This window comes from Martelella sp. FOR1707, assembly GCF_053484265.1.
Window position 1 is genome coordinate 113932 of the sequence record NZ_JBAKFP010000002.1, and the last position, 57671, is coordinate 171602.

Genomic DNA, 57671 nt, shown 5'->3' on the forward strand with positions numbered 1-57671 from the left:
ACGCAGTCGAACAGGTGGATCGGGTCCGAGATGGGCCGGGCATTCATATACTGCTCGAGCGTCAGAGGCTTCTTCATCAGCGCATTGGGATTGCGCAGGGCGTTCTGGCGCTGCGATACCGCGATCTGTCCGAGATCCTCGCGTTTGACGCCGAAGGTCTTCATGTAGTGGCGCGCGATCATGGCGAAGCTGGCATTGGCGCCGCCCGCGCCGTAAGGGTAGGCCGCGTCCTGGGAAAACCGCGAAAAGTTCGACAGGGTCTGGCGAAAGCTGTCGGTGTGGTTGGTGTCGCCGGCAACGCAGACGACCACGTCGCAGTCGCGCGCTTCCACCGCTCTTGCCGCGCGGCGGATGGCGCTGATGCCGCTGGCGCCGCCAAGCGGAATGTGATCCAGCCAGCGAACGGACAGGCCCAGATGCTCGGTGAGCCCGATCGCGGCATCGGAGCCGAGGGTGAAACTCGACAGGCAGAAGCCGTCGATATCGGCCTTGTCGATGCCGGAATCGTCCAGCAGTGCCCGCACTGCCCGACCGATCCACCAATGGGCGGTTCTGTTGGAAAACCGTTCATAGGGGATCGTCACGGGCGTGGTGATCACCACGTTTTCATAGGGACGTCGATTGCTTGTGGAATGCTTCATAATGCGGTTCAGACGGGGTTCAGAGCAAGAACGACATTGCTCCTGGTTGCGTTGGAGAACGGGCAACGCGTTTGCGCGTCCTCGACGATCTGTCTTACGTGCGTCCGGCCAGGTTCGGGCTGCCAAAGATTGGGCTGGGCCTTGCCGCCGGAGACATCGGAAGCGCTGCCGCCATATCCGTCAGTGGATATGCCTTTCGCCCCATAGCCAGGTTTGTCCGTCATCTTCCCGATCTCCGTATCGACGACGCCCCGCCGGAATATGCGCGGCATGACAGTCTCAGCTTATAGAGCGCTTCCGGTGAAAGTGGACACCGGTTTTCCGTCCGGAAAGCGCGAGCAACAAAAAATAGCGCATTTCCGGCGATCCGGTTTTCACCGGAAATGCTCAGGATGCCGATCCTGGATCGAACCAACTCCACCCGTATTTATTTTATGTATAAAGAAATTTAGTCGTCCGCAACGGTAATTTGCGGACGGCGCGATTTTCGTTCGCCGAATCCAACGGTATCTCCGCCCGCTGGAACGTTCCCCGCGAAGCGGTCGGGCGGCAAAGGGGTGGCAACGCGGCATGTTCGGTTTGACGTCGGCATGAGAGTATTATACATCTAAAATAATTGCAGCTTCGCTTGAAATTTCCGGGATCCGACCATGCCAAAAACTCATGAAAATGCCGTCCAGTCGCAGGATAGCGCGTATGACCGGGCCTTGGCCGCGTTCCCGCCGTCAGATCGAATTCTCTCGACCATATTGCTGCGTCAGGCTGAAAAATACGGCGACAGGATATTGTTCACCTTTGGTGACACGCGCTGGACCTTTGCCGAGACCCCGGTCGTTGCCGCCGGCTGGGCGCAGCGCCTTGCCGAGGCGGGCATCGTCGCCGGAGAACGGGTTGCGATCCACTGCAACAATCGTCCCGAATTCATGCAGATCTATCTCGGCTGCGCGTGGCTCGGCGCCATTGCCACCCCGATCAATACGGCGTTCCGAGGCGCGCAGCTCGAAGGCGTCATGAACAATTCCACCGCCAGGATTCTTGTGATCGAGGAGGATAATCTCGACGTTCTGGACGGGCTGGAGAAGGGGACGGCGGTCCCGCCACAGATATGGACGATCCGCAAGGACGGCATTCACGGGCCCGATGACGCGTTGATCACCGCGCCCGAAACCGTGGCGGACATGACGCCGCCGCCGGTGAAGGTCAGCGACACCGCCGTAATCCTTTATACCTCCGGCACGACCGGCCCATCCAAGGGCGTGTGCTGCCCGCAGGCCCAGATGTTCTGGTGGGGCGTCTATTCCGCCGAGGCGCTCGGCGTGCGCGAAGGCGATGTGCTGATGACCATGCTGCCGGTCTTCCACACCAATGCGCTGAACTGTTTCTACCAGGCGCTGATCAATGGCTGCGAATATGTGCTCGAGCCGAAGTTCACCGCGTCCGGTTTCTGGCGGATCTGCAAGGAGCGCAAGGCCACCGTCACCTATCTGCTTGGCGCCATGGCGGCCATTCTGATGGCCCAGCCCGAGCGCCCCGAAGAGAAAAGCCACAGCATTCGCGTGGCGCTTGGCGGCGGCGTTCCCGGTCCGCTGCACGCGCCCTTCCGCGAACGCTTCAATGTGCCGCTGGTGGACGGCTATGCCTCCACCGAGACCAATTTCGTGTTCTGGAGCCGCATTCCTTCCGATCGCCCCGGCGGCATGGGCTATCTGAGCAGCGGCGCCGAGGCCATCATCGTGGATGAATTCGACAGCGAGGTGCCGGATGGCGAGGCCGGCGAACTGCTGCTGCGGCCGACCCAGCCCTATTCGTTCGCCACCGGCTATTTCGGCATGCCCGACAAGACCGTCGAGGCGTGGCGGAATTTCTGGTTCCACTCGGGCGACCGGGTGTTGCGAGAGCCGGATGGCAGCTTCAAGTTCATCGACCGGATGAAGGACGCCATCCGTCGTCGCGGAGAAAACATTTCTTCCTGGGAAGTCGAGCAGGAACTGCACAAGCATCCCGCGGTCGACACCTGCGCGGTGTTTCCGCTGCCGTCGGAACTCGGAGAGGACGAGGTCGCCGTCGCGGTCAAGATCAAGGCGGGCAAGGAACTGGCGCCGGAAGAACTGGTTGCTTATGCGCAGACGCGGCTCGCGAAATTCGCGGTGCCGCGCTTCATCCGCTTCGTCGACGAGATGCCGCATACCGAAAACGGCAAGATCAAGAAAACCGTCTTCCGCGACCAGGGGCTTGTGGAGGGCATCTGGGATCGCGAGAAGGCCGACAAGGTCTGATACTCTCAACCCGCCGGACCTGCGCCGGCGGGGCGCGCCATGGTTTCAGGCGTCACGGGCGAGGGTGCGCGTCAGATACATGCCGAAGGTTACCACGCTTACCAGCACATAGGACCAGACGATCGAGGCCGGCCCGAAGCTTGCGGCCGGCACGAGCACGAGAACGCCTAGACCCGACAGAGCGAATTGCAGGAAGCCCAGCATGCCGGCGGCGCTGCCGAACGAGGTGTCAAGCGCGCTGGTGGCGCTGGCAGTCGCGCTTGGCACCACCAGCCCGTGACCGAAGGTCAAAGTGCCGATAAGCAGGAACATCCAGAACACCGAGAGCGATCCGGACAGATAGATCACGGCGAGTGGCAGCGATAGTGCACAGGCGATCGCTGTGCCGAGCCCCATCATTTTGTTGACGCCCCACCGCTCGGCAAGCCGGCCGGAGGTAAGATTTCCCAGCATGAAGCCAACCGCCGGGATGGCAAAGAGCGCGCCATAGGAGTTGGGGCTCAGGCGGTAATGCTGTTCGAGCACGAAGGGCGCAGCTGCAAAGAAGGTTTGCGCCAGAAAGCTCGGCAGGATGACCTGCCAGGTGAAATAGCGGAACGCTTTCGATTGCAGCAAACGGCCATAGATCTCGACTGTCGAACGGGGCCGCGGCGGCCGCCTTGAGACAACGTTGGGCACCATGGCGCTTACCGTCACCACGAGCAGTATCGATATGGCCGACAGCAGCGCGAAGTTTCCGCGCCAGCCGATGCTCGACTGAATGTATCCGCCCGCCACCGGCGCAAGCATCGGGATCACCATGATGCCCACCGTCATGTAACCGAGCATGGCGGCGGCGCGCTCCGTCGGGTAGAGCTCGCGCATGAGCGCCCGCGAGGTCACCATGCCCGACGACGCTCCGACCGCCTGGAGTATCCGTCCCGCAACCAGCCATGCGAAGTTCGGCGTCACCATGCAGATCAGGCTTCCCAGAGCGAACAGGATCATGCCCACGATCAGAGGAGGCCGGTGGCCGAAACGGTCGGAAAATGCGCCGAACACCAGTTGCGGCACGGCGAGGCCGAACAGGAACATCGATTGCGCGACGGCAATAAGAAACGAGGACACGCCCAGCGCCGTCTCGATGGCCGGCAGCGAGGGGGTAACGAGCGTCATGCTTGCGGGGCCGAGGCCAGCCGACAGACCGAGGGTGGCGATGATGATCAGAGGATTTGGATTGTTCGTCTGCGCCAATGGCGTGCCTCCCCCGGAAAACAAGCGTCACACGGCGAGGACAGCAAGGGTTCAAACGCCGAGATAATATTATATATATAAAATAAATTATGGGAAGACGCCCGTTTCGCCCCGGGAGAGGGGCTCTTCTTCGCTGGCGAATGGACCGACGCGCTCAGCCGTCGAGTACGGGTGAGCGGACCAATCCCATATTCCTGAGTGCGGCCGCAAAGTCGCCCAGGCGTTTTTCCCTGTAGGCCTCGGGATCGATGTCCTTGAAATTGTAGAAGCCCTCGCCGGATTTGAGGCCGATACGGCCGGCCTCCATATTCTCGGCAATGATGGGAGGCGCGGCATAGCGCTCGTTACCGAGCGCGCCGACGAGATAGCGCGAGGCATAGTGCAGGATGTCGCCGCCGCCCCAATCGATGAACTCCAGCAATCCCAGGATCGCGAAGCGAAAGCCGAAACCGTGGATGATCGCCTTGTCGATATCCTCCGCGCTCGCCACACCCTCGCCGACCATGCGGGCAGCCTCGTTCATCGCCAATGTCTGGATTCGCGGCACGATATAGCCGGGGCGCGCCGCGCAAACCACCGGCACCTTGCCCACACTCTCAAGCAGGGCGATCAGCTTTTTGGTGGTCGCGTCATCGGTATTGGCACCCGGCGAGACCTCCACCAGAGGCACGAGGAAGGCCGGATTGAGCCAGTGCGCGTTCAAAAAGCGCTTCGGATGGACGACCGAACCCGACAGGTCGTCGACAAGAATGGTCGACGTGGTGGATGCGATGATGACCTCCCGCCCGGCCATGGCGGAGATCTCGGCGAACGCCTCGCGCTTGAGATCGAGGATTTCCGGAAGTCCTTCGAAAACGACGCTGGAATCGTCAAGGGCGACTTGCGCATCGCCCTTGGAAACCACCCGCACGCGGTCGACGATCATGTCGATATGCTGGTCCTGCATCAGGCCGATCCGGGCCAGCTTCGCCAGCGTCGAGGCGATCTCGTCGCGAACCTCCGCGACGAGACGGTCGAAGCCGTCCGCGTCGCGGTCCTTGAAGTCGATGATGTCGACAGGGTGGCCGGCATAGGCGAACACGACGGCGATGCCGCGCCCCATACGGCCCGCGCCGAGGCAGGCGATCTTCTCTCTCATCTGAAGCCCTCGACCAGCAGGTTGCGCAGTTCGTCCCGATCAAGATGGTCGAGGCCCAGCGCCGAACGGCTGCGTCCGGTCTTCATGAAATCCTCGCCGACGATCGCGCCGCCGATGGCCATGAACCCATTGACGAGCGGCGTCGCCACCCCGGCCAGCGCGCCGAACGAGGACAGCAGCGACAGGCCCATGCGCGTATCCTCGAGCATATAGCGATGCGCGGTCAGATCCAGGCTCTCGTTCCAGTCGCGGGTTTCGCTGATGGTGTCATGGTCTTCGCGGCCGTACATCCACAATTCGCCGGTCTTGTTGTAGTGGTTGGCGAGGGGGAAGTGCGGCGCGCCATAGCCGAAGGCCTCCCGCACGGCGATGCGCTCCCTGTCCAGCGCGTCGGTGACCCGGCGAACCGCCGGCTGGGTGCCTTCGGTATGGATGTCCCAGGTGTCGAAATGCTCGATCGCCGCCGCGTTCATGACAATCAGGGGCGGGTGGATGATCGGGCCGGCATTCATCAGGGCCGCGGAAAGCGCATCGCCGCAATCCTCGATCACGCCCGGGAAAGCGCGCCCGATCACCGCCAGCGCATGGGCAGACTTGGCTTGCGGGAATACGCCTGTGGGCAGCCGCACGCCGCGACCCGACAAACGAACCTCATAGGCGCTTTTCTTGCGCGCAAGCCATGGCAGCGTGCCGGTCTCGGCAAAGGCGACGTCCGCCGATCCGCCGGCGTCCTTGACCGCCTTGGCGAAAACATAGCTGCCGAAGGTGCCCGGCGGCAGAAAAACCACCTGACCGTCTTCCAGATGCGGCGCGGCCAATCGCGCGATCGAGTCTTGCGCAAACGCCGGCAAAGGGCAGAGGATGAGTTCGGCGCCCGCCAGCGCCTCGGCGATGGAGCTTGTGATGGTATGCAGCGTCGCAACGGCCTCCTTGCGGCCCTCGATCAGCTTGATCGTGCCGCCCACCGCGCGGTGAGCGGACGCCTGCTCCTCATTCCGCCGCCACAGGCGGACCTCGTGACCGGCGAGCGTGAGGTCTGCCGCGGCGGCAAACGACCCGTTTCCTCCACCCAGGACGGTGATGATCATCTTCGTTTCACTCCTTATTGGTATGCGGCAGGAAGCCGGCCGAGGCGGCACGGTTACATGTGGGACGGCAGGAACAGGACCAGCGCCGGGAAAAGCAAAAGAAGCGCGACCCGCAGGATGTCGATAACCAGAAACGGCACCAGACCTTTAAAGATCGTGGCGAGCGAAACGTCACGGACGACGGAGCGCAGCACGAAGGCGTTCAATCCGACCGGTGGCGTGATGTAGCTGATTTCCGAGACGACCACGACAAAGATCCCGAACCAGATCAGGTCGAAGCCCTGCGCTGCGACGATCGGCACAAAGATCGGGATCGTGAGGGTGATCACCGAAAGCGCCTCGAGCATACAGCCAAGCACGATATAGATGAGCACGATCAGGATCATGGTCACGTAAGGGTTATCGCCGAAGGCGCCGAGCAGCGACTGCATGTCCGACGTCATGCCGGAGAGGTTGACGTAATTGGCGAAAGTCAGCGCGCCGAACAGAATGAAGAACATCATCGCCGTGGTCTTGGCGGTGTCGAACAGCGTGTCGAGGGTTTCCCGCCACTTGAACCGGCGCTTGGCGATCAGCAGCAGCAGCGCGCCTCCCGCGCCCATGCCGGCGCTCTCGGTCGGGGTGAAGACGCCGAAATAGATGCCGCCCATGATGAAGGTGAAGATCAGCAGCGCGCCGGAAACGCCGCGCAAGGCATAGATGCGCTGCATCAGCGGCAGCTTGGGCTCCTCGGGCAGGTTTACGCCGCGCCGACGCACCGAATAGACGACCGCGATCGCGTATCCGAGGATGCCGATGATGCCGGGCGCGATGCCCGCGATGAACAGCTTGCCGATATCCTGCTGCGTCATGATGCCGTAGATGACCAGGATGACCGAGGGCGGGATCAGGATCCCTAGAGTGCCGCCTGCCGCGATCGAGGCGGTGGAGAGGGTATCGGGATAGCCGAACTGGCGCATTGATGGCATGGCGATCTTCGACATGGTCGCTGCGGTCGCAAGAGACGATCCGCAGACCGAGGAAAAGCCGCCGCAGGCCACGACCGTCGCCAGCGCCAGTCCGCCGCGGCGATGACGCAGCCACGCATAGGCGGCCTCGTACATCTCCTTCGCGACGCCGGACTGCACGACGAAATTGCCCATCATCAGGAACAGCGGCAGGATCGACAGCGAGTAGGCGTGGCTGTTGTCAAAGAATGTCTGTCCGAGCAGGGAAAAAGAGGCCTGCCAGCCGATGATCGAGGCTGTTCCCACGGTGCCGACAAGCGTAAGGGCGAACGAGATCGGGACGCCTGCCCCGAGCATGATAAAGAGCAGGGCGATGCCGACTTCCCAGCTACTCATATGGTCTTATCCTGGTCTTGAACGTGTTTTGGAGGGCGGAGCGGGGCAAAGCCAACCAGCAGGGTTATGAGCAGAGCGATCCCGGTGAGGACCGAGGTGAGGTAGGCAACCGGGGCGACGGGAATGTCCAGACTGTCGGTCACCGCGCCGTAACCGGCCAGATTGTCGCCCACGAGCCACAGCCGCCAGCACACCACGCCCAGAACCCCCGCGGAGATAATGGCGATCAGCGCCCGCCGAAACGGCTCGACGGACCGCGGCGTTCTGGCCGAGATGAAGTCCACGGTGATGTGTTCGTCGTCAAGGCTCGCTGCCGGCAGCCCCACAAAGATGATGGCTGCCAGCAGCAATTCGGTCATTTCGGTTGCGCCGATAAGGGGGCGGTTCATCAGGTAGCGTCCGACGACATCCACGATGGTGAGCATCATCATGGAGATCAGCATCACGCCGCATAAGATCTTGAGACCCAGAACGGCGGTCTTCATTGGTTTGGAACGCATGCCCGTGACCCTCCCCCGTCAAGCGTTTGTCTATTCGGCCGATACCTTGGCCACTTCGGCCTTCATCATCTCATAAGCGGCCTGGCCGTCGACCCCCGTGGAGGAGACTTCCTCGATGCCCTTTTCGATGACCGGCTGGAGCTTCTCCTTGAGCGCTGCCATATCCGCGTCGGAAATCTCCTGGATTTCAACGGTGCCGGCCATGGCCTCGCGGGCTTCGCCGTCGATCCGGTCCCACATCTGGCCGGCCCTGCGCGCCAGCGCCTCGCCGCTGATCTTGTCGATGGCGGCCTGATCTTCTTCGGAGAGGCTTTCCCAGGTGTTCTTGCCCATGATCATGAAGAAGGAGGTGTTATAGAGACCGCCGGGCACCATCAGTCCCTTCGACAGCAGGCCGTCGAGATTGAAGTATTTAACGGATTCGAGAGGGAAGAGAATGCCGTCCGCAACGCCCTGCGACAAAAGTTCGTAGGCCTTGGACGACGGACCCTCGACCGGGACGGCGCCGAGCGTGGTGGCGACTTCATGCGCAACGCCGCCGCCGACGCGCATCTTCTGGCCATCGATCTGCCCGATGCTGTCGATGTCGGGATTCTTGAAGAAGGCCGCGCCCGGGCCGTGTGTAAAGACGCTCAGCACGTGCACGTCATCGTATTCGCCGGCATCTTTCAGCATGGCGTCCCAGGTGCGCCAGTAGGCGACCGAGGTCGCTTCGGCGGTGTCGCCGAGGAACGGCAGTTCGCCGATAACCATCGTCTTGAACCGGCCCGGTGTATAGGCCTGGTTGCCCTGCGCCAGATCGACGACGCCATTCTTGACGAGGTCGTAATGCGCCGGAGGCGCGCCCAGCGGAGCGGGGAGTATTTCGACTTTCACCCGGTTCTCGGTGACCTTCTCGATGTCCTCGGCGTAGGGGACAAGGACATCCGCCACCAGCGGGTGGGCAGGCGGCAGCCAGATCGAGAACCGCATCGTGGTCTCGGCCCATACCGCGTTGGAGGCCTGCATCAAGAACAGAGCGGATGCAGCCGCGAGCTTTCCGATATACTTCATCTGTGACGTCTCCTTTTCAGTCGTTTACATATAAAATTTTGTAACGTTCTTCTGTTCAAGGGGAGGCGTTGAACTGTTCTCGCTGCAGATTTTTGGTGCTTAGTTGTCGGCGTGTATCGGCGCGAGCGTTCGCTGAACGTCACGCAAAAGGCGTAGCGAGCACGACATCGGATGACCCGGTCTCCCTCCGGGCATTGCTCCGTATACCATCAGTCCCCTCTCGTGATCGGGCACGTTGGCCTCGATCAATCTTCTTATTTAGGAGAAAATTCACATGAAAATGGTAATTTGTCAATGCGCATGATCCGCCATCGGTCGCGCTTTGTCAGCGCATCTGCTTGCTGGGCGTGCGATCGGGCCCCAAATCGCTTCGGCTGGCATTCAAGGCCCGTGTTCAAGGCCTCGGCTCAAGGCCTTGGTTCAAGGATTGAGATTGGAGAATATCTTCCGGGTAATCACATTGACAGCGTGGAGGTCGTCAGTCCCGATATCGTGACAGGCCTGAATGGCGATCGCGCGGGCCTTCTGGAAAACCACCGCCATCTTCTCCCGTCCAAGCTCGGTCAGGAACACGTCCGTGGAACGGGCGTCCTCGGTCGACGGCCTTGTCTCGACAAGGCCCTCCGCCGTCATGCGTTGAACCAGCTTGGCGATGGTGGAAATCCGGATCATCGTCTCTGTCGAGAGCTTGGTGACGGTGGCGGGCTCGCGTTTCTCGAGAATGGTCAGGATACGCCAGCGGGCCACATCCATGCCCACCGGCTTGAGAGCCGCATCGAGGCGCTGATGATAAAGGGAGAGGACCCGGGCAAGATTGTAGAAGGGAGACGTCTGATAATCGAAATCGTCTTTCGTCGGGTCGAGGCTGACCTTGGGCTCGGTCGTCTTGCTCATTTGAACTGACTTCTCCATCCTCAGCGTCCCGTGGTGTCGTCGACCGTGTCTTTCCGATCGGCGCGAGCGCTGCTTGAATACGTCTTAAACATCATATGGAGGGCCGCGAGCAAGGCGCTTTTTGCGGCGACCGCCGCTGCAAGCCCGCTATGTAAGGCCAAATTCGTTTGAATATTCCATCAAATATGCTACTTCCTTGATGCCTGTCAACAAATGAGCGGCTGAGGCGGCCCGCGTGAAAAGACCAGAATAACAGGTCTGGTCTCGGGCCGGGATGACCGCCGGCAAACGGTTTCGAGGGAGAATAGTATGGCGGATCCAGAACGAGCATCATTCACGGCTATGGCGGAAAAGGAGCCGGACGCGCTGCATCGGCAGTTGCAGGCCTGGTTCAGGGCGGAAGGGACCGAGGACGCCGAGGCAGTCCTCCAGTGCTTCGAACCCGGCTACCAGATGGTCGGCGCAGCAGGCAATGTCGTGAGCATTGAGGCGATGCATGTCGGCTTCCCCAAGCAGCGCGGCAGCCGACCGACGCTGATCATGGAAATCAGCGACGTAGAAATCCGTCATATCGAGGGCAAGACTGCACTTGTCCGCTACAAGGAGCGCCAGATTCAGGACACCGGGGCCAATGATCGCTGGGCGGCGGCGGTGCTGGTGGACCGGGGCGAGGGGAAGCGACCGGGCTGGTTGTTTCTTCAGGAGACCTTTTGCCCGTAGGCGATCAATCCTGACCGGCACGAGCCGTTTTTTAGGCTTGGCTTCGTGTCAAGAGTTACCCGATTTGTGCTTTTTGTAAATCCTGACATATCGAAACGACGATCGCCGTCTGATGGAGCTTCGTTGTCTCTCATGGCTCGGAAACTCCGTATTATGAAGCCCGAAGTTGCCAAGCGAGCCCACGAACGCGCATTCGTGGGCCCGCTCAAGAAAGTCAGCAGTCGATCTTCGCTTCAGCATCGAGGACATAAGGTTCCGCAGCACCCCACTCTCTGGTGAAGTCATCGGCCGGGATAAGCTCTTTTTTATCCGCGCTCAGCGTAAACACGAACTGACCATTAGCGTTCATTTTCACCAGATCGCCTTCTACGGTATAGGTCCTGTTGACCATGAAACCGTCGCTTCCGGCCGCCCCCTCTCCATTGCCGCAAAAGCCGAAGCTGGAAACAAGTTCCGCATCCGCATTGGTGTAGACGCCTCTCACGTCGCCGAGATCCAACGCAAAAGCGGACGAGGTCGCCATTCCCGAAACGGTCAAACAAATCGCCAGCGACTTGAAACCAGAGATTTTCATCGGGCAATCATCCTTTCTGAATCAGTTATTTACGGCCGCCATAGACCATAAATGTACCAGCGTCGCAATTAATCATTTGATTAATTCCACGGCAGCAAAACGGCTCCTCTTGCAGGACATCAGAGCCTGAACTCGCTCCGTGGTTTCAAACACGCAAAAGTTCAGGCCGAGCGATCGAAACGGTCAAAGCCTCTCCAACCTGTTCAACCTATGTGGCGTTTTACATTTCGAAGCGGTGGTTCTGCTTTTTGTCAAAAAATATTAGACATTTCGAGTGAATATTCTCATAGTAGACAAAATTGCGGAGGAGCGTAGAGATGACGGTTTCGCAGGACGACTTCCGAACGGGCATGCGGCAATTGGCTGCCGCGGTGAATGTGATCACGGCCGGCGCCCCAGGCGCGCGCGCAGGCATGACGGCAACCGCGGTGATGTCGCTGACCGCTGAGCCGCCGCAACTGGGCGTCGCGGTCAATCGCTCCAATGCCTCCCACGCGGCGATCACCGCCGGCAACGGCTTCGTGGTCAATGTCCTGCGGCGCGACCAGCACGAGATCGCCAGCGTCTTTGCCGGCGGCAAAGGGGCAAAGGGCGAAGAGCGGTTTGCATATGGCAATTGGCGCACCTCGGGGCGCGGCGCGCCGGTACTGTCCGACAGCGCCGCGAGCTTTGAATGCAGCCTGGCGCAGACGATCGAGTTTTCCACGCACACGCTGTTCGTGGGGCTTGTCGAAGCGGTGTCGGTGCTACCGGACGAACAGCCGCTGCTCTTCATGAACGGCACCTGGGCGAGCCTCGTCCGCGCCAAGAGCGAGCAGATCGCGGCTTATGAAGCGGTCGTCGGCGAGGTCGACCGGGCGCTCGACAGGACCATGAAGGCATCGGATTCCCCCACAGACCAACTCGGGGATTTCGCGCGGGTCTTTATCGACCTGAACGCCCCCAAGGTGGATCTGCTGCGTGAGTTCTATTCCCACGAGAATTTTGCAGCCGCCGACGAACTGCAAGGAGTGAACGAGCGCAAGCGGAATGTCGAAGACAAGCTGCGCGCACTGTTGAAGCGCGGAAAGGAAAGCGGCGAGTTCGATGTCGATGATCCGGACATGGCCGCCAACGCCATCATCGGCATGCTCAATTCCATCCATCGCTGGCCGCGGCGCGCGCATCAGCGCGACGCGGAACTGCTGAGCCGCGGAATTCTCAAATTCGTAAGCGCGAACGGGAAGCCAGATAGCCGAAATCCTGACGCCTGAAGCGCGAAAAGACAGACAGGTGGCGCAATTTCGGTTTTCGCCGGAAATGCCCCGGAAAAAGGGAGACGATCATGAGCGACCAAGTCCTTGAAGCGGTCGAGCAAAAAAGCGAACTGGAAAGCCTCAAGCAGGAGATTCGGTCGCGTCGGCAAGAATTCGAAACGCTGCGGCATGTTCCCGGCGATATCGTGAAGAAGCTGAAGAAGATTGGCGTCTATCGCGCCTTCGTGCCCAGGTCTCTCGGCGGCGATGAATTGACGCCCGCCCAGTTCCTGCACCTCATCGAGGAACTGTCGCGCGCCGATGCGTCGACGGGCTGGGTCGCCAGCTTCGGCGTCAGTTCCACCTACCTTGCCGCGCTGCCCAGGGACACGTTCGAGCACATTTACGGCCAGAACCCGGACCTGACCTTTGCCGGATCGATCTTTCCCCCGCAAAAGGTCAAGAAGACCGACAAGGGCTTTCTGGTCAGCGGCCGGTGGCCCTACGCCTCGGGCTGCATGGGGGCCGATCTGATCGGCGGCGGCATCATCGATGATACCAATGAAAGCCCCTTGCCGCGCATGGCGGTCATGCCGGCCGACAAGGTGCAGATCGAGGAGGTCTGGGATACGGTGGGGTTATGTGCGACCGGCAGTCACGACGTCGTCGCGAAGGATGTTCTGGTATCGGCAGACTGGACCTTCATCCGGGGTTCGAAGGCAGAGCGGAGCGAGCCGATCTTCCAATACCCGGCTATGGCGCTTGCGGCGCAGGTTCTTGCTGTGGTCGGGCTTGGCGCGGCGCGCGAGGCCCTCGACTTCCTGCGCGAAAGCGCGGGGCGAAAATCGATCACCGGCGGTCCCGCGGCCGGTGCCAAACCATATATGCAGCAGGAACTCGCCAAGGCGGAAGCCGCGCTAGCGGGTGCGCGCGCGTTCTTCTACGATGTCACCGACAAGGCCTGGGAGCAGATTCTTGCGGGGGATGCGGTTTCGCCTGATGTGCATCTCAATCTTCGCCTCGCTTCCACCGAGGCGGCACGGGCCGGGGCGGATGTTTCAAGGCGGGCTTTCGAGCTCGGGGGCACCCCCGCCATCATTCGCGGGCACACGCTGAACCGGTGCATGATGGACGCCGCCGCTGTCGGCCAGCATGCCTTCATGGGCATGGGAACCTGGACGGCGGCCGGCGCGGTCATGCTCGATCAGCCGGGCTTGCCCGGCTATCCGTGAGGCCGCAGGTTCGAAACGCGACGATGTCACCTGTCGAAGTAGCATGAGACAACCGGAAAGGAAGACTGATATGCACGCATTCTCCCGCGCTCGCGATTTGCGGGCTGCCGCTTACATTGAGGGCGCATCGTGATGGCGGCGCCTGAGGTTGACGGAATGCAGACCGCCGTGGTCACCGGCGGCGGCAACGGGCTCGGCGCGGACATCAGCCGCGCCTTGCACGAAGCGGGTTTTCGCGTCGTCGTGTCGGATGTCGACATGACGGCCGCCGAAGACCTGGCGGCCCGGCTCGACGGAACCGGCCGGACGGCGGTGGCGGCTAAAATTGATGTCTCGCAACCGGGCGATTTCCAGTCCGCGCTCGATATGATCGTCGATCGCTGGGGCAAGGCCCATGTTCTGGTCAACAACGCTGCCCGCACAGAGGTCAAGCCGCTGCTCGACATCGATCCCGCGGACTTCAACAGCATCCTTGCGACAAATGCCGGCGGCTGTTTTGCCGGCAGCCAGATATTCGGTTGCCACTTCAAGCAGAACGGCTACGGGCGGATTATCAATCTCGCTTCGATCGCCGGACAGAATGGCGGCACGGCGACCGGCGCACATTATGCCGCCTCCAAGGGCGCTATCCTGACGTTGACGAAGGTGTTCGCGCGCGATCTCGCCGCTTTCGGGGTGACGACCAACGCCATCGCGCCCGGCCCGCACGACACACCGATGGTGCGTTCGGTGCTGACAGACGACAAGCTTCCCGCCGCCCTGGCCGGTATCCCGGTCGGGCATCTGGGGGATCCGAAATTCGTCGCCAAACTGATCGCTCTGATGGCGGGCCCGGAATCCGGCTTCGTGAACGGAGCCTGCTTCGACGTCAACGGCGGCATTTATATGCGCTAGGCACAGCACCCGGGGTCGCGATCGACTCCGGGTGCCTCTTGCAGGCTACTGGTAGTGGTGAACCACGGCCTTCAGCCTGGTATGTCCCAGAACCGACTCCTTGCCGAGATCGAAGCCCTGGCCGGAATTCTTCCAGCCGCCGAAAGGCAGGGCCATATCCAGCGCGTTATGGACATTCACCCAGACCGACCCGGCCTGAAGGCCCCGGGTCATGGCCCGGACGCGGTCAAGGTCCTGCGACCAGATGCTGGCGCCTAACCCGTATTCGGTGTCGTTTGCGAGGCGCAGCGCCTCCTCGTCCGTCTCGAAGGACGCCGCCACCAGAACCGGACCGAAAATTTCCTCGCGCACCGGGGTCATGTCGGCGGTCACATCCGCCAGAACCGTCGGCTCGATATAGGCGCCGCCATGAACGGGCACGCCGCCGCCTGTGACGACACGCGCGCCCTGGCTGCGCCCGGCCTCGATATAGCCGAGCACCCGTTCGCGTTGCCTGTGGTTGGCGAGCGGCCCCATCTGCGTTTCCGGAAGCAGCGGCGAGCCGAGCTGAATGTCCCTTGCGATTTTCGCAACGCCTTCGAGAACCGCCTCATAATGGCGCTTATGGACATAGAGGCGGGACCCGGCGCAGCAATTCTGCCCGTGATTGCCGAATATGCCCCAGGCGGCGGCCGGAATGGCGCGATCGAGATTGGCGTCCTCCATGATAATGAACGGGGACTTGCCGCCCAGCTCCATGCTCAAGCTTTTGAAGGAACCGGCGGTCGCCTGCGCGATCAGCCGCCCGGTCTCGGTGGAGCCGGTAAAGGTGATCTTGTCGACATCGGGATGCCGGACGAGGGCCGAGCCCAGTTCAGGGGCGCTGCCGGTGATGATGTTCAACACGCCTTCGGGAACGCCGGCTTCAAGGGCGATCTCGGCGAACCGCAACGCGGTCAGCGGGGTCTGCGGCGCGGGCTTGAGCACCATTGTGCAGCCCGCTGCCAGCGCAGGCGCGATCTTCCAGACGGCGATGCCCAGAGCGACGTTCCACGGAACAATCGCGGCGACAACGCCGATGGGCTCGCGCAGCGTGAAGCCATCGAAATCGCCGTCGGGAATGTAGGGCATCGACAGCGGCATCGTGCTGCCTTGTATTTTCGTCGCCCAGCCGGCCATGTAGGTGAGGAAATGGTTCGAGTAGTCGACATCGATGCCGCGCGTATTGGCCAGCAGCCGTCCCGATTCCACGGCGCCGATCTCCGATATCTCCTCACCATTCTGCTGAAGCAGCGCCGCCATGCGCAACAGGCAGTTCTGGCGCTCATTGGGGCGCATGCGGCCCCACGGGCCCTTGAGGGCGCGCCGCGCCGCGGCGACGGCGGCATCGACATCCGCCACGCTCGCCTCGGTCGCGGTCGCAACCGGCTTGCCGCTCGTCGGGTCGATGATCTCGTATCGCGAACCGCCGGCGCTCGACTTGCCGTCGATGTGCAGTCCGTGATCGCGATCGAGGAAGGCGCGCGCGGCGGCGCCCAGTCTGCCGAGGTCGTTGTCGAGCTTGTTCATTGCTGTCTCCATGCTGTGTAGGGCTGGGAAATTCTGTTGCTAGGCGATGTCTATCTCGTGGGGCGGCTTGCCGATCGCTGCGGCCACCAGGGTGCGCGTATAATCGTGCCGGGGATTGCCGAAGACCTCATTGACCGGCCCCTGCTCGACGATCTCGCCCTTGTACATGACGAGCGCCCTGTCGCAGAGGTGGCGGACCACCGACAGATCGTGGGAGATGAGCAACAGCGAAAACGGCGTCTTCTTGCGCAGTTCGCGCAGCAACTCCAGAATCTGCGCCTGCACCGAAACATCGAGACCGGACACGATCTCGTCGGCCACCAGCAGGCGCGGGTTCGAACAGAGCGCGCGCGCAATGTTGACGCGCTGCTTTTGGCCGCCGGAAAGCTGCTTTGGGAAACGCGATATCATGTCCGGCGTCAGCTTCACATATTCCAGCAATTGGCGCGCCAGCGCGTCCCGGCTTTCCGCCGATGGCGGAAGCCCCTTGGCCTCCACGGGTTGGGTCGTCAGGCTCCCGACGGTCCGGCGCGGGTTGAGGGCCGATTCCGGATCCTGGAACACCAGTTGCACCTGATCGAGAATTCTGCGCCGGTTCGCGCTGGAATGGTCGGCGCCGTCAAGCTCGGCAACCCTCAATTCTCCTTCACTGACATCTTCGAGACCGACGATGAGCTTCGTGAGCGTGGATTTCCCAGAGCCGCTTTCCCCGACCACGCCGACGAACTCGCCCTCGCGTACCTCGAAATTGAGGCCCTTGAGCGCTTCGATGTGGCGCTCCCTGCCAAACATGTCCCGCAACACATAGTTCTTGCGAAGATTGGAGGCCTTGAGAACGATCTTTTGCGAGGAGAAATCCTGCGGTGCGTCCATCGCCGCTGGTGGCGTTTCGATCGTTGCTGTGAGATCCGATCGGAAACAGGCGCTCCGGTGGCCGGCAATCTTGGTTTCCAGCGGCGGACGTTGCTGGTTGCAGTGCTCGACGGCAAGCGGACATCGGGGCGCGAATTCGCAGCCGGGGAGCTCGTTGCGCTCGGCGATAGTGGCCATCGCCTTCGGCAGAATAAGCAGGGTCCGGTTCGCGGCCTCCATGCTGGGGCTCGCGAGGTTCAGGCACCGCGAGTAGGGATGTCTGGGGTCGTTGAGGATGCTTTCGGCCGGCCCGTCCTCCACGATGCGGCCGGCGTAGAGAACGCTCACGTCGTCGCACACATCGGCGGCGAGCCTCAGATCATGCGTGATCAGCAGCACCGACGTCCGGTGCGCGTCGCGCATCCTCTTGATCAGGTCCATGACGAGCGCCTGCATGGTCACGTCGAGCGCCGTGGTCGGCTCGTCGGCGATGACCAGCCTGGGATTGGAGGCGAACGCCATGGCGATCAGCACCCGCTGCAGCATGCCGCCGGAGAGCTGGTGGGGATAGGAATGCAGAAGTTGCGAGGGATTGTGCAGCCCGACCTCGTCCAGAAGCTCGATCGCGCGCGCCATCCGGCTGGATTTCTGCTCGATACCGATGCGCTTGAGGTGGCGCACGAATTGCTGCCCCACCGTCAGGCTGGGATTGAGCGCGGTCATCGGCTCTTGCGGGATGAAGCCGATCTCGCGGCCGAGAATCTGCCGCCGCTTGCCTCGCGACATGGTCGTCAGTTCGCGTCCGTCGAAGCTTATCCGGCCGTTGGTAACCTCGATCCCCGGGGCGAGCGTGTCGGCGATGGCGTTTCCGAGCATCGACTTGCCGGCGCCGGATTCACCGATCACGCCAAGGATTCTTCCCGGTTCGATCGTCAGCGAAATATCGCTCAGGACGCGCGCTTTCGCCGCGGGCAGGCCCGCCTCCAGGCCGGATATGCGCAGGATAGGTACCGAGGCCATGGCAGATTGATCCAATTCGTTATTGACGGGGGTCGAGAACGCGCCGCAATCCGTCGCCGAGCAGATTGAAACCGAGCACGGTGAGGAAGATGGCGGCGATGGGCAGAAGCAGTCCCCAAGGCGCCGAATAGACGTCCATGCGGGCATCGGCGATCATCTGGCCCCAGCCCGGTTCATTGGGCGGAACGCCCATCGAGACGAAGGACAGGATGGCTTCCACGACGACGGAAATGCCCATCTGCAGGCTGAACAGCGTGATCAGCATCGGCATGGTCGCGGGCAGGATTTCGCGCGTCATGATGCGCAGGTGCGAAAATCCGATGAGCCGGGCAAAGGAGACATAATCCTTGCGTCGCGTCACCTGAACATCGCTCCGCAAGACACGACAGAACCGCGTCCAGTCCACCAGAACGATGGCGAGGATCACCTTGTCGATACCGATGCCGAGCCCGATGATCAGCAGCATGGACAGTACCACGGGCGGAAACGACAGCCAGACTTCGACGAGACGGCTGATGAGCCAGTCGACCCAGCCGCCGAAATAGCCCGCCAGATTGGCAAGCACCGCGCCAAGCAGCATCGCCCCGGTCGAGGCGAAGAAGGCGACATACATGGCAATCCGCGCCCCGTAGAGCAGCCGGGAAAGCGTGTCCCGCCCGAGGCTGTCGGTGCCCAGAACGTGCTCCATCGAGCCGCCCTGGACCCACACCGGCGGCATCAGCATGTTCAGGAGATCCTGATCGTTGGGAGGGTAGGGCGCGAGCCAGGGGGCGAAGATCGCGGCGAAGAGAACGGTCGACGCCAATATCGAGCCGATGATGAACCGCGTGTCGAGCAATCTGGTCGGAAGTCGGCTCATGAGGAACGCAACCTTGGATTAATCATGTAGGCGAGGGCGTCGGCCAATGAGTTGAACAGCAGCGTGGTCGCGCAGTAGATCAGGGCGACCGTCTGGATGACCTCGAGGTCGCTGGACTGCATCGACCGCAGCATCAGATTGCCGATGCCGGGATAGGAAAAGATCATCTCGACCAGCAGCGTTCCGCCAAACAGCAGGCCGAACTGGGTGCCGACGAGGATGATGACGGGCAGCATGGCATTTTTCAGCGCCTGCCCGAACAGGATCTGGGTTTCGCTCAGGCCGCGCATCCTGGCCTGACGGATATAGCTTTCCTCATAGATCGAGATCAGGCTTGAATGCAGCACCCGGATGATCAGCGGGGCGAAGGCGAGGCCGAGCGCCATGATCGGCAGCGCCATATGGGAGAGAACGCTGCCGATCAGCGTCGGGTCGCCGGATAGGAAGGCGTCGATGACCAGGAAGCCGGTCTGGTCGGGCACGATCATTCCCGGACTGAGGCGGCCATTGACGGGGAAGATTTGAATGATCACGCCGAAAAGCAGGATGAAGAGCAGGGACAGCAGGAAATCCGGCAGCGCCATCAGCACCGACGTTCCGAAAACGGCCACGCCCTCAAGCGGCGTGCCGCGAACCGCAAACAGCGACAGACCTCCCGCCACGCCGACGACCACCGCAAACACCAGCGCGCCGAGCGCCAGTTCGACCGTGGCGGGCAGGCGGGACAGTATGACCTCGCTGGTCGGCATTCGGTACTGGGCGGAATCGCCGAAATCGCCCCGGACGGCCTGTCCCACCCAGTGGGCATATTGTTGCCAAATGGGCTTGTCGAGACCCATTTCCAGGCGCTTCGCCTCGACCTGCTCAAGGGTCGCCTGCGGCGGCAGCGCCATTTGCGCGGGATTGACCGGCAGAGCTCTCAAGGCCACGAACACCAGCATCGAAACGATGACGAACACCGGCAAGAGCGAGGCGAGGCGTCGTGCGAAGATCAACAGCAGTGATTTGATCAACTATCTCGGTCCCTGAAAGAGAATTGCCGACCGCCGCGCGGCGGCGGTCAAGAGAGGTCGAAGGACCCACTCAGGCCTTGGTGATGGCGCTGGGCAGAATCCAGCCATTGGTCCAGGGCTGGAAGTCGAACTGGCTGCTGAAGCCGATGGTCTGGATCGCCTGCAGCAACGGAATGATCGCCCCTTCCTCGATGAGCCAGCGGTTCAGCTCATCATATTTGCGGATGCGCTCGTCATAGTCGGCGATATCGAACAGCGGCTTGATCTCGGCTGTGATGTCGGGACGCCGGAAGGTGGCGAACGGCAGGTCGGCGTTGAACATGTTGCCGGTGAAGATTTCCGGGTCGCCGGTGCCGTTCTCCCAGACGAACAGCGAGGCATCGGGAAGCTTGCCGGTGGCGTTGAGATCGTACCACTGTCCTTCGGTGATGACCTGAAGGTCCGTCTTGATGCCGACCTTTTCCCACATCGTGACGATGGCGCGCGCAATATCGTAGTCGCCGGTGAAGTTGCCGTTGGTGGTTGCAAACCCAATGGTGACTGGATTGTCCGGGCCATAGCCGGATTGCGCCAGCAGCTCCTTGGCCTTCTCGGGATCGTAGGGAAACTCGAAATCCTCGGGATAGCCGGGCATGCCCGGGATGGACGGCGCATCGATCGCCACTGCGTCTCCGCCGAAGAAGGCCTTGGAAAGCAATTCCTTGTTGATGGCGTAGTGGGCGGCAAGACGGATATTCTTGTCCTCGAAGGTGCCGTCGGCGCGCACGGTGACATAGATGATCCGGGCGATCGGGTTGGCGATGGCCTTGAAACGGTCGGATTGCTGCAGGCGCTTCACGTCGCGGATCGACAGCTCGACGGCGAAGTCGACATTGCCGGATTCGAGCGCCGCAAGACGGGCCGTGGCGTCGGGAATGATTTCGAAGGTGAGCTGCTTGATGGCCGGCAGCTCGCCCCAGTAATCGTCGCGCCGCTTCAGCACGATCCGGCTGTCGCGCTCGTATTCCACGAGTTCATAGGGTCCGGAGCCCATTGGCTTGGTCTGCAGGCCCTCGACGCCCACCTTTTCGGCATAGGCCTTCGAAATCACGAAGCTCGCGCTGAAACTCAGCCACTGCGCCGGGGTGGCGAAGGGCTGCGAAAACCGCATGATGCCCTCGGTCGGCGAGATGATCTCAATATCGGATACCACGCCGAAACCGACGACGAGATCGATTTCATCGCCTTGTTGAATGCGTTCGAAGAAGGTGTAGCGGAAGTCCTCCATGGTCATCGGAGAACCGTCGGAGAACGTGATGTCGTCGCGCATCCAGACATGCATGCTCATCGCGTCGTCAGCCAGTTCCCAGTCTGTCAGCACGTTGGGCGCCAGCTCGAGATTCTGAAGCTGGTCGATCGGCTGGTCGAAAATCGTCTTGAGGATCGATTGCGGGTCGGGCGCAAGCCGCTGATTGGGATCCCAGGTGACCGGATCGGAGGTCCAGGCAATCGATACGTTCTCGATTTCGCCGTCCTCGGCGAGGGCGAGACCCGGGCGGGCCACCAGCGCCCCGCCGGCGGCCGCTGCGAGCTTTAGGAACAGTCGCCTGTCGATCTTGTTCATCGGTATTCTCCTTACTTGGCTGAGGACACGAATGCCGCATTGCAGACCGTTCCGGTCCGCTGAATGAAAGCCCGACCTTTCGACGCGCGCGGAAAGTCCGCGGCCGACACTGCAAACCAACAAGCGTTGAACATGATATATTCAGGTCCGGTCTGTTCATCGCAGTCTTGGTACAGCGGAGCCAGTTTGACGGGTGGACGGTCGAACGAACTCATGTGAGTGTAGAGGACACCAAAACCCGCGATCCATGCACTTTGTGACCGAATATTTTGCATTAGCGGCCATAATCGCGCTATTGTTTCGTAACTAAAATAAAATTTGGGGACGGCGGTCGCCGCCGCCTACCGTATTGGAGTAGGCCATGCAGACCAACGCTAGACATGCCGCTGGAACGGGAGGCTATGAGGTTGCCACTCGCAACGAAGCCCTACCGGTCGTGCGGCGCTTGTTCGTCGACGCCATTGTCAGGGAACTGACGGGAGACGGCAAAGATGTGACGGAGCTCTTGTACCGGCATGGCCTGACGGATGGTCCGGCATTAAGTCCATACGCGATGATCCCCTTGCGCTCCTATGTCGGTTTCTTCGAGGATGCGGCCAACCTGCTGGAGCGGCCCTATCTCGGTCTCGAAATGGGCCAGGCGTTTCGGGCCTGGGAGATCGGTCCGGTCTATTCCCTGCTTGCGACGGCCCAGACGCTGAGAGGCGCGCTGGATGTGTTCGCGCGGTTTCAGAGGCTATGGCAAAGCCATACCACCATGGCCTGCAAGAGGCAGGAAGAGCAAAGCGTCTATATCTACATGATCGACGATCTGAGCGTATGGCCGAGGCGTCAGGACGCGGAATACGCCATAGCGGGCCTGTGCGGCATGGTGCGGCAATTGCTGTCCGATCGCTGGAACCCCGTGGAAGTGAGGTTCGAGCACGACGTTTCCGACCGCGAAGAGGTCCTGCGTCGCTTCTTCAAATGCAGGATAAGGAGTAATGCGTCCGCCAATGGCATGGTGCTCCTCGAAGCCGATCTGGAGCGCCCCTTGAGCAATTGGTTGCGCTTCAACGAGGCGGCCCGCCAGATTGTCGAGAGCCATCTGTTCGATCTGCTCGGCGCCCCGGAAGAGCCTCATTGCTCGCTTCCCGAGCGCGTTGCGCTGATCGTTGCGCGGCGGCTGGGGCGTGAGGCGATCGATCTCAAATCCGTATGCGACGAACTTGCCGTCAGTCCCCGCACCATCCGTCGCCAACTCAGCGCGCACGACACGAGCTTCAGAAAAATCGTGAATGACGAACGCTTGAAAAAAGCCCGGAATCTGATGAGTGGCGGAACGATCACCATCGAGCAGATGGCCGAGCATCTCGGCTATGGAAACCAGGCGGCATTCTCGCGCGCCTTTCGCAGTCTGACCGGCGTATCGCCCAGTGCTGCGCGCAAGGCTGTTCGCAGACAGTCATCCCATCCTTGAGACGAAAACGCCGCCGGTTTCGGCTGCGCGCAACGGTCCGGAGAACCGCGACCGTCTCCACGGCGCGTGGCCGGAATTGTAACGTAAATGACCGCAAGCGCAATTCATCGGGGTCTGCTCATGCAGTACCACTCGAAAACCGTTCGCCGGGAGTTGGCTGACGGCCCGCGACTACCCGGACATGCCCTGGGCCGTCGGATAGGTAGGTATGCCGCGGGAGAGGAGACGCGCGCATCGGTTCGGCTGGAGCGCCATGCCGCTCGTTCAGTGGCTCGCAACAGACGGCCGCGGTTGGCGAACCGCAGGTGACAACGAGGATGACAGAATGACCACTTCCACCAAGATCGATTTCATCTATCTGTCCGAGCCGGACATGGTGCGCGCCGGCGTAACCGACATGCCCGCCTGTGTCGATGCCATGGAAGAGATGTTCGGGCTGCTTGCCAGCGGCGACTACCGCATGGCCGGCGCCAACAACAGCTCACACGGCTCGCTGATCCTGTTTCCGGAAAATTCGCCGTTTCCAAACATGCCGAAGCCCACGGCGGATCGTCGCTTCATGGCGATGCCGGCCTATCTTGGCGGCCAGTTCGGCACGACCGGCGTGAAATGGTACGGTTCCAACATCGCGAACCGGGAGAGGGGCCTGCCGCGTTCGATCCTGATGTTCATCCTGAATGACACCGATACAGGCGCGCCGCTCGCGCTGATGTCGGCCAATCTTCTCTCCGCCTATCGCACCGGCGCGGTGCCGGGCGTGGGCGCCAGACATCTTGCGAGAAAGGACTCCAGGGTTGCCGGTATCCTCGGTCCGGGCGTGATGGGCAAGACTTCGCTCAGCGCTTTCATCGCCGCCTGCCCCGGCATCGACACCGTCAAGGTGAAGGGACGTGGCAGAAAGAATCTCGACGCGTTCGCGGAATGGGTCAGAAGCACCTATCCGCAGGTCAAACATATCGAGGAAGTCGGAAGCGACGAGGAGCTGGTGCGCGGGTCCGATGTGGTGGCCTACTGCTCTTCCGGACCGACCGGCGATCCGTCCACCTATCCGCATGTGAAGCGTGAGTGGATCAGCCCCGGCACGTTCTTCGCCATGCCGGCTCTTGGAAATTTCGACCGGGGCGTCGAAGGTTCCGATGTGCGCAAGGTGCTGGAATTCACGCCGCTCTATGAGGCCTGGCACCACGAAACCCCGAAGCCGACGCATAATTATATTCCCGCGGTTGGGATGCGCTTCATGGACCTGGTCGACGAGGGCCGGTTACGCATGGATGACCTTGAGGATCTGAGCCGTATCGTCGCCGGCGAGGCGCCTGGCCGGCAAAACGACGACGAAATCATCATGATGTCGGTGGGCGGCATGCCGGTCGAGGACGTGGCATGGGGAACCATGCTCTATCGCAACGCGATCGAGAAGGGGATTGGCGTGAAGCTCAACCTCTGGGACGAACCGGTTCTTCGCTAGACTTCCCCATAAACTGGAGACCAAAAATGGTTGACGTGATCAAGGTAAAAACCGGCAACAAGTTCGAGGACTGGGCCAGCTATTCGCGCGTGGTCGCTGTGGACAATCTGATTTTCGTGTCCAACACCGCAGGCCGGAATCCAGAAACCAAGGAAATCCCGGAGGACATTACCGCGCAAGCCGAGCAGGTTCTGGCCAATATCGAACGCGCGCTTCGCGCAGTGGATTCCAGCCTCGAGGATGTGGTTTCATCGCGGGTCTATGTTCAGGATCCGGCCGACGGCGATGCCGTCGGCGAGGTTCTGGGCAAGGCGTTTCGCGGCATCGATCCGGCGACGACGATGGTGTGCCCGGCATTGGGTTCCAAGATCTACCGCGTGGAGATCGACGTGACGGCCTATCGCGGCGCGGGCAAGGCTGAGGCTAAGCTGATCAATCTGTCGGCGTCCTGACTCATTCACCCCTAAGGAACACGCACCGCGTTCAGGACCATTCTCATGGCGCCGCTTATCAGACCCGTACAGACCACATCCGACCTGCCGAAGCAGACCACTGTCGTCATTCTCGGCGGCGGGATCATCGGGCTGACGGCTGGTCTTACGCTTGCCGAGCGGGGCATTCCGGTCACCATTCTGGAAAAGGGGTGGATCGGCGCGGAGCAGTCATCCCGGAATCTCGGCTGGGTGCGGAAGCTGAACCGCCACCCCGAGGATGTGGCCCTCGCCGTGGCCTCCGACCTGCTCTGGACGCAGATGCCCCAGCGCACGGGCTTTGACGCGGGATACAGGCGCGCCGGCATCATGTATGCCGCGCGCATCGAAGCCGAAATGGAGCCTCACAGGAAATGGCTACAGGCCGTCTCTGACCTTGGGCTCGATTCCCGCCTCGTGACGCCGCGCGAAATCGACGATCTGCTGCCCGGCACGGCCGAGAAGTGGGTGGGCGGCATCTATACGCCTTCGGACGGTTATGCCGAGCCGACGCTGGCTTCGAGCGCCATTGCCGCTGCGGCGCAGCAGAAGGGCGCGGTCATCATCGAGAATTGCGCCGCGTTTTCGCTTTCCCTTGCGGGCGGCCGGGTGGCCGGCGTCCACACCGAGCGCGGCGAAATCAAATGCGATCAGGTGCTGCTCGCCGCCGGGCTGTGGTCGCGTCGCTTTCTGGGCAATATGGGCATCTCCTTGCCCACGCTTCCGATGGTTGCCTCCGTCATTCGCACGGCACCCATGGACGGGCCATCCGACATCGCGTTCGGGGCTTCGGATTTCTCGTTTCGAAAGCGGCTGGACGGCGGATACACCGTAACGCAGCGCGGTGCGCTCTGCCATCCGTTGACGATTGACAACCTGTTGATCGGCCTGAAATATCTGCCGACCCTCCGGGAGAACTGGAAGTATTTGCGTTTGTCGCTGGGACGCGAGTTCCTTGGCGATCTCGGCCTGCCGAGACGTTGGAATGATACCGGTCCTTCGCCATTCGAGCGGGTGCGCACCAAGGACCCCTTGGTCGACCCGGGCCTGATCGCCGAAGCCATCGCAAATACGGTCAAGGCATTCCCGGTTTTCGAGAAAGCCGAGATCAGGGAGGCCTGGGCTGGAATGATCGACGTCACGCCGGATTCGCTGCCGGTTATTTCAGGCCTTGATCGGGTTCCCGGTCTGACCTTGGCCACCGGATTTTCGGGACATGGGTTCGGCACGTCGCCCGCCGCAGGCCAACTGGCTGCCGATCTGGTGTCGAACGCAGCGCCGATCGTCGACCCGGCGCCCTACCGCTTCAGCAGGCTTTCGAAATAGAAACCTCTTCATGACAAGCAAAAAGGGCGCGACCAGCATGGTGTATGCTGGTTGCGCCCCATATTCTTCATCCTGGATGCCTTCGGCCTTTCCTAATTCAGCATGCTGGGAAGCCAGGATGTCAACTGCGGGAAGACGATCATGAGCGCCAGAATGACGAATTCGAGCAGGATGAATGGCGCGACCGCGGCATAGATGGTCGTGACCTTCAGCTGCTTTCCGACGACGCCCTGCATCACGAACAGCAGCAGGCCGAATGGCGGCGTGATCAGGCTGATCTCGAGCACGATCAGCACCAGCACGCCGAACCAGAGCTGGTCGATCCCGAGGCCGGCTACGATCGGCATGAAGATCGGCAGGGTCAGCATCATCATCGACAGCTGATCCATGAAACAGCCGAGGAACACCAGCACGGCGAGCATGCCGAGTACCAGAAGAATCGGTGTCAGGCCGGAGGATGTCACCATTTCGGCAAGGCTCTGGGTCGCACCGCTGAAGGCGAGGATCTGCGAAAAGGTGCCCGAAGTACAGATAATGATCAGCAGCATGCCGCTGAACTTCGTGGTTTCGACCAGCGATTTGCGCAGGTTTTCGATCGACAGCGCCCGGTAGCCCGCTGCCGCGACAATGGTCGCAAGCACGCCGATCGCCGATGCCTCGGTCGGCGTGGCAACGCCGGTGAACATGCTGCCCACGACCGCCACGAAGATCAGCATGAGCGGCAGCACATGGGTTGCCACCGGCATCAGTCGCTGCTTCCAGGTCAGCGCCTTGACATCGAATACCGGGGCAATATCGGGTCGGATGATGCAGCTTACGATAATGAATCCCAGAAACAGGATAGCCATCAGGATGCCGGGAACGATCGCGGTGAGCAGCAGGTCGTTGATGGAGATCTGTGCCAGACTGCCCAAGAGCACGCCGAGGCTCGATGGCGGAATGAGCATGGCGATGCCGCCAACGGCAAGGACCGGGCCTACCGCCATGACCGGGTGATAGCCGCGATCGTGCATTTGCGGATAAAGCGTGCGCCCTACCACGGCGACATTGGCGATGGTCGATCCCGAAAGCGAGGAAAATACCGTGCCGCTCAGAACGGCAACGATGGAAAGACGCCCAGGCACGCGGGCGATCAGCCGGTCAATCGCATCGATCGATCGCGATGCCATTCCGGTTTGCAACATGATTTCGCCCATAAGGACGAACAGCGGCACTGGCGCGAGCGAATAGTTGGCGACGGCGGGGCCCATGTTTCTTACCAATTGGGTCAGCCCGATTTCCCCGCCGAGAAAGATGACGGCGCCAACAATGTTGACCACCAGAAAGGCAAACACGATCGGCAGGCCGATCAGCAGCATGGCCACCACGCCGCCAAACATCAGCAATAGTGCGAAAGTCCATTCCTGCATGATCATTGCGCCTTCTGCTGAGCGGAGTCGGAGGAGGGGAAGGCCGCCGAGACGATCCGGCCGAGAAACTCGATGCTTATCAGGGCCATCACCAGGGGCACTTGCCACTGAAGCAGCCAGTCCTGAATGATGAGATCGCGAAAGATCAGCTGGCCCGATGTGTAGGATTGCATGAAGAGCCGAACGCCGATCCAGAAGGTCACGCTGGTGGCGCCGAGGCCCAGCACCCAGGTCAGCAACGCGGTGGCCGAGCGCAATTTTTGCGGCAGAAGGTCAACGACCACGTTGACTGCGAGGTGACCGTTGTGGTGCAGCAGCCAGGGCGCGGCAAGCATCGCCATCATGAACAGCGCGTATTCCGACAGTTCCACGACGCCCGGGAAGAACGGCAGATGCAGCGTGCGCGTGATCGCTTCTCCGCCGATCAGGAGCACGAGCACCGCAAGCATCGCAATCGCGATGGCGGCGAGGAAATTTATGATGAGTAGATAAATCCTAACGAGAAATGTCATGTCAGGGTGTCCTGGGCTGGTGTCTGGCGCTTGGAAGGGCGTTGGAAGTTCAGCCTTGACGTCAATCGATCGGCTCCGGACGCTCTGTCTTCACACATGTGTCCCCGCATCGATGACAGAGCTGTGGCGCATGACGCCGGCAGGTCTGCCGGCCGGGGAACATGTGCACTCAAATGCAACCGGATTGCCGTTGGGATTGGCGCCAGAAAGGACCGGGGCGGTGCCCCGGTCAACTGGCTGAGCAAGGCAACTATTTCATCAGTGCCTTGCGGATGGCCGGGATGGTCTCCGGGCTCTGCTTTTCGAGGTCGGCCCAATACTGCTCCAATGCGAGATCGACATATTCGTGGCCGATATCGATGGTCTTGATGCCTGCGTTTTTCTGGAACTCGATTTCGTCCTGAAGCGCTTTCTCGGTCCACTCGACCATGTAGTCATCGAACCACGCCACCGAGTCGAAGAGCACCTTGCGCTGTTCCTCGTCGAGCTTTTCAAGGCTCTTCTCGTTCATGATCACGGTCACGTCGACGTTATAGAAACCCGGATCGATCCGGACCTTGGTCTCGGGGGCCCAGCCCATCTCGCCGATGCCGTTGAGCGGCCAACCATAGCCCTCAACCACGCCGCGTTCGAGCGCCGTGAAGACGTCAGGGGTCGGAATGTTGGTCCCCTCGACACCCAGTTGATCGTAAATCTGCTTGTAGATCGTCTGGCTGCGCAGCCGGCTGCCGCGGACGTCGTCCAGGCTGTTTGCGTCCTTGTTGAGGTAGACGTGGAAGGTGATGCCGCCGCCATAGGTGGTCAGGTAAACGACGCCCATCTTCTCTTCGGCCATGTCGCTTATCATTTGATAAGCGCCCGATTCGCGCAGTTCGGCCAGCGTGTGGTTGGTCAGCGATACGGCATCGGCTTCCACGAACATGCCCTTGTAGTAGGGCGGCGGAACCGCGGCCATATCGAGCACGCCGGAGATCACGGCGTTGGGCTGCTCGGCGCCGGGAATGGCTTCCGGCCCCAAAAGCCGAATCTGCAGAACGCCCTTGCCGACTTCGTTTACGTGATCGACGAAAATGCTCATGGGCACGCCGAAGGAGGCGTTGGGCGGAATGAAGACGCCGGCCTTGAGCGTAACTTCCTCGGCCGTGGCTGCTGAAAAGGACAAGGCCAGACCGACTGCGGACAAGCCGGCAAGCAATAAGCGACGCATATAAGTTCCCCTTTTTCCATTTTTGGCTCTCGATATGAGAACCGGAGTTTTGTAACCGCGATGTTTCCACGTCCGGCGAGCCGGCTGCAGCTACTTCAGCGCGTGGTCATGTGTACTGCACACTCCGTCCGGTCGTTCCCCGATCTTGACGCCGAGGTAGCGACCCTTTTTGCGCACCCTGTCCGGACGCGGCGGATATTATTATAGGTATAAAATAAATTGGAACTCAAGCGCTATTTCTAGCGGCGAGATTCAGATGGCGGCATGCTGATGATCCGGCCCCGTCAGCCTTGGCCTGCGTTTTCTGCAATGCGATGCTTTGCCTTTGAAAGACATCGTCCTTTCGTCATCGTTGTGACTGGAGCACTTCAGGTTTAAATTGAATCTGTTCGGTAAATCCGAAAGGGGGCATGCGTTTGCGCTTTTGTGGTTCTGTTCGGAAAACGCAACCCGGCCGCTAACAAGCTGCGATATGCATAAAAAAGGCCAGCGCGTTGGTGCTGGCCTTAAATTTACTGACAAACCTACCCTCAACTGGCAAAGCCCGACAGCTTTGACCAGTCGGGGACCGCTCTAGTCAAACACCTCGGCGAGGTCGGCGTAGCCGATGCCTTCCTTGATGTCGCGCAGGCGTGCATAGGTCACCGAAACCGCGATCGAAATCAGGGCTGTGGCGACGCCGTTGATGAGGCCGAGCACGATCGCGACGATGAGCGTCGGGATCGGCAGCAGGCCTGCCGCGAGCGCGACCAGGAAGGTGATCACGAAGATGATGATGTAGGCGACCACGATGAAGCCGATGATCGGCCAGCGGTATTCCTTCGTCAGCTGGCGGCTGCGCGCAAGGGCGCCGAAACCCATGCCCTCGATCATCACGACGGGGACGCAGACGGCCCAGACGCCGGCGAGCCAAAGCCCCGGAACGAGGAACAGTACAAAGGCAATGGCGACGCCGAAGGACGCAACAAGCGTGACCAAGATGAGGGCGGGCAGCCGGCGGATCACGGCCTTCAGATAGGCATCAAGCCGAACCGGACGGCCCGATTTGGTGTCGTAGGCGGCCAGAACCATCATACCGGTCATGATCGAATAGAGCAGCATCGGCAGTATCGCCGAAACGAGTATGATCATGAAGACAGATGGCGTTGCCTGACCCGGCGCGAACGGGTCGGCCTCCAGCCCGGTGCCCAGACCCGTGGCATAGGAGGCGAGCTCGACGAGAATTCCGGGGACGGCGGACAGGATGACAAAGGTCATGAAACGCTGGCGCAGCACGGAGAATGTTTCTCCGATCCGCTCGTTCACGCCAAAGGCGGGCTTGGCGGCCGTGGGGTCGGTGGATGTCATGTTTGGCTTGCTCCTTCAGATTCGTCGAAACCTGTCGCTGACTAACCGATGTGTCGAAAAAGTCCATAGTTTCAATGGCAGGTGCCCTTACTCAGTACCTGATTGGGCGCCTCCATAGTGCTTGTCGGCGCGCGCGTCGCCGAACAGTTTCTTCTGTTCGAGATAGCCCCGCTGGGCGGTGTAGAAGGCCTGCAGGAATGCTTCATCCTCATGCGGCGCAACGGTCTCTTCATAGCCGATCTTGCGGCGAATGCGCATGGCGGCATCGGAAAGCCGCGGACGGCTGATTTCGTTTCGCTCGCCGCGCAGCAGTTTTTCCAGAACCTGCAACTCATAGGCCCCGTAAAGGTCCATCTGCGCCGGCGTGAAGACGAAGCGCTCCGCCGATGGCGTTGCGGGGGCGCTGGCCAGGTCGGGCAGAAGCGCCGCAGCGGGCGTTGCAATCACGGCCGTGCCGGCGATCAGGTCGCCGATGCGCTGGCTTTGCGCGTTGAACGCGGGAAAGGCGATCACAACAATCAGCCACGCCAGCGCGATCAGGGGGATCAGAAGGTTATCGGGCGTTGCGCCGAACAATAGAAGGATCGGCGTGAAGATCTCGATTTCCTTGAGCAGATTGCGCACCACGATCTGATGCACCGACAATCCGCCGCCCTTAACGGAGACCGCGCGGATGCCAAGCATCCGCTTGCCCGGCGTGCGACCGTTGGCGAGCAGCTCGGCGAGGATATAATAGGGCGTCCCGATGAACAGGAAGATCAGCGAGGCGATTGCCGTTGCGGTCGCAAAATCCACCGACCCGATCAGCCCCACCGCCACCAGCAACAGCAGGCTGGCGCCTACCGTGATGATGATGTCGATGATTTGCGCGCCGGCGCGGGCGAACAGGCTGGCGATCCTGAGATCGAACGGCACGCCTTCGGGCGGGATGATCGTCAGCAGCCGCCCGCCCGCTTTCGCCTTCCCGCCGCTGCGTCTGGCGTTGGCGGCTCCGGGCTTTATCGTGGCTGTTTCGGCGCTCATGACGTCGCCTCCGTGGTAACAGGACGGATGTTGCCGGCCTGCCGCCCGGTGCCGAGCAGCCAGCAGAACCAGAGCGCGCCGATGCTCCAGCCGATCGCGATCCGCCACATCGGCGCGGTCACGAGCTGGCGGGCGAAGCCTTCCAGCAGCCCGGCGGCCACCAGCATCAGGGCGGCCAGCACAGCCAGCTTGACCGCATCATGCGCGGCATCGGAAAGCGCCGCCTTGCGCGTTTTCTCGCCGGGAAACAGAACCGCGCGTCCCAGCCGGAAACCGCCCGCCGTGGCGATGGCGATGGCCGAAAGCTCGGTGACGCCATGGATCGAAAGCCAGGCGAACAGGTCCAGTCCCAGGCCCTTGTCGGCATAGATCGCGCCGAGCGCACCGATGACGCTGCCATTGTAGAGCATCAGCAGCCCACTCGGCACGCAGGCCAGGATTCCAAGGACGAAGGAGAAAATGGCGACCCTTGTATTGTGCGAAAACAGATAGGTCGCGAAGGCTCCGAGCTGGTCGAGCGCGCCCGGTTCGCTGTCGTAGATCACCCGACGCAGCGCATCGGCGCTGGCCTGCGGTCCACGCCCTGCCGCCAGCCCTTCCGGGACGAAGGCATAAAACCAGGTCGGGTCCGTTCGCGTCAGCGCGAATGCGGCCACCCCGCCCAGAACCATAAGGACAAAGGCGATGACAAGCTCGATGCCCGAACGGCGAAAGGCCAGCGGCGCGCCCTGGCGAAAGAAGCGGGACACGATGCCGCGAATGCTGGCGCGCGGCGCGTAGACCACCAGATAGGCCCGTGCGCACAGGCTCTCCAGATAGGCGACAATCGCGCTGTCGAGCGAGATTTCACGCGCCACCGAAAGCGCGTTGACCGCCTGCCTGTACAGCGTCACCAGATCGCGTGCGTCCTCAAAGGCGAGGCTTTTCACGCCGCGCCGTTCCGCCTGGTCGAGAATGGTCTGCAGCCTGAGCCAGTCGCTTTCGCGTTCCAGGCGAAAACGGCTTGAACGGATGATTTCGCCGGATGTTTTCATATCAGCTCCCGGGAGCGGATGGAGAGGTAGGTCGAGATCAGCTCCGGTCTCAGCCCGCCCGGCGCGGTTTCGATGACGAACACACCAAGCTGGGAAAGACTGTTCAGCACCCGCCGGCGCTCGCGCTCGAGATCGGCGGCGGCCGCCACCTCGGAGACCATGGCGAGGCTGTTCACCGACTTGTGGTGATAGGCCGCAAGCAGCGGATCGCGCAGGCTGACGAACACCACCACGTGATGGCGGTTCAGCATCTGCACGTTTTCAATCAGCAGCTCCGCCGTCGTGGTATCGACGAAGTCGGAGAACACGACGACGAGGCTGCGCCGGGACAGGCGCTGGTGCAGATGGCTGAGCGCCAGCGTGTGGTTGGTCTCCACCAGCCGGTAGTCCAGCGCCGCCGTGTGCGAGCGCAGCTGGGCGAAGGCGCGCCGGCCCTCCATCGGCGGGACGAACAGGCGCGGCCGTGCGTCAAAGGCGAACAGTCCGACCCTGTCGCCGCTCTGGATGCCGGCCCAGGCCAGCGCCAGCGAGGCGTTGATCATGTGGTCGATCTTGGCGAGCCCGTCGATCGGCTCGCGCATCAGATGCCCGTTGTCGAGCGCCAGCACGATCGCGTGGTTGCGCTCGGCCTGCATCTGGCGCGCCACCAGCCCGCCATGGCGCGCGCTCCTTTTGTAGTCGATCATCCGGGTGTCCATCCCGGCCACGAATTCCCGGAGCTGATGAAACTCCGAGCCCTCGCCGTGAATGCTGGCGGCCTTCGCGCCGAACTCCGTCGTGGCGAGCTGCGTGTCGATCGCGCCCGAGGTGATCGCGCGGATGCTCGGAACCACGGCGATCTCGCGGTCGAGCGGATGGTTGGCGATAAGATCGAGAAGGCCGAGACGGCTTCTGCGCAGCGTCGAGACGGAGGCGATCCGCCATTTGCCCCGTTTCAACGCGCGTGCGGGAAGATCGGCGGCGGCGATATGCGCACCCGTGGGCATCAGCCTGAAGTCACCTGGCCCGGCCAGCCCCTCCGGCCAGCGCAACCGGCCGGCGGCCGGCGCCACAGCGCGGTGGCCCGCCTTGTCCTTCAGTCGCAGCGCAACAATCCCGTCCTCGCCCGCAAAGATCTCGGCGGGCGCGTCGATTTCCAGGGTGAAATGACGCGCGCCGGGGCTGACTGCCCAGTCGGCGATCACCGCCGCGCCGAGCAGCAGCCACGCGCCGGCCACGATTTCGACCGGAACCGCTGGCACGGCCAGAACCGCGACCGTCAGGATCGCCAGAGCGCAGGCCAGAGCGAGGAGAAGGACGGAGGGACGCATCAGCGGGGCGCTTCGGTTCTGTCGAGAATGCCCTCCAGCACTGCCCGCGGCGTGCGGCCCTCGATCTCGGCCGCCGGTCCCAGAACGATGCGATGGCGCATCACCGGAACGAACAGACCCTTGACGTCATCGGGCAGCGCATAGTCGCGACCGTCGAGCGCCGCGCGGGCGCGCACGGCGCCGCACAGGGCATCGGCGGCGCGCGTGGAAACGCCATAGGCGATATCGCCATCCTCGCGCGTTGCCCGCGCCAGCGCCAGAACATAGCGCAATATCGTCTCGTCCAGACGGATATCGTCGATCAGTGCCTGCCCGGCGCGGATTTCCTCGAGACTGGCAACAGGCGCAATCGCCGCCTGTCGCGCATGGGCGTCGAGCCCCTGATTGGCGTGGCGCTTGAGGATTTCGAACTCCGCCGCTTCCTCCGGATGATCGATGACCAGCTTGAACAGGAACCGGTCGAGTTGCGCTTCCGGCAGGGGATAGGTGCCCTGCTGCTCGATCGGGTTCTGGGTTGCGATCACGAAGAATACATCGCCGACGGAATGATCCACCCCGTCGATGGTCGCCTGACGTTCACTCATCACCTGCAGGAGGGCGGCCTGGGTTTTCGGCGGCGCGCGGTTGATCTCGTCGGTCAGCAGGATATCGGTGAAGATCGGCCCCTTGATGAGTTCGAAGCGGCGGGCATCGAAGTCGAAGATGTTCGAGCCCGTCACATCGCCCGGCATCAGATCCGGCGTGAACTGGATGCGCTTGAAATCGAGGGTCAGCGATGCGGCGAGGCTGCGCGCCAGCAGGGTCTTGGCCGTTCCGGGCGGCCCCTCCAGCAGGCAGTGGCCGCGTGCGAACAGCGAGATCAGCAGGAGCTCGACAATCGCCTCCTGCCCCTGAACCGCCTTTTCAATCTCACCGGTCAGCCGGTCGCGAAGGTCGCGCAGCGTATCCAAATGCATCGAGGGTCTCCTGAAATGCTTCTTCAAAGGGAATGAGCGCCGCAAGGCGCTGATGGGTGTCGGGGCCGTCTCCGGCGAGCTGGTCATAGGCCTCCGCCAGACGCTTGCCGGTTTCGGGAACGCGATGGTTGACGCGGCGGATGATCTCGGAGGCGACCGCGTCCGCGGCCATCGGCCGGCGCGCCGCGCCAAGCACGATGCCGTCAAGCGTCTCCATCCGCGCCCGGATATAGGCCGAAACGAGATCGCGCTCGCTGCCCGCAAGCCGCAACAGCCGCGCCGACGCCGTGATGGTGCGCGCCTTGGAGGCCATGTCGAGGGCATTGACTTCACCGACCGGCGCGCCGAACCGGCGGCTACCGCGCCAAAGCGCGAGCCCGGAGGCGATGACAAGGCCGATCCAGAACTGCGAGAACGGGTATTCGAAGAACCGGCCGAGATCGGCGAGCGAGCGCGTCCGCGGGTCCTGGCCGCTTGTGTCGGTGATATTGGCGTAAGTGGTGGTGTCGATATAGACCGGACGGCCCGCGGCAAGCGGGGCGATCATCGCCGTTGCGATATCCGCATTGTCGCCATTGGCAAGCCCGTGATTGTCCACCAGATCGGGGTCGGATAGCAGGTAGAAGCTGCTGCCATCGCCCCAGAGATCATCGCAGCGGGCAAGCAGCGTACCCCTGCCGGAAAGCGAAAGGATCGGCATGCAGGCATCGTCGACGATATCGCTGAGCACCCGCGGCGCATACAGCGCCGCCTCGCCCGCAAGCGTTTCGTCGGTCAGATCCTTGGTAACGGGCGCTTGCACGAAACCATCGCCGGCGGCCGCGACCGTGGGGCCGCGCCAGAGGCCGAAGATCGTCATCTGTCCCGGCGGAATAAGCACATCGGGATCGGCGGTTGCGCTGGTGATCATGTCGCTGCGCCATTTGGGCAGGATCACAAGCGTATCCGCGCTTGCGATCTTGGACCGGAATGCTTCGAGCGAGAGGTTGCGCAGCGTCGCGCGCGGGCTTCCTTGCTCGAGCTCCTCGGTTTCGCGGGGGCCGACCGTCAGATCGGTGTCGTAGAGCGGCAGGATCCGCAGGATCGGCGTCTTTTGCCCGACGATCTCCTCGGGCGCCGTCTTTTCAACCGCAATGCCCTGGTCCTGCAGCCAGATCGCGAGCCCGTCCGTGCCGATGGCGCTGCGCTCGATGCGGCTCGAAGAGGAGGAAAAATACATCAGCGCAAGCCCGGCAATCACAACCACGGCCAGAATCATGAGAGGAAAGGAATTGCCGGACGCGTTGTCCTGCGATCGCGCGCTCATGTTTTGGCCCTCCTGAGGAACGGGGCCGCGAGGTCGAGACAATGCTGATACTGCGCGGGATCGATGGCGTGGCCGCCGAAAACGACGCGCTCGACCTCCGAGGCCAGCGTCTCCAGCGCGTCGCGCTGGGCGAACCCGCCGGGCAGGCGCTGCATGATTTCCCGCGTGGTGAGACTGCGCTTGACCGAAATACTGTTTTCCTCAGCCGCGAGAACCAGAAAACGCTGAAGCACGGCGCGCAGGCCTTCGCGATGATCCGGTTCGCCGCGCAACCGCTCGATGAGATCATGATCGATCGCGGACTGCGTAGTTTGCGCGCGGCGCGGCGCGGCGGAAAACGCGCGTCGTCCGTTGGCGCCGGCAAGTTCCGCAAACACATTGCGGGAGCGGAAGGCAAGAACCGCCAAAGCCAGCACCAGTAACGCGATCAGCGCCCAGCCGGCCGACTTGCCGATGTCGAAATCGCCATTCTCCGGCCTGTCGGGAAGCTCCGGAACTTCCTTTTCGCCGGAACTGTAGCTTATGCCGGTCTGCAGGCCCTTGCCCTCGACCGCCTCGAGATAAGCCTCGCCCGAGGGCCCCCGGGGCGGATCGAGCGAGCGGTCGGACGCCTCCGTGCAACCGATGGCGAGACTTGCGACGACCAGCAAAAAAGCCGCATAAATGGCTGACACTATACGGCTTTCCGGCTTCATCGAATCTGTCCCCGAGAACGTTCGTCTGGCTTTAGCACGTGTGCGGGGCGGCTTCAAACGCCAGGCGGTCGTCGCCCAAAGAGCAAACTGCGACATGGCGCCGGGGCTTACATCGGGAAGAAAATGCCGATCGCGATGACGGATGTAATGCCGACGATGATGTTCATCGGAATCCCCATTTTCAGGAAGTCGCTGAAGCGGTAATTGCCGGCGCCATAGACGAGCGTGTTCGTCTGGTAACCGATCGGCGTCGCAAAACTTGCGCTGGCAGAGAACATAACCGCGACGACGAACGGACGGGGATCAAGACCGAGTTGGTTCGCAAGGGCTATGACGACGGGCGTATAGACCACAGCCACGGCATTGTTGGTAACGGTTTCCGTCAGGATGGAGCCCACGAAATAGACCGCCAGCAGCATCAGCATCGGCGACAGGTTTTGCAGCCACGGTTTCAGCATGCCCACGACAAGCTCCACGGCACCGCTGTTTTCCAGCCCGGCGCCGACGATCAGCATCGCGAAGATCAAAATAAGAATGGATCCGTCTATGGTCTTCCAGGCCTCGTCGCTGTCGATACAGCGCAGCGCGAGAATGACGGCAACGCCCAGCAGGGCAAGGATGCCGATCGGCAGAACATTGAAGGCGGCAAGCGTGACGATGCCGATCAGGGTCAGGACGGCAATCGGGGCCTGGCGACGCCGAAAGGCGCGCCCGCCTGGTTCCGTAACGGAAACAACGTCGCCGACCCTGGACAAATCATTGAAACCTTCGGACGTGCCTTCGAGAAGCAGTTTGTCCGCCGGCCGCAATTGAACATTCACCAGGTCGGGGCCGGCCACGTGGTTGGCGCGGGAGGCGCCAAGCACACGCATGCCGGCGCGCCGCCCGAGCGCAAGGCCCGCTATGCTGGTGCCCGAGCTTCTGCGCGATGGCGACACGATAACTTCGGCCACGCGTGTCTCGGCATCCGGGTCCAGCAGAACCGACCGGCTCAGCCCCACCTGCAATCCGTCCTGCTCTTCAAGGGTCAGGAGTTCGGATGTCGGCGCAATGACGATCACCGTGTCTGCCTGTTGAAGGACGTGTTCGGACAAGTCGCCGCGTTCGATCTCGCTCCCGCGCTTTATGCCTGTCACGCGAATGCCTGAACGCTGAAAATCGCTGGCTTCGGAGAGGGTTTTTCCGATGCCGGCATACTTGGACAGAATCGTGATCTCGGACAGAAACGGCGTCTCCTCATCAAGGACATTCTCATCGCTATCGCGTTGCGGGAGAAGGAACTTGCCGAGCACGAAGACAGAAACGCCGCCCACGATCGCGGAGATGATGCCGACGGGCGCGATCTCGAAGATCGAGAACGCTTCCAGACCGTTCTGTTGCGCAACGCCTGCCACCAGAAGATTGGTGGAGGTACCGATCAATGTACAGGTTCCTCCGAGAATGGCCGTGTAGGAAAGCGGGATCAGCAACCGGGTCGGCGCCATGCTCAGGCTCGCTGCAAGACGAACCACAACCGGAATGAGAACGAGAACAACCGGCGTGCTGTTCATGAAGGCGGAGGCAGCGGCGGCAATGAAGATAAAGATCACAATCGCAAGAACGGGGTGGGATTTGGCGCGCTCCACGATGAAATCGGCAAGCGCGTCCAGTACGCCGGTGCGCAACAGGGCCCCGGAGACCACGAACATCGCGCCGATCGTGATCGGGGCCGAGCTGGAAAACACGCCCATCACATCATCCGCCGGCACCAGTCCAAGGACAATGAACACTGCGGCGCCAATGACGGCCGTGACGTCCGGCGGGTACTTTTCGAGCGTGAAAGCGACAAACAAAAGCGCCAGAAGCACCAGTGCCACAATGGCTGGGGAAACGCCGATGAACTCGATCATAACTATCCGTTCTGCTGTCCAGCACATAAGAGAGTGCTGCTATCAATTCGGTCACGCCTGAGCCGGTTCAAGCCTCAATAGCAAGAAAACTGCTCGCGTGGGAACGGTGGCCGGAAAGGTTCCAATATGAACCGGCGGGGAGACGTGCAGATCGCTGCCTGGCATGTGTCTGCAATTTTTCTCGTGAACGTCTTTTCTGCGAATGCCGTCAGTCTTTTCGAAGTCCGCGATCGCGACCATTCTTTCTATGGACGGACGAAAAGGCGGAGCGCCGTGTAGGCCCTCCGCCACATCAATGTTTCCAGTTCAGGTTCGGCGGCTGCCTGAGCGGTTGCTGTTTCTCATCACGGAGGAAAGCCTTCGGGCGCGCTGGTGTAAGGCGTCATAGCCCCGGTATCGGGGTCCGCCGATACAACATTGAGCTGATCGTTAACCTGCAAGGTCTGGTTCTTGTAGTAGGCTGTGTTAAAGCTTGTCTGATTGGTCGAAAGCGAAAGGTCGACCAACTTGGCCCCGTCGCTGCTCCGCCAACCAAGGATTTTCCGTCCCGCATCTGCGCTGCCGGAGACGGAGTACATGCCGACGCTGCTGAGCACGACTGGCGTAGAATATGTCTGCCCGAAGACACGTACGAACGGGTCCGAAGGTGTACCGTTCCTCCCGTAGCTCGCGGTTAACGACAGAGTTGCTTTCTGCTTCGGCTGCGGATTGAGATCGAGTGTCCAATCGCCTTTCCCGTTAGTCGATACGGGCCCAAGCTGCGACGTCGTCCCGTCCGGCTGCGTAAGGGTGCCGCTGATAAAGGTGTTCAATTGGGCGGTGCCCCAGCACTGGTCGGACAGAAAGCCGTCGACGGAGGGCGGATATGGCCGGGTCGTGCTCGGCGGCGGGTTCGGGTTCCCTCCGGCGGGCAAGGCAGATGTCCATACGCCATTGTCGGAGGAGTTGCGCCATACCAGCTGGAGGCCGGTGTCGTCACCATACATTCCGGGGGAATCATACGTCTGCGTGCCGGGTACGGCCGTAGGCGCACTCCAGTCGTCGGCGTTATCGGGACATGTCGCGTAGTAGACGCTGTTGTTGCTGCGATTCCTCCATGCCAAAGCCAATCCACCGTTGTAGCTCGCCAAAGCAGGTCCGTTCTGGGTATCTGGGCCATTCACAGCCTTGGCCGGCGACCACTGGCTATTAGAGTATGAGCAATGAAAAATACTGTTTTGATAACCATCATACCACGCCAGTTGAAGAGCGTTGCCGCTTACCGCCAGAGCAGGGCTGCCGCTAATGTTGTATGTGTCCGAGACTTTTGTTGCTTGGCCCCAGATCCATGTGGAAGGGTCGTAAGTCATATAGTAGATTCGATTGTCTAAACCCGACCACGCGAGGTAGATCAGACCGTTGTACATGGCGAGAGCGGGGCCGTAGTTTGTGGTTGCCCAATTTGTACGTCCCACGGGTGACCAATCGGTGCCGCTATAATAGCAGTTGTAAAGAACATTGTCGGTGTTTCGCCAAACCAAGAAAACGCCGTTGTTTAGTGGGGCGATGGCCGGCGACGATGCTGCTGTTGATCGGTTTATTATTGTCGGGCTGCTCCAGCTGTCGGTAGAGGTTGCAGACTCGGTGCTGGACCTGACTGTATTGTCCGATGCTTCACGCCACGTGGCCCAGTTGGCTCCGTTTTTTTGTCGGGTGCACCGCGGCCCGGATGAGGTTGTATCCGAGCCGACTCGCGACGGATTGCTCCAGTTCGTCACCGCGTCATGTCTGATCTGCATTGCCATGTAGGTTCTCCTTCCCGCTTCGGCGTTGTCACAATGATTTCCAAGAAAGCTGACTGATGAATGTTGTCGGCACCTTTAATGCTCGTTAAAATTGCATATTTCGAGTAACAGATCAACTCAAATTTAGATCGGAGCGGGCGTCCGAAAGTGGGGAATTTCGAGAGGAAATCAGAATTGGCATCCATTCTGACTGCGGCGATGACTCTTTAATATGCTGATAATTTTACAAAATTTAAGTATTTGGGATTTTTCCGACATAAGGGCGCTCATGCTGTGCGAAAATGCGACAAGAAAAATTGATGGCTTGGGCTTGTGTTTCGGAAAACGCTGCGCTGCTGTGAAATGCATCTTTCGCGTGTAACTGCGCGATCCAGGTTTCGCTGGAGCGGCGTCCTTGCTATACGGCATCGGAGGTTAGGCGAGAAAAAGCGCTGGAGTTTTCTTTAATTCACTATGATATGTGAGAATACCTGGGCAAGCTGCCGATAGCTGAGCAATACAATCCACGCTTTTCGTTTGAGCTACCCATGCGGGACGGCAATCGACTCAGTCCTCTCGTCCAACCAGCTTGCCTTCTTCGGCCTTGTGATGAAACTGGCTTGCGACCAGCCATCCTTTCAGTGGTCTCAGCAACGGTACGCAGGACAGGAACACAAGTGGCACCGATACCAGGACGTGAAACCACATCGAGGGCTGAAAGGTGACCTCGGCCCATACGGCGAAGAACACCGAGGGCACGCAGCCGAAGCAGATCACGAAAAAGGCGGGGCCGTCGGCCGGTTCGGCAAAATCGTAGCTGAGCCCGCAAGCCTCGCAGCCGGGCGCAAGCTTGAGGAAGCCTGAAAAAAGCCTGCCCTTGCCGCACCGCGGACACCTGCCGCGGATTCCCACCCGCCAGGGCTCAAGTCTGGGCCACTCGTCATTGTCGTTGGTCATGCTGTTCTTCTTTGATTCTGTCACGGTCATCCATCCTGGCGCATCACCTGAGCTGCGCCGCCGTGATGCTGTCGTGGACTCAATCGAGCCATACATTCACTCATGGACGTAATATTTGTATGCGCTTAGTGCAACAGTTTTGGCGCCATACGCAATCAGGGAGACTTGTCATATAGGCCCCAAACCGTTTCGATAGGCCCGTATATCAAGCAATCTCTCGCAATGGATCGGCTCCGGCAGGGCGGTTGGTTTACAGACTTGCCCGTACATTGTATGGATATTTGTATGGCTTACGGAGTTTCTTGACGCGCGATGTGGACACCCCGACTGATAGACGGCGCCCGGACGAAATATCTCGGCATTGTCGACGCGCTAGAGGCTGATATTCGCTCAGGGCGGGTTGCGCTTGGTGATCGCCTGCCCGCGCAGCGCGCCATAGCGGAAACGCTCGGCGTCGATCTGACCACGGTGACGCGCGCCTTCAACGAGGCGCGCCGGCGGGGCCTTGTGTCGGCGCAGGCCGGTCGCGGCACTTTCATTTCAGAAATGCAGCGCGGCGCGCCGGCGGCGGACGTTAGTCCCCTGATCGATCTCAGCATGAACATTCCGCCGCAGCCGTCCGATGTCGACTTCTGTCGTCTGATCCCGGACATGCTGAGGCAGATAATGAGTAGCCCGACCGGCTTCCTGCATCTGCATTATCAGGAAAGCACCGGCGTGGAGCCGGACAGGGCTGCCGCGGCTCGCTGGCTCGGCGCACGGGCCGGCGGACTGACGCCCGATCGGATCATCGTCAGTGCCGGCGCCCAGGGCGCACTCTATGCCATCTGCGACCTGCTGCTCAAGCAGGGCGACGTCGTCGCAGCAGGCGCCATGACCTATCCCGGCCTTAAGGCGGTTGCGATTCAAAAGGGGGTTTCGATAGCGCCGCTGGCCATGGACGACAACGGCATCCTGCCCGACGCCTTCGAAAAGGCCTGCAGGGATCGCAAGGTCAGGCTGCTTTATGTCATTCCCAGCATCGACAATCCGACGACGGCAACGCTGCCGGAGGAACGCAGGCGATCGCTGGCAGAGATTGCGCGCCGCCACGACGTCGTTATTGTGGAGGACGACCCCTATGCTGCCCTGCTGCCTGCTCCGCCGCCGCCGATTTCTGCGTTCGCTCCGGATATCACATGGCACATCGCCACGCTTTCCAAATGCGCCACGCCGGCGCTGCGCGTCGCCTATGTCGCAGCGCCCTCCGATCATGCAGCGCGTCGTCTCGCGAGTGTCCTGCGCGCGACAATGCTGATGGCGCCGCCGCTGATGTCGGCGCTGGCAAGCCGCTGGATCGCAAGCGGCGTGCTGGACGAAATCACCCGATCGATCCGTGCGGAAAATATAGCGCGCCAGAAAATTGCCGCGGCAGTCCTCGCAAATCTGCCCATTGCCGCCGATCCGCACGGGCATCATCTCTGGCTTCGCCTGCCGAAGCGCTGGCGGGCATCGGATTTTGCCGAAAATGCCGACCGGGCAGGGGTTTCCATCGTGCCCGCCACAGCCTTCGCAACCGTTGCGCATCCCGTAGAGGCGGTGCGGATTTCGCTCGGCGTGGCGCCGGACCGGGACGTGCTGGAGGAGGGGCTCACCTTGCTTGCCGGTTTGGTTGACCAACCATCGCTCGGCACCAAAGCCATCGTCTGATTTTTTGCAGCGACGTTTCCCTGTTCCGGCTTGGCGCGGCCCCCGCTCCTCGCGGGAGCCCTTCTGAACCAAGTCGCGTCAGCCCCAGACCGTGCCGAAGAGCCGCATCCAGTTGCCGCCGAGGATTTTCTCGATGCGGGTTTGCGACCAGCCGCGGCGCTGCATTTCCGCGGTGAGGTTCGGGAATTCGTCGTTGCGGCGGATGCCTTCGGGCTTGGTGATCTTGGCCGAGCCGAACTCGGTCAGTGTGCGGCCGGTGCCCTTGTCCTTGTTGGCCCAGAGCAGCCACGGCCCCGGACGCGGCCGGTTATGGTTGAAATCGGTTCCGATCGCGACATGGTCTTCGCCGACAAGGTCCATCGTATACTCCATGGCGTCGATCACATCGGCCACCGTCGCGTCATTGCCTTTCGCAAGGCCGGGTGAAAACAGCGAGGTGCCGATGACGCCGCCCTTTTCGGCGCAGGCCTTGAAGACCTCGTCCGGCTTGTTGCGCGGCACGTCCTTGAGCCCGCGCGGCAGGCAGTGGGTAATGGCGACCGGTTTTTCGGAATAGGCGATGGTGTCGAGCGAGGTCTGGATGCCGACATGGGACAGGTCGATCAGAATGCCGCATCGTGCCATTTCGTCGACGGCCTCGCGGCCGAAGCCGGTCAGGCCACTGTCCTTTTCCTCCAGATAGCCGGCGCCGAAGAGGGTCTGGGTATTGTAGGTCAACTGCATGATGTTGACGCCGAGGTCCTTGAAAATGCCGAAATAATCCAGCCGGTCCTCGACCGGCGAGGTGTTCTGCCAGCCGAAGATGATGCCGACCTTGCCCGCCGCCTTGGCGCGGCGGATATCGTCCAGCGTCCTGACAGGCATGGCGATATCGGCGTTTTCGGCAAGCTTCTGCTTCCACATGATCACATATTCGATCCCGCCGCGGAAATTCTCCCACAGCACGGAGGACGCGCTAATGGCGGTCACGCCGCCGGCCTGGGCTTCCAGCAGGATTTCGCGATTGAAATCCGAACATTGCAGCGCGTCGATGACGATCGAGGAGGCGTGGATATAGGGTTCGTTCATGGCAGGTTTTCCTAAAATTCAGGCGCTGACGGCGAGGTCGCTTGGAAGCCATTCCTCGCCGGTCATGTCGGGGCGGTCATAGTCACGGAACCGGGCGAGATGGAGGTCGGCATCCTCGGCCATGAAGGAGCGCACCAGACCGGAGGCCAGCCGGCGCGCGCCCTCGCTCGAGGCCGGTATGCCGGAGGTCACCTTGCCGTGGCTCGGAACCGAGGGGTAGGCAAAGCAGGTAAGCTTCGAAAGCGCCGGGCATGCGCCTTCGCGATTTTCGCGAAAGGAGAAATCGGGCGCGAGATAGGGATGGGCGGCGAGGCCCGGGTTTTCCGCCGCCTTCTCCGCGCCCATCACATCGCCCCAGGTCCGGATATGGGGGGCGAAGGCGGCAAGCTCCGGCCGTTCGCCAAGATCGATGCCGAAGCCGGTGGCGAAGATCGCGACATCGGCCTCAAGTGCGCCCTTCGGCGTGACGACACGGATGCCGTTCGCGGTTTCCTCTACCCCGGTCACCGGCGCGCCGACATGGAGGAAGGCGTTTTCGTGGCGCGCGACGCGCTCGACCGAATGCTTCGGCGGCGGCACGGGAAAGCGGTCGCCCTCGTTCATGATCTCCCATTTGATGGCATCGGGCAGGCCGAGATAGCCCGATGTCATGCCGCGCGAGCCGGTGCCCGTGAACTTGTCGATGACGGGAATGGCGGGACGCCGGACCAGCAGATCAAGCCGGGCGCAGCCCTCTTCCAGCGCGGTCGCAGCATTGTCCATCGCCGAAGCGCCGGCGCCGACGACGATCACGCGCTTGTCCTTCAACGTCTTCGTGTCGAAGACGTCGGCGGAATGATAGACCTTGCCTTTGGGGATGTGCCGCGCGACAGCGGGAAGGCGCGGCGCGCCCATGGCGTCGAGCCCGGTCGCGATCACTACCCGGCGGGCGAGAACCGCGCCTTGCGTGGTTGTCAGCCGGAGCAGTTGGCCCTCGGGCTCGATCCCGGAAACGTCGCAGTCGTTGACGATATCGGCCTCGGTCACCCGCGAAAACCAGTTCATGTAATCCATCCATAGGGTGCGCGGCGCAAGCTCCATGCGCTCCCAGGCCTCTTCGCCCCACTGCGCCTCGAACCAGGCGCGGAACGTGAGCGCGGGAATGCCCATGGCGGGCCCGGCCGCTTCCTTGACGGTGCGCAGCGTTTCCATGCGCGCATAGGTGACCCATGGCCCCTCCCGCCCCTTCGGCGCGCGGTCGAACAGGCGAACCTTGAAAATACCCTCCATCCGCAAGGCGAGATTGGCGGCAAGACCGCAGAGACCTGCGCCGATGATCGCCACATCCAGAACCTCGGCGCTGTCCGGACCGCCGGTCGCCGGCATCCACGCCTTGGGCGGCAGGTTCAAGAGGGTGCGTTGGCGTTCAAGTTCGGCTTCGAGAGCCGCAAGGCCAGAAGGGTGGGTCATGGGGTTTCAGTTCCTTGCATTACAGACTGGACCGTTCCAGCGTCCGCACGTCCGCGGGATCGTGGAACACGCAGTCCGGGATGGTCGTCTTGCAGGCAGCCTCGAATCCTGCCGCGAAAGAGAGAAGCTCGCCGGGAAGCACCCGGCCGGCGGCGCTGAACAGCCCCCAGATATAGGGCAGGCTGACCGAAAGCGGCCGGATCGTCACACCCTTTACGGGGATGCCGAACGCCGTGACCGGGTCGATAATGGCGATGCCGAGCCCGGCCCGCGCGGCCATCATCGCGTTGAGCGAGGAATTGGTGACGATCTCGCCGGCAGGCGTGATGTTTTGGCGCGCCAGCGCGCCGTTGATTTTCCCGCGAATGCGATAGGCATTGCCGACGGTCAACAGCCGCGCGGCGGAAAGCGCTTCGAGCGCAAGCGGCCCGTCCACATCAAAGGGGCCGCCTTCGGCAATGGCGGCGACCAGCCGGGATTCGCAGACCACCTTGGCCTCAAGCGTGGCATGTTCCAGCGGCAGGGCGGAAATGCCGAAATCCGCGGTGCGGCTGGTGACCGCGCGCGCCACATGCTCGGCATTCATGGTCTCGATATTGACCACGCCCGGCAGGTCCTCGCCCATGCGCGCCAGCGTGGGGCTCAAGAGCCCGCCGGCCATGGTCGGCGTGGCGGCGACATCGATGGCCGCGATCCGGCCTTCGCGAATGGCGGCGGCGCGTTCGCGGATCTGATGGAGGCCCGACATCAGCCGCTGTACCTCGCCATAGAACTGAAGCCCGCGCTCCGTCGGCGATATGCGCGGCCCGTTGCGATGAAACAGGGGAAAACCGACAGACTCTTCGAGTTCCTTGATCTGGCGTGTTACGGCAGGCTGGCCAATGCCCAGCTCACGGGCAGCCGCCGTCATCGAGCCGCAGGCCATGGCGGCCTGGAAGGCTTCGAGCGCTTTCACATCGGAAATTTTATCATTCGATATTGACATATTGAGCTCATCATTATCCATATAGAAGATATTGGCAAGTGCAGATTCAGCCATTCATGCGCCACGGGCCGCACGCCGCGATGGCGAGACCGGAAAACGGAACGATAAAAACAGAGGAATAGCAGCATGTCTTTGATAACACGCATCGCGGGCGCCGCGACGATTGCGATCGGAACCGTAATCCTGACACAGCCGGCAATGGCGGCCGATGTCTGGCGCCTGAGCTCGATGATGACGCCCGACAGTTTCGAAGGTAAGGCCTACCAGAAGTTCGCCGACCTGGTGTCGGAATACACCGATGGCGAGATCGAGGTGAAGATCTATCCCAACGAGCAGATCGGCTCGATGGATTCCGTCATCGAGCAGCTCAGCCAGGGCATCATCCAGCTTGCGCCGTCGAGCCTGTCCTTCATGTCGCGCTGGGAGGACAGCATCCGCTATGCCTCCGCGCCCTTCCTGTTCGACAATTACGATCAGTGGTCGGCCTTCATCGACGGCGACCTGTTCCAGTCCTGGCTCGGCGAAGTCGAGGAAAAGGCCAATATCACCGTGCTCGGCAGCATTCCGGAAATGCCGCGTGGCACGTTCCGCACGCTTCTTTCGACCAAGCCGGTCGAGTCCGTTGACGATATCAAGGGCCTGAAGATGCGCCAGTTCCAGGATCAGCTCGTGATCGACGCCTGGACCTATCTCGGCGCGGAAGTGCGTGTCCTGCCCTGGGGCGAAGTCTATGACGGCATCAATCGCGGCATCGTCGACGCCGTGACCTCCCCGGCGGAGCTGATCGAGTCCACCCGTTTTTATGAGGTCGCGCCTAACATCATCCGCACCGACGAATACCCGCAGGCGGTTGCCTGGATGATGAACGCCAAGGCCTGGGACAAGCTGACGCCTGAGCAGCAGGACGCCCTTGAGCGCGCCCACAGCGAAGCATCCGCCTATGCCCGCGAGCTTCTGGAAGAACAGGCGGCGACGCTGAAGAGCGATCTGGAAGCCAAGGATGGCGTGAGCGTCAACTTTGACTTCGACACCACGCAGTTCAGCGACAAAATGGCGGCCTTCTATCAGCAGCGCGCCGAAAACGGTGAACTGCCCGAAGGCCTGCTGGACGCCGTTCAGGCCGCAAAGCAAGAGTAAGCCCGATGCGCGCGCTTGACGGCATTCTTGACGCCATTGCCAGCCTCTTCAAGGGGCTGGTGACACTCTGTCTCGCCGTCATGGTGGCGCTGAACCTCTTCAATGTCGCTTTTCGCGCGGTGTTCGATCATGCCTTCGGCTGGATATTCTCGTGGACGCTGCTGTTGTTCATCTGGATGCTGCTGCTTGGCTTCTTCGTCTATATGCGCAACCGCCGCGACGTGGTTGTCGATATCTTCATGTCACGCCTGCCGCCGGTCGGCCGGCGGGTCGGCGGCATGTTCGCCTGCTTCGTCGGCATGGCCGTGATGGCTGCGATCCTGCGCGGCGCACCGGCGCTGATCTCGCTGCAGCGCGCGCCGATGGATGGCACCGGCCTGCCGATCTGGACCCAGTCGCTGCCGCTGTTCGTCTCCGCCTTGCTGGTATTCCTGCATTTCCTGCTGTCCTTCATTGAAATCGCCACCGGCCGGAGCGAAGCCTTTCCGCGCGACATCGAGCCGGTCGAAAAAGGAGCCGTCGAATGATCCTCGGCATCATCGTCATCGGCGGTTTCGTGCTGTTGATGCTTATCGGCGTTCCGGTGACCGTCGCCATCGGCGCTGGCGCCATCGTCGGGCTTTACTGGGCCGGGTTCGGCGATATGGGCATCGTTGTCCCCCAGCAGATTCTCGACGGCGCGGCAAAGCCGGCGCTGCTCGCGATCCCGTTCTTCGTGCTGGCCGGCAATCTGATGAACACCATTGGCCTGACCGACCGCATTTTCAATTTCTGCCTCGCGCTGATCGGCCATTTCCGCGCGGGTCTCGCCTATGTCAACGTCGTCGCCTCGCTTCTGTTCGCAGGCGTCTCGGGCGCTGCGACGGCGGATATTGCCGGCCTCGGTCAGCTTGAGGTCAAGGCGATGCGCGAGCGCGGCTACTCGCCCCAATTCTCCGCGGCGCTGACCGTCGCCACCTCGCTTGTCGGGCCAATCGTGCCGCCCTCGATCAGCCTGATCGTCTATGCCTGGCTTGCCAACCAGTCGGTGGCGCGGCTGTTTCTCGCCGGCATCATTCCCGGCATCCTCGTCGCGATTTCATTCATCCTCTATATCCGCGTGGTTTCGATCTGGACGCCGATGCCGCGTGAGAAACGCGCCAGCATGCGCGATATCCGCCGCGCCACGCTCGAGGGACTTCCGGCGTTGATCGCGCCCGCCATCATCTTGAGCGCCATCATCTTCGGCTTTGCCACGGCCACCGAAGCCGGCGTGATCGCCTGCGGTTATTCGCTGCTGATCGGCCTGTTCTATCGCACGGTCACCTGGAAGGGCGTGCGCGACGCGCTCACCGAAAGCGCGGTGCTTTCCTCGCTGATCATGATGATCATCGGCGTCTCCCAGATCATGGGCTGGCTGTTTGCCTTCGAACAGGTGCCGCAGGCCTTTGCCTCCGGCATTCTGGAGTCTATCAGCCAACCCTGGGTGTTCATGGCCTTCACCATCGTGCTGTTGGTCATCATCGGCTGTTTCATGGAGGCGACGCCGGCCAAGATCATTCTCCTGCCCCTGCTTCTGCCGGCCGCCGATGCCTTCGGCATCGACCGGGTGCAGTTCGGCATGGTGATCACCCTTGCCCTGCTGTTGGGCATCGCCACGCCGCCTCTCGGCGTCGGGCTCTATCTGATGTCGGCTGTTTCGGGCGTACGCTTCGAGAAGCTGGCGATTTCTATCCTGCCACTGCTGATCCCGCCGATCGTCGTGCTGATCCTGCTCGCATCCGTGCCGGAAATCACGCTCTGGCTCCCCAATCTCATCATGGGACCGCAATGACCATACACCATGCCCGGCCCGACGCGCTCGACCGCGCTGGCGGCCTTGCCGAGGGCGGCGAGATCTTCGATCTTCGCGCGCTTCGCCCCGAATTCCTGAACGGCGCGGAAGACTGCCGAGCGGCCGTTCTCGCGCCCGAAAACGATCTCGGCCTGTCGCCGGCGCTGCGTGCGGCGATCGCCCGGCGGGTGGCGTTGACCGCGGACAATGAAAAGCTGCTCGCCGAATATCCGGTGCCGGAAGATGAGACCCTGGCCACGCTTTCCCGCGGCGAGATGCCGGAAGACGGCCGCCTTGCCGCCATCGCCGTTCATGCCGACATGATCGCCGCCAATCCGGGCGCAAGCACGCGCGAAAGCCTCGATGCGCTGCTTGAGGCCGGGCTGACCGTGCCGCAGGTGATCGCGCTGTCCGAGCTTCTGGCCTTTGTCTGCTTCCAGATCAGGGTCGCCCACGGTCTGCATCTTCTGGAGACGACCGCATGAGCGCTCTGGGTTCCATCCGCATCAAGCCGCTCACCTGGCATCCGCATCTGCCGCCGGTCGAGATCGAGGACGCCACGCCCGAGCAACTGGAGGCGATGAAGGTGACGCCATCGGCGAAGAAGGTTTCGCCCTATGTGCGCACGCTCGCCCATGATCCGGAAAGCTATGTCGCGCGCACCACGCTGTTCAACGCGATCATGTATGCCGAAGGCGGGTTGCCCCGCGCCGACCGCGAACTCGGGGCGCTGGCCGCATCCCAGGTCAATGGCTGCCGCTACTGCGCCAATGTCCACGCGCGTCAGCATATTCGCCTCTCCGGCAGCTCTGCCGTGATCGCCGCGCTGTGGAGGGAAGACCGCGAGGCGCTCTCCGCCCGCGACGCCGCAATTGTCGATTTTGCCGAAGCGCTGACGGCGACACCGCCCAGCGCTGACAAAAGCCATATCGCGGCGCTGAAGGCCGCAGGGCTCGAACCGTTCGAGATCATCGACCTCATTCATGCAATTGCTATATTCGGTTGGGCCAACCGGCTGATGCACCCGCTCGGCCATTCGGATAATGAAGAAAAGAGGACGTCGCCATGAAAGCCATCGCCACCGACAAGGCGCCTGCCGCCATCGGCCCCTACAGCCAGGCCGTGCGCCATGGCGATCTTTTGTTCGTATCCGGCCAGCTTCCGATTGATCCGGCAACCGGCGCCTTCGTGGAAGGCGGCGCGGTGGAGCAGATGCGGCAATGCCTGAAGAATATCGCGGCGATCGCCGCGGAAGCCGGCGCCGACCTTTCGAAAACGATCAAGACCACCGTGCTTCTGACCGACCTTTCCGGTTTCGCCGACGTCAATGAAGAATACGGCAAGGCCTTTGCCGAGCCGTTCCCGGCGCGCGCCTGCTACGAAGTCTCGGCCCTTCCCAAGGGGGCGATGGTCGAAGTTGAGGCGGTGATCGCGCTATGAGCGGCGAGAGCCTTCTGACCGACGGTCTGGACGTCGCGCTGCCGGCCTGTGCCGAGCGCGCCTGGGCGCGCCGCGCCATCGGGCTTTTGCAGGGCGACGCCCGCCGCTCCGCCGACACCCATCTGATCAAGCCGGTCTTTCCCGGCCTCACAGGGCTTTCGGTCTATCTGAAGGATGAAAGCACGCACCCGACCGGCAGCCTGAAACACCGCCTCGCCCGCTCGCTGGTGCTTTACGGCATCTGCAACGGCCATATCCGCGAGGGCACCACGCTGGTCGAGGCATCCTCAGGCTCGACGGCGGTGTCGGAAGCCTATTTCGCCCGCATCTTGCATCTGCCCTTCATCGCGGTGATGCCGCGCACGACGTCGCGCCAGAAGATCGAGGCGATCGAGCGCTTCGGCGGCCAGTGCCATCTGGTCGAGCGCTCCGGCGAGGTCTATGAGGCGGCGCAGAAGATCGCGAACGAAACCGGCGGCCACTATCTCGACCAGTTCACCTTCGCCGAGCGCGCCACCGACTGGCGCGGCAACAACAATATCGCCGAGAGCATTTTCGCGCAGATGGAAAACGAGGAGCATCCAACGCCCGAGTGGGTGGTGATGAGCGCGGGCACCGGCGGCACCTCTGCCACGATCGGCCGCTATATCCGCTACCGCAATTTGCCGACGCGGCTCTGCGTGGTCGATGTCGAGAACTCGGTGTTCTACGACAGCTATGTCAGCGGCGACCGCACCGTCAGCCGCGATGACGGCTCCAGGATCGAGGGCATCGGCAGGCCGCGCGTCGAACCCTCCTTCCTGCCGACGGTGATCGACCATATGATCCGGGTTCCCGACGCCGCATCGCTGGCAGCCATGCATGTTCTCTCGAAACGCATCTTCCGCCAGGTCGGCGGCTCGACGGGCACCAATTTCTTCGGCCTCTGCCGCATCGCGGCGCAGATGATGCACGAACAGCGCGAAGGCTCGCTCGTCACCCTGATCTGCGACAGTGGGGCGCGCTATGCCGATACCTATTACAACCCCGACTGGCTAAAGGAAAACGGCCTCGATATCGCGCCCTATGTCGACCAGCTCGAACGCTTCCTCGATAGCGGAGAATTGCGCGAAGCATGAGTCGCGCCTTTCTCGATGGGTGCGGAGGAGGAGGTGATAGGTCTGCGCGCCGTGACATAGCGGCGTTCATGGACATGTTTCCTTCGGCCGGGGCTCGTGGCTTGCCTGATCTTGACTGTCACTATCGACAGAAACCGGCCGACGGCTATCGCTCTTGACGCGCTGGAGATTCTCGCCCTAATCCAGGGACACATCTTTCACGCCGGACCAGCCGGCGCCTCATGTTTCAGGGACAGCTTATTGTGGAGACTACCGCCGGTCGGGTTTCGCGCCCCTTTCAGGTCACGCACCGGCAGGTCCTCACGATCGCGCTGCCGATGATGATCGCGCATTTCTCGACGCCGCTGGTGAGCCTTGCCGCGACCGGCGTGGTCGGCCAGTTGCGTGACGAGGTGCTGATCGGCGGCGTGGCGCTGGCGGCCGTCATCTTCGATGTCCTGTTTACGACCTTCAACTTTCTCCGCGGCGCGACGACGGGCTTCACCGCGCAGGCCGTTGGCGCGGACGACCGTCGCCAGGAACAACGCATGCTGCTCGGCGGCATCCTGATCGCGCTTTCGGCAGGCCTGCTCATTCTCCTACTGCACGTGCCGATCGGCCATCTGGGCCTGGCTGCGCTCGATGCCGACGGCGCGGTGGGCGACGCGGCCTGGACCTATTATGCCTGGCGGGTGTGGTCGGCGCCGTTCGCGCTGTTCAATTTCGTGGTGTTCGGCTGGGTGATCGGCCGCGGCGAGGCGATGACGGCGCTGCTTCTGCAGGTGGTGTTGAACGCGCTGAACCTGTTTCTGGCCTTCGCCTTCGTGTTGTGGCTTGGCTACGGGCTGGCGGGCGCGGGAGCCGCAAGCCTGATCGCCGAGGGTATGACGGCCGTGATCGGCGCGATCCTGATCCTGAGGCGCACCGACCGAAAGCTTTGGGAATGGCCTGACCTTTTCGCTCTTAAGCGGATGTTCTCGGTCAACCGCGACATGATGATCCGCTCCTTTGCGCTGCTGATCGGGCTTTCCTTCTTCACCCGCCAGTCGGGCGTGCTGGGCACCGATATCCTGGCCGCCAATACAGTGCTGCTGCGTTACTATTTCCTCGGCGTCGCCTTCCTGGACGGATTCGCCACCGCTGCGGAACAGCTCGCCGGCCGCGCGGTTGGCGCGTTCTATCGCCCGGCCTTCGATCGCGTCATCAGGCTCACCACGCTCTGGGGCGTGGCGATGGCGCTGGCGGTATCGACCGTCTTCTTCCTCACCGGCCCAATGGTTGTGGCGCTGATCGCGCCGATCCCCGAGACGCAGGCGCTCGCCCACACCTACCTGCCCTATGCCGCGATCATGCCGCTCGTCGGCGTCATCGCGTTCCAGATGGACGGCGTGTTCATCGGCGCCACATGGTCGCGCGAGATGCGCACGCTGATGTTGGCGTCGCTGGCCTTCTACTTCGCGGCCTGGGTCGTGCTGCAGCCGCTGTTCGGCAATCACGGTCTATGGGTCGCGATGCTGCTGTTTCAGGGCGCGCGCTCGGTCTTCTTCCGGCTGACGCTGCCGAAACTGGCGGACCGGACCTTTTCTCCTGCGGGCGCGCTGCGCCACTAAGCCGGCTCAGGCAAACGGGAATTGGATTGACGGAAGCCTGTTCGTTTTCTGTTTCTCAAGCCTCATCGCCGGTCCCTTGTGCAAGCCGCCTGATTATCGGCCCGGAGGCAAGCCAGCTGGAGTGGCCGGGATTTCTGCCTGAGGCCAGGGAAGGTCCCGTAGCCGCGTTTCCGGAGGGCCGATGTGTAGGATATTTTTCCAAAAACCCCGGGATCAAGGGTCAAATTGACATTTACTTATGCCACTGAATCTTTATCCATAGGCCAAATTTAGCAAATTCAGCTTCATTCATATTATAGGGAAAATTCAATGGCCCTTACCCATTTGCAGAGACTGGAGGCGGAATCGATTCATATCTTCCGCGAGGTCGCGGCAAGTTTCTCCAGACCGGTGATGCTCTATTCGATCGGCAAGGATTCGTCGGTGATGATGCATCTGGCGATGAAGGCGTTCTATCCGGCAAAGCCGCCCTTTCCGTTTCTCCATGTCGACACCACCTGGAAGTTCCAGGCGATGTACGATTTCCGGCAGAAGATGGCCGACGATCTCGGCATAGACCTGCTCGTTCACGTCAACCCGGAAGGCGTTGAGGAAGGCATCAACCCTTTCGATCATGGTTCCAATACCCATACCCATATCTGGAAGACGGTGGGGCTGAGGCAGGCGCTCGACAAATACGGCTTCGACGCCGCCTTTGGCGGCGCGCGGCGCGACGAGGAGAAGTCGCGGGCCAAGGAACGGATCTTCTCGTTCCGCAATGCGCAGCATGCCTGGGACCCCAAGAACCAGCGCCCGGAAATGTGGAAGACCTACAATACCCGCGTCGGCAAGGGCGAATCGATCCGCGTCTTTCCGCTGTCGAACTGGACCGAGCTCGACATCTGGCAGTATATCATGAAGGAGAATATCCCGATCGTGCCGCTGTATTTTGCCGCCAAACGACCGGTGGTGGAGCGTGACGGCGCGCTGATCATGGTCGATGATGATCGCATGCCGATCGGCCCGGATGAGGCCGTGACGGAGAAGATGGTGCGTTTCCGCACGCTCGGTTGCTACCCGCTGACGGGCGCGGTCGAATCCGACGCCAGCGACCTGCAGGCGATCGTGCGCGAGATGCTGACCGCCAGAACCTCGGAGCGTCAGGGACGGATGATCGACAAGGACGAAGCCGGGTCGATGGAAAAGAAGAAGCGCGAGGGGTATTTCTGATGGTCGAGGATGTTTCCGGCGACATGATTGCCTATCTGGCTGATCAGGAACAGAAATCCCTGTTGCGCTTTCTGACCTGCGGCTCCGTCGATGACGGCAAGTCGACCCTGATCGGTCGCCTGCTCTACGACACCAAGCTGATCTTCGAGGACCAGCTTGCCTCGCTTGAACGCGACAGCGCCCGCCACGGCACGACCGGCGAGGACATCGACTTCGCGCTTCTGGTCGACGGGCTGGAATCCGAGCGCGAGCAGGGCATCACCATCGATGTGGCCTATCGTTTCTTCGCGACCGCCAAGCGCAAGTTCATCGTCGCCGATACCCCCGGCCACGAGGAATATACCCGCAATATGGCCACCGGCGCCTCGACCGCCGATCTCGCCATCGTGCTGGTCGACAGCCGTCAGGGCATTCTGCCGCAGACCCGCCGGCATTCCTTCATTGCCTCGCTGCTAGGCATTCGCCATATCGTGGTCGCGATCAACAAGATCGACCTCATGGACTATTCCCAGGAGGTCTATGACCGGATCGTCGCCGACTATCTGGAATTCGCAAAAGATCTCGGCTTCGAGACGATCGTGCCGATCCCGATCTCCGCGCGCTACGGCGACAACGTCACTCTGCCGTCAGTGAACATGCCATGGTACATGGGGCCGGCCCTTCTGGACCATCTCGAAACGGTCCCGGTCGAATCCGATCTCGCGGACAAGCCGTTCCGGATGCCGGTGCAGCTCGTGACCCGCCCGAACCTCAATTTCCGCGGGTTTGCCGGGCAGATCGCATCCGGCCGGGTGGCTGTGGGAGATCGGGTTACGGTCGCCAAGTCCGGGAAGAGCTCGACGATCCGCCAGATCGTCACCATGGACGGCGATCTTGAGAGCGCCGAGGCGGGGCAGGCGGTCACGCTCGCCCTGGAGGACGAGATCGAGGTCTCGCGCGGCAATATTCTGGTGGCGCCCGGTGAGCGGCCGAACGTTGCCGATCAGTTTCAGGCGAAGATCATCTGGTTCGATGCGGATGCGATGATCCCGGGCCGTTCCTATATTCTGCGCACCGAGGCCGACCAGACGCCGGCGACGATCACCGCCCTCAAATATCAGGTGAATATCAACAGTTTCGCCCATGAGGCGGCCAAAGCGCTCCACATGAACGAGGTCGGGGTGTGCAACATCTCGACCCAGGCGCCGATCGTGTTCGATGCCTATGGGGACAACCGCACCACCGGCAATTTCGTCATCATCGATCGGATATCCAACAAGACCGTTGGCGCCGGCATGATCGATTTTGCGCTGCGCCGGGCGCAGAATGTCCACTGGCAGGCGGTCGAGGTCAACAAGAAGGCGCATGCCGATCTGAAGGCGCAGACGCCGGCGGTGCTGTGGTTCACCGGGCTTTCTGGCTCGGGCAAGTCGACGGTCGCCAACGCGCTGGAAAAGATCCTCCACGCCAAGGGCAAGCACACCTATCTTCTTGACGGCGACAATATCCGCCACGGCCTCAACCGCGATCTCGGTTTCACCGCGGAAGACCGGGTCGAGAATATCCGCCGCGTGGCCGAGGTGGCCCGGCTCATGGCAGATGCCGGGCTGATCGTGCTGGTGTCGTTCATCTCGCCCTTCCGCTCCGAACGGCGGCTGGCGCGTGAGATGATGGAAGACGGCGAGTTCATCGAGATTTTCATCGATACCCCGATCGAGGTCTGCGCCGAGCGTGACCCCAAGGGTCTCTACAAGAAGGCGCAGGCCGGCGAGATCGCCAATTTCACCGGCATTTCCTCGCCCTATGAGCCGCCGGAAAACGCCGAGCTTCACCTCCACACCGTCGGCCATGAGCCATTTGAACTTGCGAGCCGGATCGAGGATTTCCTCGCGAGCCGGGAAAAAGGGGAGTGAGCGCCATGGCCGATATGCAGCAGGTCTTTCTCGATGCGGCGCTTGAAGCGGGCAGGGCGATCATGTCGATCTACGAGAACGGCATAGACGTGACCTACAAGGCGGATCACTCGCCGGTGACGGCGGCCGATGAACAGGCCGAGGCGATCATCCTCGCCCATCTCGCGCGTTCATTTCCAGACATTCCGGTGATTGCCGAGGAGAGCGTTGCGGCCGGCGTGGTGCCGGATATCACCGGCAAAGCCTTCTTCCTTGTCGACCCGCTCGACGGTACAAAGGAATTCATCAACAGGCGCGAGGATTTCACCGTCAATATCGCGCTTGTTGAAAACGGCGTGCCGGTTGCGGGCATCGTCTATGCGCCGGCCAAGGGCGTGGCCTACCGCACCATCGCCGGCGGCGCGGAGAAGCTGATCGTGACCGATGGCGTCGTCGCGC

Annotated in this window: 52 protein-coding genes (2 of these 52 only partly in view); 21 read left to right on the top strand and 31 right to left on the bottom strand. The window is 61.7% G+C overall.

Annotation, left to right across the window (positions count from 1 at the left end; all coding sequences use genetic code 11):
- Positions 1–641, bottom strand: the 5' portion of a protein-coding gene (locus V6765_RS04420; RefSeq protein WP_448426805.1) for a thiolase family protein. Its footprint begins 541 nt before the window's first position; the window shows 641 of its 1182 coding nt (coding positions 1–641); its start codon is at positions 639–641; its stop codon lies off the left edge, out of view.
- A gap of 8 nt (positions 642–649) precedes the next feature.
- On the bottom strand, positions 650–865 hold the full coding sequence (locus V6765_RS04425) for a hypothetical protein (protein WP_448426807.1): 216 nt from the start codon (positions 863–865) through the stop codon (positions 650–652).
- A gap of 426 nt (positions 866–1291) precedes the next feature.
- Here V6765_RS04425 and V6765_RS04430 point away from each other — a divergent pair, with 426 nt between their 5' ends.
- A complete protein-coding gene (locus tag V6765_RS04430) occupies positions 1292–2917 on the top strand; it encodes an ATP-dependent acyl-CoA ligase (protein ID WP_448426809.1) in 1626 nt (541 codons plus the stop codon).
- A 45-nt stretch (positions 2918–2962) separates the two neighbouring features.
- Here the strand turns inward: V6765_RS04430 and V6765_RS04435 are convergent, their stop codons facing one another.
- The 7 genes from V6765_RS04435 to V6765_RS04465 all read right to left on the bottom strand — a co-directional run bounded on the left by V6765_RS04435 (position 2963) and on the right by V6765_RS04465 (position 10166).
- Positions 2963–4150, bottom strand: a complete 1188-nt coding sequence (locus V6765_RS04435; RefSeq protein ID WP_448426811.1) for a multidrug effflux MFS transporter — start codon at positions 4148–4150, stop codon at positions 2963–2965.
- A 154-nt stretch (positions 4151–4304) separates the two neighbouring features.
- Entirely contained in the window at positions 4305–5288 is a 984-nt protein-coding gene (locus V6765_RS04440; RefSeq protein WP_448426813.1) for a 3-hydroxybutyryl-CoA dehydrogenase, read from the bottom strand.
- Positions 5285–6376, bottom strand: coding sequence for an NAD/NADP octopine/nopaline dehydrogenase family protein (locus V6765_RS04445; protein ID WP_448426815.1), 1092 nt, complete (start codon positions 6374–6376; stop codon positions 5285–5287). Before V6765_RS04445 ends, V6765_RS04440 begins: the two co-directional genes overlap by 4 nt.
- A gap of 53 nt (positions 6377–6429) precedes the next feature.
- A complete protein-coding gene (locus tag V6765_RS04450) occupies positions 6430–7719 on the bottom strand; it encodes a TRAP transporter large permease (protein ID WP_448426816.1) in 1290 nt (429 codons plus the stop codon).
- A complete protein-coding gene (locus V6765_RS04455) occupies positions 7716–8219 on the bottom strand; it encodes a TRAP transporter small permease (RefSeq protein WP_448426817.1) in 504 nt (167 codons plus the stop codon). The genes V6765_RS04450 and V6765_RS04455 overlap by 4 nt, the downstream gene beginning before the upstream one ends.
- 30 nt (positions 8220–8249) lie before the next feature.
- Positions 8250–9272: a TRAP transporter substrate-binding protein gene (locus V6765_RS04460; protein WP_448426819.1), complete on the bottom strand. Its 1023-nt coding sequence runs from the start codon at positions 9270–9272 to the stop codon at positions 8250–8252.
- A 420-nt stretch (positions 9273–9692) separates the two neighbouring features.
- Entirely contained in the window at positions 9693–10166 is a 474-nt protein-coding gene (locus V6765_RS04465; RefSeq protein WP_448426821.1) for a MarR family winged helix-turn-helix transcriptional regulator, read from the bottom strand.
- A 309-nt stretch (positions 10167–10475) separates the two neighbouring features.
- Between V6765_RS04465 and V6765_RS04470 the strand changes: the two genes are divergently transcribed.
- Positions 10476–10886 carry a DUF4440 domain-containing protein gene (locus tag V6765_RS04470; protein WP_448426823.1) on the top strand — a complete coding sequence of 137 codons (411 nt, stop codon included), beginning with the start codon at positions 10476–10478 and terminating at the stop codon, positions 10884–10886.
- 214 nt (positions 10887–11100) lie between these two features.
- On the opposite strand, the gene V6765_RS04475 is transcribed toward V6765_RS04470, so the two are convergent.
- The gene (locus tag V6765_RS04475) at positions 11101–11460 is read right to left on the bottom strand and encodes a hypothetical protein (protein WP_448426825.1); all 360 of its coding nucleotides are present in this window, start codon (positions 11458–11460) and stop codon (positions 11101–11103) included.
- Positions 11461–11777: 317 nt separating this feature from the next.
- On the opposite strand from V6765_RS04475, the gene V6765_RS04480 reads away from it, so the two are divergent.
- The 3 genes from V6765_RS04480 to V6765_RS04490 all read left to right on the top strand — a co-directional run bounded on the left by V6765_RS04480 (position 11778) and on the right by V6765_RS04490 (position 14821).
- A complete protein-coding gene (locus V6765_RS04480) occupies positions 11778–12713 on the top strand; it encodes a flavin reductase (protein ID WP_448426826.1) in 936 nt (311 codons plus the stop codon).
- Between the two features lie 71 nt (positions 12714–12784).
- Positions 12785–13927 (top strand): acyl-CoA dehydrogenase family protein, encoded by a 1143-nt coding sequence (locus tag V6765_RS04485; protein ID WP_448426827.1) that lies wholly within the window; start codon positions 12785–12787, stop codon positions 13925–13927.
- Between the two features lie 156 nt (positions 13928–14083).
- Complete coding sequence (locus tag V6765_RS04490; protein WP_448426828.1) at positions 14084–14821, top strand: SDR family NAD(P)-dependent oxidoreductase; 738 nt, start codon at positions 14084–14086, stop codon at positions 14819–14821.
- A gap of 45 nt (positions 14822–14866) precedes the next feature.
- Here the strand turns inward: V6765_RS04490 and V6765_RS04495 are convergent, their stop codons facing one another.
- From V6765_RS04495 to V6765_RS04515, 5 genes are all read right to left on the bottom strand, one after another.
- Positions 14867–16369: an aldehyde dehydrogenase family protein gene (locus tag V6765_RS04495; protein ID WP_448426830.1), complete on the bottom strand. Its 1503-nt coding sequence runs from the start codon at positions 16367–16369 to the stop codon at positions 14867–14869.
- A gap of 39 nt (positions 16370–16408) precedes the next feature.
- Positions 16409–18241, bottom strand: coding sequence for a dipeptide ABC transporter ATP-binding protein (locus V6765_RS04500; RefSeq protein WP_448426832.1), 1833 nt, complete (start codon positions 18239–18241; stop codon positions 16409–16411).
- 19 nt (positions 18242–18260) lie between these two features.
- Positions 18261–19100, bottom strand: a complete 840-nt coding sequence (locus V6765_RS04505; RefSeq protein WP_448426834.1) for an ABC transporter permease — start codon at positions 19098–19100, stop codon at positions 18261–18263.
- Complete coding sequence (locus V6765_RS04510) at positions 19097–20113, bottom strand: ABC transporter permease (protein ID WP_448426835.1); 1017 nt, start codon at positions 20111–20113, stop codon at positions 19097–19099. The genes V6765_RS04505 and V6765_RS04510 overlap by 4 nt, the downstream gene beginning before the upstream one ends.
- A 70-nt stretch (positions 20114–20183) precedes the next feature.
- Positions 20184–21716 (bottom strand): ABC transporter substrate-binding protein, encoded by a 1533-nt coding sequence (locus V6765_RS04515; RefSeq protein ID WP_448426837.1) that lies wholly within the window; start codon positions 21714–21716, stop codon positions 20184–20186.
- A gap of 445 nt (positions 21717–22161) precedes the next feature.
- On the opposite strand from V6765_RS04515, the gene V6765_RS04520 reads away from it, so the two are divergent.
- The 4 genes from V6765_RS04520 (at position 22162) to V6765_RS04535 (ending at position 26436) form a co-directional block, all read left to right on the top strand.
- On the top strand, positions 22162–23175 hold the full coding sequence (locus tag V6765_RS04520) for an AraC family transcriptional regulator (RefSeq protein ID WP_448426839.1): 1014 nt from the start codon (positions 22162–22164) through the stop codon (positions 23173–23175).
- A gap of 325 nt (positions 23176–23500) precedes the next feature.
- A complete protein-coding gene (locus V6765_RS04525) occupies positions 23501–24640 on the top strand; it encodes a tyramine oxidase subunit B (protein WP_448426841.1) in 1140 nt (379 codons plus the stop codon).
- A 26-nt stretch (positions 24641–24666) separates the two neighbouring features.
- Positions 24667–25092 carry a RidA family protein gene (locus tag V6765_RS04530; RefSeq protein WP_448426843.1) on the top strand — a complete coding sequence of 142 codons (426 nt, stop codon included), beginning with the start codon at positions 24667–24669 and terminating at the stop codon, positions 25090–25092.
- A 45-nt stretch (positions 25093–25137) separates the two neighbouring features.
- Complete coding sequence (locus V6765_RS04535) at positions 25138–26436, top strand: NAD(P)/FAD-dependent oxidoreductase (RefSeq protein ID WP_448426844.1); 1299 nt, start codon at positions 25138–25140, stop codon at positions 26434–26436.
- Between the two features lie 92 nt (positions 26437–26528).
- On the opposite strand, the gene V6765_RS04540 is transcribed toward V6765_RS04535, so the two are convergent.
- The 13 genes from V6765_RS04540 to V6765_RS04600 all read right to left on the bottom strand — a co-directional run bounded on the left by V6765_RS04540 (position 26529) and on the right by V6765_RS04600 (position 41844).
- The gene (locus V6765_RS04540) at positions 26529–27851 is read right to left on the bottom strand and encodes a TRAP transporter large permease (RefSeq protein ID WP_448426846.1); all 1323 of its coding nucleotides are present in this window, start codon (positions 27849–27851) and stop codon (positions 26529–26531) included.
- Positions 27848–28357, bottom strand: a complete 510-nt coding sequence (locus V6765_RS04545) for a TRAP transporter small permease (RefSeq protein ID WP_448426848.1) — start codon at positions 28355–28357, stop codon at positions 27848–27850. The genes V6765_RS04540 and V6765_RS04545 overlap by 4 nt, the downstream gene beginning before the upstream one ends.
- Positions 28358–28607: 250 nt before the next feature.
- Positions 28608–29564, bottom strand: coding sequence for a TRAP transporter substrate-binding protein DctP (dctP, locus tag V6765_RS04550; RefSeq protein WP_448426849.1), 957 nt, complete (start codon positions 29562–29564; stop codon positions 28608–28610).
- Between the two features lie 573 nt (positions 29565–30137).
- A complete protein-coding gene (locus V6765_RS04555; RefSeq protein WP_448426851.1) occupies positions 30138–30911 on the bottom strand; it encodes a hypothetical protein in 774 nt (257 codons plus the stop codon).
- An 87-nt stretch (positions 30912–30998) separates the two neighbouring features.
- Positions 30999–31934, bottom strand: coding sequence for an RDD family protein (locus tag V6765_RS04560; RefSeq protein ID WP_448426853.1), 936 nt, complete (start codon positions 31932–31934; stop codon positions 30999–31001).
- The gene (locus tag V6765_RS04565) at positions 31931–32968 is read right to left on the bottom strand and encodes a stage II sporulation protein M (RefSeq protein ID WP_448426855.1); all 1038 of its coding nucleotides are present in this window, start codon (positions 32966–32968) and stop codon (positions 31931–31933) included. The genes V6765_RS04560 and V6765_RS04565 overlap by 4 nt, the downstream gene beginning before the upstream one ends.
- Positions 32965–34278, bottom strand: coding sequence for a DUF58 domain-containing protein (locus V6765_RS04570; protein WP_448426857.1), 1314 nt, complete (start codon positions 34276–34278; stop codon positions 32965–32967). Before V6765_RS04570 ends, V6765_RS04565 begins: the two co-directional genes overlap by 4 nt.
- Complete coding sequence (locus V6765_RS04575) at positions 34278–35234, bottom strand: AAA family ATPase (RefSeq protein ID WP_448426858.1); 957 nt, start codon at positions 35232–35234, stop codon at positions 34278–34280. Before V6765_RS04575 ends, V6765_RS04570 begins: the two co-directional genes overlap by 1 nt.
- Complete coding sequence (locus V6765_RS04580) at positions 35188–36540, bottom strand: hypothetical protein (RefSeq protein ID WP_448426859.1); 1353 nt, start codon at positions 36538–36540, stop codon at positions 35188–35190. The genes V6765_RS04575 and V6765_RS04580 overlap by 47 nt, the downstream gene beginning before the upstream one ends.
- Positions 36537–37214 carry a DUF4129 domain-containing protein gene (locus tag V6765_RS04585; RefSeq protein WP_448426860.1) on the bottom strand — a complete coding sequence of 226 codons (678 nt, stop codon included), beginning with the start codon at positions 37212–37214 and terminating at the stop codon, positions 36537–36539. The genes V6765_RS04580 and V6765_RS04585 overlap by 4 nt, the downstream gene beginning before the upstream one ends.
- A 128-nt stretch (positions 37215–37342) precedes the next feature.
- A complete protein-coding gene (locus tag V6765_RS04590; protein WP_448426861.1) occupies positions 37343–39124 on the bottom strand; it encodes an SLC13 family permease in 1782 nt (593 codons plus the stop codon).
- A gap of 344 nt (positions 39125–39468) precedes the next feature.
- Positions 39469–40908, bottom strand: a complete 1440-nt coding sequence (locus V6765_RS04595; protein WP_448426863.1) for a hypothetical protein — start codon at positions 40906–40908, stop codon at positions 39469–39471.
- A 546-nt stretch (positions 40909–41454) separates the two neighbouring features.
- Entirely contained in the window at positions 41455–41844 is a 390-nt protein-coding gene (locus V6765_RS04600) for a DUF983 domain-containing protein (RefSeq protein WP_448426864.1), read from the bottom strand.
- A 312-nt stretch (positions 41845–42156) separates the two neighbouring features.
- Between V6765_RS04600 and V6765_RS04605 the strand changes: the two genes are divergently transcribed.
- Entirely contained in the window at positions 42157–43533 is a 1377-nt protein-coding gene (locus tag V6765_RS04605) for an aminotransferase-like domain-containing protein (RefSeq protein ID WP_448426865.1), read from the top strand.
- 78 nt (positions 43534–43611) lie between these two features.
- Here V6765_RS04605 and V6765_RS04610 read toward each other — a convergent pair whose 3' ends face one another.
- From V6765_RS04610 to V6765_RS04620, 3 genes are read right to left on the bottom strand one after another with little or no spacing between them, the layout of a single operon-like run.
- The gene (locus tag V6765_RS04610; RefSeq protein ID WP_448426867.1) at positions 43612–44601 is read right to left on the bottom strand and encodes a membrane dipeptidase; all 990 of its coding nucleotides are present in this window, start codon (positions 44599–44601) and stop codon (positions 43612–43614) included.
- Positions 44602–44619: 18 nt separating this feature from the next.
- The gene (locus V6765_RS04615; protein WP_448426868.1) at positions 44620–46050 is read right to left on the bottom strand and encodes an NAD(P)-binding domain-containing protein; all 1431 of its coding nucleotides are present in this window, start codon (positions 46048–46050) and stop codon (positions 44620–44622) included.
- 19 nt (positions 46051–46069) lie between these two features.
- The gene (locus V6765_RS04620; RefSeq protein ID WP_448426870.1) at positions 46070–47089 is read right to left on the bottom strand and encodes a LysR family transcriptional regulator; all 1020 of its coding nucleotides are present in this window, start codon (positions 47087–47089) and stop codon (positions 46070–46072) included.
- Positions 47090–47161: 72 nt separating this feature from the next.
- On the opposite strand from V6765_RS04620, the gene V6765_RS04625 reads away from it, so the two are divergent.
- From V6765_RS04625 to cysQ, 11 genes are all read left to right on the top strand, one after another.
- Positions 47162–48172, top strand: coding sequence for a TRAP transporter substrate-binding protein (locus tag V6765_RS04625; protein ID WP_448426871.1), 1011 nt, complete (start codon positions 47162–47164; stop codon positions 48170–48172).
- A gap of 5 nt (positions 48173–48177) precedes the next feature.
- Complete coding sequence (locus V6765_RS04630) at positions 48178–48699, top strand: TRAP transporter small permease (protein ID WP_448426873.1); 522 nt, start codon at positions 48178–48180, stop codon at positions 48697–48699.
- Positions 48696–49985, top strand: a complete 1290-nt coding sequence (locus tag V6765_RS04635) for a TRAP transporter large permease (RefSeq protein ID WP_448426874.1) — start codon at positions 48696–48698, stop codon at positions 49983–49985. The genes V6765_RS04630 and V6765_RS04635 overlap by 4 nt, the downstream gene beginning before the upstream one ends.
- Positions 49982–50470 (top strand): CMD domain-containing protein, encoded by a 489-nt coding sequence (locus tag V6765_RS04640; protein ID WP_448426876.1) that lies wholly within the window; start codon positions 49982–49984, stop codon positions 50468–50470. The genes V6765_RS04635 and V6765_RS04640 overlap by 4 nt, the downstream gene beginning before the upstream one ends.
- Positions 50467–51054, top strand: coding sequence for a peroxidase-related enzyme (locus V6765_RS04645; protein ID WP_448426878.1), 588 nt, complete (start codon positions 50467–50469; stop codon positions 51052–51054). The genes V6765_RS04640 and V6765_RS04645 overlap by 4 nt, the downstream gene beginning before the upstream one ends.
- Positions 51051–51425 (top strand): Rid family detoxifying hydrolase, encoded by a 375-nt coding sequence (locus V6765_RS04650; RefSeq protein ID WP_448426879.1) that lies wholly within the window; start codon positions 51051–51053, stop codon positions 51423–51425. The genes V6765_RS04645 and V6765_RS04650 overlap by 4 nt, the downstream gene beginning before the upstream one ends.
- Positions 51422–52543, top strand: coding sequence for a PLP-dependent cysteine synthase family protein (locus V6765_RS04655; protein ID WP_448426880.1), 1122 nt, complete (start codon positions 51422–51424; stop codon positions 52541–52543). Before V6765_RS04650 ends, V6765_RS04655 begins: the two co-directional genes overlap by 4 nt.
- Positions 52544–52785: 242 nt before the next feature.
- Positions 52786–54132: an MATE family efflux transporter gene (locus V6765_RS04660; protein ID WP_448426881.1), complete on the top strand. Its 1347-nt coding sequence runs from the start codon at positions 52786–52788 to the stop codon at positions 54130–54132.
- A 309-nt stretch (positions 54133–54441) separates the two neighbouring features.
- Positions 54442–55341, top strand: a complete 900-nt coding sequence (gene cysD / locus V6765_RS04665) for a sulfate adenylyltransferase subunit CysD (RefSeq protein ID WP_448426883.1) — start codon at positions 54442–54444, stop codon at positions 55339–55341.
- Positions 55341–57233 (top strand): bifunctional sulfate adenylyltransferase/adenylyl-sulfate kinase NodQ, encoded by a 1893-nt coding sequence (gene nodQ, locus V6765_RS04670; protein ID WP_448426884.1) that lies wholly within the window; start codon positions 55341–55343, stop codon positions 57231–57233. The genes cysD and nodQ overlap by 1 nt, the downstream gene beginning before the upstream one ends.
- A 5-nt stretch (positions 57234–57238) precedes the next feature.
- Positions 57239–57671, top strand: the 5' portion of a protein-coding gene (cysQ, locus tag V6765_RS04675) for a 3'(2'),5'-bisphosphate nucleotidase CysQ (RefSeq protein WP_448426886.1). Its footprint extends 362 nt past the window's final position; the window shows 433 of its 795 coding nt (coding positions 1–433); the start codon lies at positions 57239–57241; its stop codon lies off the right edge, out of view.

Coding starts and splice junctions, on each gene's coding strand:
- V6765_RS04425 (WP_448426807.1), bottom strand. CDS start 865: ATGACGGACAAACCTGGCTATGGGGCGAAAGGCATATCCACTGACGGA.
- V6765_RS04430 (WP_448426809.1), top strand. CDS start 1,292: ATGCCAAAAACTCATGAAAATGCCGTCCAGTCGCAGGATAGCGCGTAT.
- V6765_RS04440 (WP_448426813.1), bottom strand. CDS start 5,288: ATGAGAGAGAAGATCGCCTGCCTCGGCGCGGGCCGTATGGGGCGCGGC.
- V6765_RS04445 (WP_448426815.1), bottom strand. CDS start 6,376: ATGATCATCACCGTCCTGGGTGGAGGAAACGGGTCGTTTGCCGCCGCG.
- V6765_RS04450 (WP_448426816.1), bottom strand. CDS start 7,719: ATGAGTAGCTGGGAAGTCGGCATCGCCCTGCTCTTTATCATGCTCGGG.
- V6765_RS04455 (WP_448426817.1), bottom strand. CDS start 8,219: ATGCGTTCCAAACCAATGAAGACCGCCGTTCTGGGTCTCAAGATCTTA.
- V6765_RS04460 (WP_448426819.1), bottom strand. CDS start 9,272: ATGAAGTATATCGGAAAGCTCGCGGCTGCATCCGCTCTGTTCTTGATG.
- V6765_RS04465 (WP_448426821.1), bottom strand. CDS start 10,166: ATGAGCAAGACGACCGAGCCCAAGGTCAGCCTCGACCCGACGAAAGAC.
- V6765_RS04470 (WP_448426823.1), top strand. CDS start 10,476: ATGGCGGATCCAGAACGAGCATCATTCACGGCTATGGCGGAAAAGGAG.
- V6765_RS04475 (WP_448426825.1), bottom strand. CDS start 11,460: ATGAAAATCTCTGGTTTCAAGTCGCTGGCGATTTGTTTGACCGTTTCG.
- V6765_RS04480 (WP_448426826.1), top strand. CDS start 11,778: ATGACGGTTTCGCAGGACGACTTCCGAACGGGCATGCGGCAATTGGCT.
- V6765_RS04485 (WP_448426827.1), top strand. CDS start 12,785: ATGAGCGACCAAGTCCTTGAAGCGGTCGAGCAAAAAAGCGAACTGGAA.
- V6765_RS04490 (WP_448426828.1), top strand. CDS start 14,084: ATGCAGACCGCCGTGGTCACCGGCGGCGGCAACGGGCTCGGCGCGGAC.
- V6765_RS04495 (WP_448426830.1), bottom strand. CDS start 16,369: ATGAACAAGCTCGACAACGACCTCGGCAGACTGGGCGCCGCCGCGCGC.
- V6765_RS04500 (WP_448426832.1), bottom strand. CDS start 18,241: ATGGCCTCGGTACCTATCCTGCGCATATCCGGCCTGGAGGCGGGCCTG.
- V6765_RS04505 (WP_448426834.1), bottom strand. CDS start 19,100: ATGAGCCGACTTCCGACCAGATTGCTCGACACGCGGTTCATCATCGGC.
- V6765_RS04515 (WP_448426837.1), bottom strand. CDS start 21,716: ATGAACAAGATCGACAGGCGACTGTTCCTAAAGCTCGCAGCGGCCGCC.
- V6765_RS04525 (WP_448426841.1), top strand. CDS start 23,501: ATGACCACTTCCACCAAGATCGATTTCATCTATCTGTCCGAGCCGGAC.
- V6765_RS04530 (WP_448426843.1), top strand. CDS start 24,667: ATGGTTGACGTGATCAAGGTAAAAACCGGCAACAAGTTCGAGGACTGG.
- V6765_RS04535 (WP_448426844.1), top strand. CDS start 25,138: ATGGCGCCGCTTATCAGACCCGTACAGACCACATCCGACCTGCCGAAG.
- V6765_RS04540 (WP_448426846.1), bottom strand. CDS start 27,851: ATGATCATGCAGGAATGGACTTTCGCACTATTGCTGATGTTTGGCGGC.
- V6765_RS04545 (WP_448426848.1), bottom strand. CDS start 28,357: ATGACATTTCTCGTTAGGATTTATCTACTCATCATAAATTTCCTCGCC.
- dctP (WP_448426849.1), bottom strand. CDS start 29,564: ATGCGTCGCTTATTGCTTGCCGGCTTGTCCGCAGTCGGTCTGGCCTTG.
- V6765_RS04555 (WP_448426851.1), bottom strand. CDS start 30,911: ATGACATCCACCGACCCCACGGCCGCCAAGCCCGCCTTTGGCGTGAAC.
- V6765_RS04560 (WP_448426853.1), bottom strand. CDS start 31,934: ATGAGCGCCGAAACAGCCACGATAAAGCCCGGAGCCGCCAACGCCAGA.
- V6765_RS04565 (WP_448426855.1), bottom strand. CDS start 32,968: ATGAAAACATCCGGCGAAATCATCCGTTCAAGCCGTTTTCGCCTGGAA.
- V6765_RS04570 (WP_448426857.1), bottom strand. CDS start 34,278: ATGCGTCCCTCCGTCCTTCTCCTCGCTCTGGCCTGCGCTCTGGCGATC.
- V6765_RS04575 (WP_448426858.1), bottom strand. CDS start 35,234: ATGCATTTGGATACGCTGCGCGACCTTCGCGACCGGCTGACCGGTGAG.
- V6765_RS04580 (WP_448426859.1), bottom strand. CDS start 36,540: ATGAGCGCGCGATCGCAGGACAACGCGTCCGGCAATTCCTTTCCTCTC.
- V6765_RS04590 (WP_448426861.1), bottom strand. CDS start 39,124: ATGATCGAGTTCATCGGCGTTTCCCCAGCCATTGTGGCACTGGTGCTT.
- V6765_RS04595 (WP_448426863.1), bottom strand. CDS start 40,908: ATGGCAATGCAGATCAGACATGACGCGGTGACGAACTGGAGCAATCCG.
- V6765_RS04600 (WP_448426864.1), bottom strand. CDS start 41,844: ATGACCAACGACAATGACGAGTGGCCCAGACTTGAGCCCTGGCGGGTG.
- V6765_RS04605 (WP_448426865.1), top strand. CDS start 42,157: ATGTGGACACCCCGACTGATAGACGGCGCCCGGACGAAATATCTCGGC.
- V6765_RS04610 (WP_448426867.1), bottom strand. CDS start 44,601: ATGAACGAACCCTATATCCACGCCTCCTCGATCGTCATCGACGCGCTG.
- V6765_RS04615 (WP_448426868.1), bottom strand. CDS start 46,050: ATGACCCACCCTTCTGGCCTTGCGGCTCTCGAAGCCGAACTTGAACGC.
- V6765_RS04620 (WP_448426870.1), bottom strand. CDS start 47,089: ATGGCTGAATCTGCACTTGCCAATATCTTCTATATGGATAATGATGAG.
- V6765_RS04625 (WP_448426871.1), top strand. CDS start 47,162: ATGTCTTTGATAACACGCATCGCGGGCGCCGCGACGATTGCGATCGGA.
- V6765_RS04630 (WP_448426873.1), top strand. CDS start 48,178: ATGCGCGCGCTTGACGGCATTCTTGACGCCATTGCCAGCCTCTTCAAG.
- V6765_RS04635 (WP_448426874.1), top strand. CDS start 48,696: ATGATCCTCGGCATCATCGTCATCGGCGGTTTCGTGCTGTTGATGCTT.
- V6765_RS04640 (WP_448426876.1), top strand. CDS start 49,982: ATGACCATACACCATGCCCGGCCCGACGCGCTCGACCGCGCTGGCGGC.
- V6765_RS04645 (WP_448426878.1), top strand. CDS start 50,467: ATGAGCGCTCTGGGTTCCATCCGCATCAAGCCGCTCACCTGGCATCCG.
- V6765_RS04650 (WP_448426879.1), top strand. CDS start 51,051: ATGAAAGCCATCGCCACCGACAAGGCGCCTGCCGCCATCGGCCCCTAC.
- V6765_RS04655 (WP_448426880.1), top strand. CDS start 51,422: ATGAGCGGCGAGAGCCTTCTGACCGACGGTCTGGACGTCGCGCTGCCG.
- cysD (WP_448426883.1), top strand. CDS start 54,442: ATGGCCCTTACCCATTTGCAGAGACTGGAGGCGGAATCGATTCATATC.
- nodQ (WP_448426884.1), top strand. CDS start 55,341: ATGGTCGAGGATGTTTCCGGCGACATGATTGCCTATCTGGCTGATCAG.